The sequence below is a fragment of the Agarivorans sp. MS3-6 genome, assembly GCF_054112545.1.
On sequence record NZ_CM134202.1, the window covers coordinates 2,855,098 to 2,912,768 of the forward strand.

The 57,671-nt window shown below is 42.3% G+C and carries 38 protein-coding genes and 1 pseudogene (1 of these 39 running past the window's edge); 27 read left to right on the forward strand and 12 right to left on the reverse strand.

Translation table 11 applies throughout. The features are described 5' to 3' along the window. On the forward strand, positions 1-105 hold the 3' portion of the coding sequence (locus ACVFI8_RS13185; protein WP_457871573.1) for a hypothetical protein. It extends 1,152 nt beyond the left edge of the window; only the last 105 of its 1,257 coding nucleotides appear in the window; its start codon lies beyond the left edge, outside the window; it ends in the stop codon at positions 103-105. Then, positions 102-2,549: a site-specific integrase gene (locus ACVFI8_RS13190; protein WP_457871574.1), complete on the forward strand. Its 2,448-nt coding sequence runs from the start codon at positions 102-104 to the stop codon at positions 2,547-2,549. Before ACVFI8_RS13185 ends, ACVFI8_RS13190 begins: the two co-directional genes overlap by 4 nt. A 254-nt stretch (positions 2,550-2,803) precedes the next feature. Here ACVFI8_RS13190 and ACVFI8_RS13195 read toward each other — a convergent pair whose 3' ends face one another. The 3 genes from ACVFI8_RS13195 to ACVFI8_RS13205 form a co-directional block, all read right to left on the reverse strand. Continuing rightward, the gene (locus ACVFI8_RS13195) at positions 2,804-3,652 is read right to left on the reverse strand and encodes an AraC family transcriptional regulator (RefSeq protein WP_457871575.1); all 849 of its coding nucleotides are present in this window, start codon (positions 3,650-3,652) and stop codon (positions 2,804-2,806) included. 76 nt (positions 3,653-3,728) lie between these two features. Further along, a complete protein-coding gene (locus tag ACVFI8_RS13200) occupies positions 3,729-4,043 on the reverse strand; it encodes a PTS fructose-like transporter subunit IIB (protein WP_457871576.1) in 315 nt (104 codons plus the stop codon). Positions 4,044-4,058: 15 nt separating this feature from the next. Beyond that, on the reverse strand, positions 4,059-5,117 hold the full coding sequence (locus ACVFI8_RS13205; RefSeq protein WP_457871577.1) for a PTS fructose transporter subunit EIIC: 1,059 nt from the start codon (positions 5,115-5,117) through the stop codon (positions 4,059-4,061). A gap of 309 nt (positions 5,118-5,426) precedes the next feature. Between ACVFI8_RS13205 and ACVFI8_RS13210 the strand changes: the two genes are divergently transcribed. The 4 genes from ACVFI8_RS13210 (at position 5,427) to ACVFI8_RS13225 (ending at position 16,897) form a co-directional block, all read left to right on the forward strand. Then, positions 5,427-5,735 (forward strand): PTS fructose transporter subunit IIB, encoded by a 309-nt coding sequence (locus ACVFI8_RS13210; RefSeq protein ID WP_152785627.1) that lies wholly within the window; start codon positions 5,427-5,429, stop codon positions 5,733-5,735. Between the two features lie 19 nt (positions 5,736-5,754). Continuing rightward, the gene (gene ptsP, locus ACVFI8_RS13215) at positions 5,755-8,247 is read left to right on the forward strand and encodes a phosphoenolpyruvate--protein phosphotransferase (protein WP_457871578.1); all 2,493 of its coding nucleotides are present in this window, start codon (positions 5,755-5,757) and stop codon (positions 8,245-8,247) included. Positions 8,248-8,721: 474 nt separating this feature from the next. Next, a complete protein-coding gene (locus ACVFI8_RS13220; protein WP_457871579.1) occupies positions 8,722-14,697 on the forward strand; it encodes a CBM35 domain-containing protein in 5,976 nt (1,991 codons plus the stop codon). A 175-nt stretch (positions 14,698-14,872) separates the two neighbouring features. Next, positions 14,873-16,897, forward strand: a complete 2,025-nt coding sequence (locus ACVFI8_RS13225) for a cellulase family glycosylhydrolase (RefSeq protein WP_457871580.1) — start codon at positions 14,873-14,875, stop codon at positions 16,895-16,897. A 28-nt stretch (positions 16,898-16,925) separates the two neighbouring features. Here the strand turns inward: ACVFI8_RS13225 and ACVFI8_RS13230 are convergent, their stop codons facing one another. Together ACVFI8_RS13230 and ACVFI8_RS13235 are read right to left on the reverse strand one after the other, a co-directional pair. After that, a complete protein-coding gene (locus ACVFI8_RS13230) occupies positions 16,926-17,231 on the reverse strand; it encodes a hypothetical protein (RefSeq protein ID WP_457871581.1) in 306 nt (101 codons plus the stop codon). Positions 17,232-17,987: 756 nt separating this feature from the next. Continuing rightward, a complete protein-coding gene (locus ACVFI8_RS13235; protein ID WP_457871582.1) occupies positions 17,988-19,256 on the reverse strand; it encodes an ABC transporter substrate-binding protein in 1,269 nt (422 codons plus the stop codon). 371 nt (positions 19,257-19,627) lie between these two features. Here ACVFI8_RS13235 and ACVFI8_RS13240 point away from each other — a divergent pair, with 371 nt between their 5' ends. The 14 genes from ACVFI8_RS13240 (at position 19,628) to ACVFI8_RS13305 (ending at position 37,470) form a co-directional block, all read left to right on the forward strand. Then, entirely contained in the window at positions 19,628-21,637 is a 2,010-nt protein-coding gene (locus ACVFI8_RS13240; RefSeq protein WP_457871583.1) for a cellulase family glycosylhydrolase, read from the forward strand. Positions 21,638-22,186: 549 nt separating this feature from the next. Next, the gene (locus tag ACVFI8_RS13245) at positions 22,187-23,059 is read left to right on the forward strand and encodes a carbohydrate ABC transporter permease (protein WP_457871584.1); all 873 of its coding nucleotides are present in this window, start codon (positions 22,187-22,189) and stop codon (positions 23,057-23,059) included. A 3-nt stretch (positions 23,060-23,062) separates the two neighbouring features. Next, positions 23,063-23,998 (forward strand): carbohydrate ABC transporter permease, encoded by a 936-nt coding sequence (locus ACVFI8_RS13250; protein WP_457871585.1) that lies wholly within the window; start codon positions 23,063-23,065, stop codon positions 23,996-23,998. 8 nt (positions 23,999-24,006) lie between these two features. Then, the gene (locus ACVFI8_RS13255) at positions 24,007-24,612 is read left to right on the forward strand and encodes a DUF624 domain-containing protein (RefSeq protein ID WP_457871586.1); all 606 of its coding nucleotides are present in this window, start codon (positions 24,007-24,009) and stop codon (positions 24,610-24,612) included. Positions 24,613-24,616: 4 nt separating this feature from the next. Continuing rightward, a complete protein-coding gene (locus ACVFI8_RS13260; RefSeq protein WP_457871587.1) occupies positions 24,617-25,834 on the forward strand; it encodes an AGE family epimerase/isomerase in 1,218 nt (405 codons plus the stop codon). Further along, positions 25,821-26,903, forward strand: coding sequence for an ABC transporter ATP-binding protein (locus tag ACVFI8_RS13265; protein ID WP_457871588.1), 1,083 nt, complete (start codon positions 25,821-25,823; stop codon positions 26,901-26,903). Before ACVFI8_RS13260 ends, ACVFI8_RS13265 begins: the two co-directional genes overlap by 14 nt. A gap of 188 nt (positions 26,904-27,091) precedes the next feature. Further along, on the forward strand, positions 27,092-28,096 hold the full coding sequence (locus ACVFI8_RS13270) for a LacI family DNA-binding transcriptional regulator (protein ID WP_457871589.1): 1,005 nt from the start codon (positions 27,092-27,094) through the stop codon (positions 28,094-28,096). A gap of 147 nt (positions 28,097-28,243) precedes the next feature. After that, the gene (locus tag ACVFI8_RS13275; RefSeq protein ID WP_457871590.1) at positions 28,244-29,608 is read left to right on the forward strand and encodes a phosphomannomutase CpsG; all 1,365 of its coding nucleotides are present in this window, start codon (positions 28,244-28,246) and stop codon (positions 29,606-29,608) included. A 13-nt stretch (positions 29,609-29,621) separates the two neighbouring features. After that, a complete protein-coding gene (locus ACVFI8_RS13280) occupies positions 29,622-30,614 on the forward strand; it encodes a glycoside hydrolase family 130 protein (RefSeq protein WP_457871591.1) in 993 nt (330 codons plus the stop codon). Positions 30,615-30,622: 8 nt separating this feature from the next. Next, positions 30,623-31,792, forward strand: a complete 1,170-nt coding sequence (locus ACVFI8_RS13285) for a glycoside hydrolase family 130 protein (protein ID WP_457871592.1) — start codon at positions 30,623-30,625, stop codon at positions 31,790-31,792. A 385-nt stretch (positions 31,793-32,177) separates the two neighbouring features. Then, positions 32,178-33,467, forward strand: coding sequence for a carbohydrate porin (locus ACVFI8_RS13290; protein WP_457871593.1), 1,290 nt, complete (start codon positions 32,178-32,180; stop codon positions 33,465-33,467). 92 nt (positions 33,468-33,559) lie between these two features. After that, entirely contained in the window at positions 33,560-35,560 is a 2,001-nt protein-coding gene (locus tag ACVFI8_RS13295) for a methyl-accepting chemotaxis protein (protein WP_457871594.1), read from the forward strand. A 63-nt stretch (positions 35,561-35,623) separates the two neighbouring features. Further along, complete coding sequence (gene manA / locus ACVFI8_RS13300; protein ID WP_457871595.1) at positions 35,624-36,805, forward strand: mannose-6-phosphate isomerase, class I; 1,182 nt, start codon at positions 35,624-35,626, stop codon at positions 36,803-36,805. A 32-nt stretch (positions 36,806-36,837) separates the two neighbouring features. After that, the gene (locus tag ACVFI8_RS13305; RefSeq protein WP_457871596.1) at positions 36,838-37,470 is read left to right on the forward strand and encodes a type VI secretion system-associated protein TagO; all 633 of its coding nucleotides are present in this window, start codon (positions 36,838-36,840) and stop codon (positions 37,468-37,470) included. Here ACVFI8_RS13305 and ACVFI8_RS13310 read toward each other — a convergent pair. After that, positions 37,456-38,280, reverse strand: a pseudogene (locus tag ACVFI8_RS13310) (integrase core domain-containing protein); the annotation flags it as partial. The gene ACVFI8_RS13305 and the pseudogene ACVFI8_RS13310 sit on opposite strands and share 15 nt — an antisense overlap. Further along, a complete protein-coding gene (locus ACVFI8_RS13315; protein WP_457871597.1) occupies positions 38,274-39,725 on the reverse strand; it encodes an MATE family efflux transporter in 1,452 nt (483 codons plus the stop codon). The pseudogene ACVFI8_RS13310 and the gene ACVFI8_RS13315, both read right to left, overlap by 7 nt. On the opposite strand from ACVFI8_RS13315, the gene ACVFI8_RS13320 reads away from it, so the two are divergent. After that, a complete protein-coding gene (locus ACVFI8_RS13320) occupies positions 39,718-40,575 on the forward strand; it encodes a helix-turn-helix transcriptional regulator (RefSeq protein ID WP_457871598.1) in 858 nt (285 codons plus the stop codon). The genes ACVFI8_RS13315 and ACVFI8_RS13320 overlap by 8 nt on opposite strands. Here the strand turns inward: ACVFI8_RS13320 and ACVFI8_RS13325 are convergent. Then, positions 40,572-41,660 carry an ABC transporter substrate-binding protein gene (locus tag ACVFI8_RS13325; RefSeq protein WP_457871599.1) on the reverse strand — a complete coding sequence of 363 codons (1,089 nt, stop codon included), beginning with the start codon at positions 41,658-41,660 and terminating at the stop codon, positions 40,572-40,574. The genes ACVFI8_RS13320 and ACVFI8_RS13325 overlap by 4 nt on opposite strands. 117 nt (positions 41,661-41,777) lie before the next feature. Continuing rightward, entirely contained in the window at positions 41,778-43,970 is a 2,193-nt protein-coding gene (locus ACVFI8_RS13330; RefSeq protein ID WP_457871600.1) for a cellulase family glycosylhydrolase, read from the reverse strand. A 452-nt stretch (positions 43,971-44,422) separates the two neighbouring features. Here ACVFI8_RS13330 and ACVFI8_RS13335 point away from each other — a divergent pair, with 452 nt between their 5' ends. From ACVFI8_RS13335 to ACVFI8_RS13355, 5 genes are all read left to right on the forward strand, one after another. Then, positions 44,423-45,007, forward strand: a complete 585-nt coding sequence (locus ACVFI8_RS13335) for an NUDIX domain-containing protein (protein ID WP_457871601.1) — start codon at positions 44,423-44,425, stop codon at positions 45,005-45,007. A gap of 15 nt (positions 45,008-45,022) precedes the next feature. Further along, positions 45,023-45,910 (forward strand): sugar phosphate isomerase/epimerase family protein, encoded by an 888-nt coding sequence (locus ACVFI8_RS13340; RefSeq protein ID WP_457871602.1) that lies wholly within the window; start codon positions 45,023-45,025, stop codon positions 45,908-45,910. 285 nt (positions 45,911-46,195) lie between these two features. Beyond that, on the forward strand, positions 46,196-47,185 hold the full coding sequence (locus ACVFI8_RS13345; RefSeq protein WP_457871603.1) for an alcohol dehydrogenase catalytic domain-containing protein: 990 nt from the start codon (positions 46,196-46,198) through the stop codon (positions 47,183-47,185). A 251-nt stretch (positions 47,186-47,436) separates the two neighbouring features. Then, positions 47,437-49,047 (forward strand): glycosyl hydrolase, encoded by a 1,611-nt coding sequence (locus ACVFI8_RS13350; protein WP_457871604.1) that lies wholly within the window; start codon positions 47,437-47,439, stop codon positions 49,045-49,047. Between the two features lie 177 nt (positions 49,048-49,224). Next, complete coding sequence (locus ACVFI8_RS13355; protein ID WP_457871605.1) at positions 49,225-51,312, forward strand: methyl-accepting chemotaxis protein; 2,088 nt, start codon at positions 49,225-49,227, stop codon at positions 51,310-51,312. 75 nt (positions 51,313-51,387) lie between these two features. Here ACVFI8_RS13355 and ACVFI8_RS13360 read toward each other — a convergent pair whose 3' ends face one another. Continuing rightward, entirely contained in the window at positions 51,388-52,335 is a 948-nt protein-coding gene (locus ACVFI8_RS13360) for a HupE/UreJ family protein (protein WP_457871606.1), read from the reverse strand. A 268-nt stretch (positions 52,336-52,603) separates the two neighbouring features. Then, a complete protein-coding gene (locus tag ACVFI8_RS13365) occupies positions 52,604-55,255 on the reverse strand; it encodes a CBM35 domain-containing protein (RefSeq protein ID WP_457871607.1) in 2,652 nt (883 codons plus the stop codon). Between the two features lie 271 nt (positions 55,256-55,526). Here ACVFI8_RS13365 and ACVFI8_RS13370 point away from each other — a divergent pair, with 271 nt between their 5' ends. Further along, entirely contained in the window at positions 55,527-56,705 is a 1,179-nt protein-coding gene (locus ACVFI8_RS13370; protein WP_457871608.1) for a glycosyl hydrolase, read from the forward strand. 75 nt (positions 56,706-56,780) lie between these two features. Here ACVFI8_RS13370 and ACVFI8_RS13375 read toward each other — a convergent pair whose 3' ends face one another. Then, positions 56,781-57,569, reverse strand: a complete 789-nt coding sequence (locus tag ACVFI8_RS13375; protein WP_457871609.1) for a substrate-binding periplasmic protein — start codon at positions 57,567-57,569, stop codon at positions 56,781-56,783. Positions 57,570-57,671 lie beyond the last annotated feature (102 nt).

Sequence of the window (57,671 nt, forward strand, 5' to 3'; positions counted from 1 at the left end):
GCCTTTGATGCTTTTATTGATCACAATAAAACACAAGCTAGCGTTAGTGAGATGAAAGAAATAGCCGATGCAATAGAGAGTTGGCTTATCAAGCTGATGCTATGAGTTTTAGTGCTACTCACTTAACGCAAGCTAACCAGTACATAAGTAATGCGTTGAACGCCTCTGAAGTCAGACCGGAGGAGGTGCTCTGCGCTCTTGGTTTATCGCTGGTGGTTAATGGCGGTGTACTACGATTTCCACTATGGCGAAGGCTGATGGAGCAGATAAAAAACAAAGCTTCACTCGAGGTTTGTCAATCAACGATATGGCTACCGTATACAGGGCATCCCGTTTTAAATGAGCTAGCCAACATGCGTAACGCAGACAAGAGCGAGCAATTCATAGAGGGACGATGGTATCCCGATAATGTGTCACTGAGTTTATTGCTGGCTTTGCATAAACAACAGGGGGAAATCGATAATAGCGAGGATATAGATTGGCATTCTATCCAGAAAAAATCTGGCATTAAATTCAGCTTTAGGCAGCTTAGTATTGATGTGCGACAGTGCTGGATGCGCCGCCCCGATAATACGTTAACTGAGAGTCTTGTGAAGGTTATAACAGGTGAGTACCCCACAGCCCCACTTGACCACGCTCGGCACCGTGTTTGGATTACCGGCAATGAAGAGGTGTTGCTAACACGTCGCTTTAGTGTTGATGAGGGGGAACCTGATGCTGAGCTCAATCTTACAAATGCAGAGCAGCTTGCGAGGCATGATTTAAAGCTGATTAAATCCTGCTTTAGGAAATACCAAGATAATGCCGAAAAGTATAACACTCGCACCAATGCCGCCAAGCTGGTCAAGCAAGTGCTACCTCAGCTCTCTGCGCCGGGGCGCTGTATCGCCGCTTGGCTTAGCTGGAAAATAACCGAGGGCAGAAAAGTTCTGGTATCCACAGCTCAAAAATATGCGGTATTACTCGGTGAAGAGTGTTTCCACTTACTTGCGGGAATAATCGAAGAATCCGAAGGCTCTGTGGCTGACTTAATTAATGAAAATATCCCCGCCCTTCGAGAACGTTTAGATGAGCTTTGTGGGGGAGGTGTCGCTGAAGATAGAGTGCAATGTATACGCCGCTTTTTAAATGACTTGCACTCACTCAGTGATGAGAAAAACAGCACTAAAAGACCATTTAGAGGGGCGGCATTTGCCGCCAAATTTGTCAACGCAGGGCTGATGAGCCGTGGTCAGTTTTGCAAAATTCTTCGAATCCAACCTGGAGGCATTGGGCCTCTCGAGTGGTGGTCGTGGCTATCAACCTTGCGCCAGCAAGGCTTACGCTGTGGGGAGCTCAGTTTAATCAAGCCTGCGGATGGGGAGTTCTATACCGACGGCCTGCTTGAAACGCATATCCACGGACGAGTTAAAACGCGCTCGGCTAATCGTTTGGTTACAACGCAGGATGAATGTGTAAAGCTCTTCTATGCTATGCGCAAATGGCTCTTGTCTAAAGATACTAGGCTATTAATGCCATTAGGAGGCTACAAGGGGGAAAGATCTATTGTTTCAAAAGTGGTTAATGAGGTTATTAATCAAGTTCTAGATGATGAAGATATGGTCGCCCATACACTCCGGCATACTTATGCCAGCGAAGCATTTGAAGATATTTTAGATAGTTACTCTTTCGCAACATTTAAACTAGAGGAGAGGCTAAGCGAGCTGTCGACAAAGTTGGGGCACAGTTCGATAGCGGTGACCTTTGCTAGCTATATACACAATAGTGACAGCCTCATTGCAAAACGCTTAAATGCTATGACAAAGCCTTTAACGGCAGAGCAGATGGCTGCATTAACTCACACTCGCTTTATTTCTTCAGCTAAATCAAATCAAATGAAAATAAACGATCAGCGCAAGCAATTGATGAAAGCATTCCGTCTCGATACTGTTATTGTTCACCAGCACAGGCAAGGGCGAATGGCGCTAGAGACTCCACCGATTAATGATGTCTCTCATTTAATTGCTGTATTTAATGCGTTAACGTTGCCGCCGTTTTACAAAGAGGAAAAACAATGGTTGGAGCAGAAGTTACGGTATGTATATGAAAGCTTTCCAAACTTAGATAAATCGAGCAAAGCTTGGGGGGTGAGCACGCCTAGATCAAAAGCAGATTCAACGTTGTTTGAGCATGTGTTCGTTAATGCATTAATGCTGCTTCAAAGAAAACCAACCGCAGAGCTTGATCTGTTCACGTTAATAAAGTGCTATCGTGTTAACGCGAGTCCGAACGGTTTCTATTGCTGCACACTTAAAGAAGCGAGAGGAGTGCTGAAGTGGCTCGCTCGCTTATTACCTGCTGATACTGAACTAAACATTAAAGTCGTTCCATGCGAACACGCTTTGATTTATCACAGTGAGTGGCAACGAGCGCTGAACGGGTTTGCTTTGAACCCCGAAGGGGCAACAAAAGGGGAGTTGATGATCCAAGTTTGCTCAAAATTGGGTAACAACAGTAGTTCAGGAATGCTCCCAGCGCTAACATGTATTGCTCTTCATTTGCTAGAGTAACGTCCCCCCCTCCGCAATCTGTGTATGTAGTTTTTAAGCATTGACTGAGCAAAAGAGGCGCTAATGCTGCGCGTTTTTTGATCCTATTTGACGCAAAATAGGTACATAGCGTGGTTCGCAGCGTTTTGATATTTATTAAAGATTGACTGTATTTATTTTTAAAAAGACAAGAGTGGTTATGTAAAAAATCTTTTTAAACAATGGATTAGAGTGTTGCGTTTGAAATTGCAAAATTATAATTACGCTTTATTGATTCAATTCAACCTGTATTGGGTTGGAGTTTTTCCAGTTTTGGACTTAAATACTCTGCAGAAATAGTTAGGGTCTTGAAACCCTGATCGGCGAGATATTTCATCAAGTTTAAAGGGGTAGTTTTTTAGCAAAAACTTAGCCCGTTCTAGTCTTACCCAAGAAATGTAATCAGCAAATCGCATATGCCCTTCTAGTCTAAAAACTCTTGATAAGTGGCTGGCTGAAACATTGAAACGTGTCGCTACGGTGTCTCGGGTAATATTTTTATGAAAGTTCTCTTGCACGTAGATACAAATGCTTTTGTAAAGCTCTTCACTGCGGTTCTTCACTTTTAACTTTGGTCTATCTACTAGAGTTTTCGATGCCCCTACCAGAGCTAAAATTAGTGCTTTTTGAGTAACCGTATTGTCTGATGGTTCTTGGTAATTAAGAGCTGTTAGTGCGGCTAGAATATGCTCTACTGGGCTACTAGGATGGCGTGGAACGCTATGCTTAATAACATCGTAGAACCCTTCATCACTAGCATGCTTACTCACTAAGCTAAAACCTAGTTGGCTTTTACCAAATAGTAAGCTCAAGACAGAGCATTCGTGCTGCCAATTGGGTTTATTCCAAGCATTGGCGGGGATGAACAACGCGTCACCGGCCTTTAAGTTTGTATGTATTACTCTACCCGTGCTGTCTTCAATGGCGTTTTCATAGTTGCCTTTAAATACTAACTCCAAACGAGGAAAGCTTACCTGGTAGCATTCTTCAGGCGGGGAGTTATGACCACTTGCACAATAAACATTAGCAAGTGATGTTGGTTCACTTAATATTGCATCAAATAGAAAGGTAAAAGTATTTGGCATAGTTATAACGAAAGCTAAATCGTAACGTTATCATGAATTGTGGGGTTTAAACGAGTTAAACCCCACAAAAGCAGTATTATTGTGTTGTTAGATGTTTTTCTATCTTTTCCATTATTTGTGGTGCTTTTTTTACTGCATCAGCAACGCCAACTCTTACAATTTTTTTGCCTTCAAATCGCTGTTCATTCTTAATGGCGATGTCTTTGGTGAGAATAATGATGTCGGCCTCTGAAATTTCTGAGGTGCTAATTTCATTCTCAATCCCGATTGAACCTTGGGTTTCTACTTTTATTTGCCAGCCCTTTCCTTTCGCTGCTGTTTCTAGAGCTTCTGCAGCCATGTAGGTGTGTGCCACGCCTGAAGGGCAAGATGTTACTGCTAATAGTTTCATGGTGTTTCCTTTGAGTTAGTCGAATTCTAGTTCTAGTGAGTCATCGACTTTGGTGTTATTGCTAGACTCTGATTGTTCAGTAATTGGTTTCTTAAGGCTGTTTACCATTACAGCTGTCACCACAGCACCTGCTAATGTTGCTAGTAGGTAGTACATTCTTCCATCGACCACCGGCAGAACAATTAGCCCGCCCCAAGGCGCATGGTTGGCTACGTTAAACATGAACGCAACGACGTTGCCTACCATTCCGCCAACCACAATGGATGGAATTACGCGAATTGGATCTGCAGCCGCGAAGGGAATTGCGCCTTCTGTAATACCGATACAGCCCATAATGCCTGCGGCTTTTCCGGCCTCTTTTTCTTCTGCAGAATAGCGTTTAGGTGACAATAGGGTTGCTAAGAACATTCCTAGAGGAGGTACACAAATTGCGACGCCTACACCACCCATAAGTTGCGGATTTTCGAATACTTGCGTTTGAGCAAATAGGGTTGCTACTTTATTAATTGGGCCGCCCATGTCGAATGCGGTCATGCCGCCTAAGATCATACCTAATACCGCTTTTGAAGCACCAGCCATGCCTTGCAGCCACTCGTTTAAGTTGGCCATGGCGAGTGCGATGGGGCCTCCGATAACCCAAATGACTAAGCCGGATACGATGAAGGTGCCACCAATAGGTAAAATAAAGTATGTCGATAAGGCTCTAAGCTTGGTAGATAGTGGGATCTTTTTAAGGTAGAGCACTACGTAACCCGCTAAAAAGCCGACGATAATGGCACCTAAGAACCCAGCACTAACTTGGTTTGCTAGGTAAGCGCCAATCATACCTGGTGCTAGGGCGGGTCTATCTGCGATTGAGTAGGCAATATAGCCGCCTAATACAGGTATAAATAGAGTAAAACCAGCAATACCCATATCCCATATGCCGGTGAGTAACGCGCCTTCAGGTACAGCACCTTCACCATTTAACATTACCGATAATGCGAGTAGCACACCGCCGGCAACAATAAATGGCAGCATATGGCTGGTACCTGTGAGCAAGTGCCTTTTTAGTTCCGATATTTTGTCTTTCATTTTGTCACTCCATGTTTTTATTTAGAGGGATGTATTCCCTTGTTGTTTTTCTAAACAAATTATCTGCAGCTGAGCGCACGCTTAAAATGAGAGAATTGAGGCTTAAACTGGATTTTTGTAGCAGAAAGAAAGGGCTGTGATAGAGGTCTCAGTTGCTTTCGTATCGTTACCATTTAGCTATGTGGTGATCTGGTTCACAAGGTGTGTTTTCGGATACAAATGTCCAGTTTTTAGCAACTAAATCCTGTTTAACTTGCTTAAAATTTGACGAATAGTGAGCACCATTACGCAAGCAATTTAGGACGACTAATGAATGTTGTAGCTATTACTGCCTGTCCAACTGGTATCGCTCATACCTATATGGCAGCAGACAAACTGGTAGAAACTGCAAGGAAGCTGTCGATTGGTATTAAGGTGGAGACTCAAGGTGCAATGGGAGTGGAGAACAAGTTGACTCCTCAGGATATTTCCCATGCTGATGTAGTGCTAATCGTGGCAGATATTCGCATTCAAGGTGCAGCTCGTTTTGATGGGAAACCGCAAGTTAACGCCAGCATTCAAGAATCTTTACAGCAAACACAAAAGCTTATTTTGCGTTGTAAATCCATGGTTTCTTAAGGTAGATAAGGTAGTAAAAATGTCTTTCCAACAACAATTTAAATGTGTGCTGCCCAATGGTATTCATGCGCGACCTGCTAGTTTATTAGAAAGTGTTTGTAACCCGTATTGCTGCGATATTAGTTTGCATAATCTACGAAATGGCAACGTAGGGAATGCAAAAAGTATGTTGAGTTTAGTGGGCACGGACACACTCTTAAACGATGAGTTTGTTTTAAAGTTTGAGGGAGAAGATAGCCAAACGGCTATGCTAGCACTGATTCAATTTATGAATGAGCGCTTTCCATATTGCGATGACGACATCGCGCCAGTAGAAGTACAGCGAGCGATACCTGTTCCGCAATCTTTGTCGCGGCACAAGCCTTTTTTGTTGCACGGAAAATCACTAGTTAACGGCATTGCTAAGGGAAAGCTAGTTGCGAGTTCTGAGGCTGATCTGAGTTTGTTTTTGAATCACTCATCAGATCAAGGTGAGGCATCCTTCCAGAAAGTGCATAAAGCTGTAGTAGCAGAATTAGAGGCTGAGAAGTTGCAAGCCTCTGGTAAAGAGTCTGAAATTCTGGCAGCGCACATATCTATTTTAAAGGACCGAGAGTTTCTCGCTTATATAGAGGAGCAGCTGGTTCATCAACCTCTCGCTCATGCCGTACTAGCCGCCTTAGAAAGATTTAAAACAATGCTGGAGAGTTCAGACAGTCAGTACCTTCGAGAGCGAGTATTGGATATTAAAGATGTTGCTTTGCGCTTGCTAGTGAACGCTTACCCAAATGTGAATATTGAGCAGCAAAGTCAACTGAGTGAGGCCACCATATTACTTGCTCATGAATTAACACCCTCACAGTTTTTAGCGCTTGATAAGCGCTACTTAAAAGGGCTGGTTTTAAGCGATGCTGGTAGTACTTCCCACACTGTTATTCTTGCTAGGGCTTTTGATATTCCTACCTTGGTGAATGTTGATTACGAGTTATGTCATGCAGAACTCAACTCGCAGGTGTATTTGGATTGTTTGTTAGGCGTGGTTGCTATTAAAGCCGACGATAATGTCAGCGTTTATTTTGAGCGGGCGTTGAAGTTGCAGCAACAACAAAAACAACGGTTTAGCGAGCATACTGACAAACTAGCAATGACTACTGACGGTCATGAGGTAGAGATAGCAGCGAATATCGCGTGTTCAATAGAGGTTGCTACAGCTATAAAAGGCGGGGCTCAAGGTGTAGGGCTTTTTAGAACAGAAATGCTCTTCATGGACCGGAGTGAAGCGCCAAGTGAACAGTGTCAGTATCAAGAGTACCGTGAAGCGTTAATTGCAGCTAAAGGTAAGCCAGTTATTATTCGTACAATGGATATTGGTGGTGATAAACCACTCGACTATTTAAACCTACCTAAAGAAACCAACCCGTTTTTAGGTTACCGCGCGGTAAGAATTTATCCTCAATTTCTCGAATTGTTTCATTCACAGCTTAGAGCGATTTTAAGAGCTGCTTGTCATGGGGCAGCCAAAATCATGATCCCGATGGTGCACAATGTTGAAGAGATTCGCTGGGTAAAGCAGCAGATTAGCCTAGTTGAAAAGCAGCTTAAAGAGGCAGGACTTGAATACAACAGCAGTGTTCCATTGGGAATTATGGTAGAGGTTCCTGCGACCGTGTTTATCATTGATAAACTTGCTCAAGAAGTTGAATTTTTCAGTGTCGGTTCTAACGACATGACGCAGTATTTGTTAGCTGTGGATCGAGATAATGCTGCGGTATCTTCGCTATACAATAGCTTGAATCCAGCGTTTTTAAGAATGTTGGGCCAAATTACTTTGGTTGCTAAGCAATTCGGTCGCTGGGTTGGAATGTGTGGTGAACTTGCTGCCGATCCTAAAATACTCCCTCTGTTGGTTGGGGCAGGCTTAGACGAATTAAGCATGAGCTCGCCAAATATAGCTAAAACTAAACAACAAATTGCCGGTTTGAATTTTTTTGAATGTGAGGCTTTATACCAACAAGCCTGCGAGTGCTCTACTCGGGCTGAAATAGAAAAGCTTCTGAGTGAAGCAGAATCTGAAAAAACGGAGCTACCACTGCTCGACGAGGCTTGTGTATTTACTCAGCTGGACGTGAAAAACAAAGAAGAAGCTATTCAAGCTTTAGTTGGGAATATTGGTGTGCTTGGTCGTAGTCAAAACGCACTATTACTGGAAGAAGATATTTGGGCTAGAGAAGAAATATTTTCTACCGGCTTGGGAAATGGTTTCGCTATTCCTCATACTAAATCAGACAATATAGAACACTCGACCATTAGCATTGCGCATTTAGATCATGCAATTAATTGGCATTCTGATTCGGGGGATGTTGATTTTATCATTATGCTTACTTTAAATAAGGCTCACAGTGACCAGCATATGCAAATTTTTTCTAAATTAGCGAGAAAACTAATTCATGAAGATTTTCGTGGTCAACTTAAAGCAGCAACTGAACCAAGTAAGATAATTACGATATTACAAAACGAATTATTCTCTAGTTAGTTATTTATCTAACCAAGCTTTGTAATTAAAAAGGGGGCTTTCGCCCCTTTACTCACCTGCGCTTCATAGTTAAATCATATACACGGCAGCTCAAAAATGAGTGGCCGCTTTTCGTATTTTTAACGAACTATTTTATAACAAAAATTGGATGTGATTTAGACAGTAAATTGTGTTTATGTCGTATAAATTGTGATTACCTCCCTTTCTTAGAGTTAAATACTAACAAAATCCTGTTTAGTAAATTTTTGTGATCTATGATCGAAACGTTACGATTTTTATTTGGTAGCGTATAAATAGTCAAATGAGCGGACTACAGATTGTTTTACCGCTGCAGTCATTGATTTAACTCAGGTCTTGGTATCTGAGTTTTATGCATCTAACCAATAGTGAATTGTTAATAAATAACCTTATCGATAAATCGTAACGTTATTTATTGGCTTGGTTTGTCCGAATTTAAGGAATAAAGAGGACCTGATGAAAATCAAAATAGGATATTTTTTGGTTATGGTCGCCCCTACAGCATGGGGAGCGAGCATTTGTGATTCAGCCAATTGGGATACTAACATTCAATACGAAAATGATGAGTTAGTAGTATTTCAAAATGCTGAGTACAAGGCCAAGTGGTGGAATAAAGCAACTACGCCTGATAAGTCTGATCAGTGGGGCGCCTGGCAGTGGTTACATGATTGTGAGCTAGCAGAAACTCCCCTGCCAAATCCCGGTATTCCCGCCAGTGAGTTTGTATTAGTTCCAGCTGATGCAGTTTTAGACGGCGCGGAGCTAAATGATAACGCGGTAAACTTGAAGAATGGTTTAGCAACTTGGCAAATGAATGTAGCCAATGCTGGTCAGTACGCTGTGGAGTTCGACTATCGCTCCCCTCATGGTGATAAAGCCAATACTTTTTTTGCAGGGAGTTACTCCGAGCAAGTTTTAACGCCACAGTCTAGCAGCACACAAACGCTGAGCTTTGACATAGACCTAGCGGCCGGCTCAAGCTTTATTGGTGTAAATGGCTCAAATGGAAACTGGGGTTACATTTTCATCGAGCAGGTTCGAGTTACAGCTAAGTCTACGCTGCTAACACCACCGCAATTGAGTCAAACTCAGATAGACTATGACTTAGCCAATAATGTCCCATTGGCCCTTAGCTTAAGTGCTGGAAGCTACCAACTTACCCATGTAACAATCAGCGATACTCAAGTAAGTGATTATAGTTTTGATGGTTCGCAGTTAGTATTATCAGCTTCATTGATGGCGACATTGAGTGAAGCAGAGCACAATGTCGAGTTAGTGTTTTCAGCTGAAAATGCCGAAGATATTGCTTTAAGCCTAATGCTCAATGTTAGTGATTCTGATACTAGTAATAATCAAACTTATACCTTAGTTCCAGCTGATGCAGTTTTAGGCGGCGAAGCTCGAATTACCAATGGTTCGGTTGATGTTAAACATGGTGTGGCAACTTGGTCATTAGATCTTGCTAGCTCTGGTAAGTACACCGTAGAGTTTGATTATCGCTCGCCCTATTCAGCTAAAACAAATGGCTTGTTCATTGGCGATTACCAAGAGCTCTTCACCTCTGAACACAGTAGTGAAAAGTTAACCCATTCTATTGAATTAGATTTGGCTGCTGGGCTAACTGAGTTGGGCGTTCAAGGAGAAGGCAACGAAGGCTACATTTTTATCGATGAGATAAGAGTGATCAGTGAAGGCCCTACACAGCCAGTTCCTGATAAACCCAGTACTAGTGTTAGTACTGTTAGTTTCGACTTAGCAAACCCGACTAGTGTAGATGTATCTGTAACTCCTGGGGACTACCAACTATCAGCGCTTATGGTGAATCAAAACCTTCTAAGTGCTGACCAGTACAGCTATGCAAATCAACAACTGATTCTAGCAAATAACTGGTTAGAGGGGCTAAGCCTTGGCCGTTACACTGTTAACCTAACTTTCAGTTTAGATAGCTATGCAGATCAACAGATAAGTTTCACCTTAAACGTTATCGACTCAGATAGGCCAAAGCCTGATTACCCTGGCTCTGAAGTCACTGACAGTACAAAAGAAAACTATGCTGATTATGCGGATACAATCGCTCATGTAGATCTTAACGACTACATCTCACAGCAAGATCAAGATAAGCAATTTGCTAGCTACGGTAACTTATATGATAAATCTCTTTACGCTACTGGCTTAGGTGAGGATGTTGGTATTGCCTGGGCTGGCTGGAATCCTGCTCACTACGAAGCAAATAAAGCCACTAAAATGGCGATTATCGACGAGATGAATATTAAGCGGGTGTCGTTCATTCCTACTTACTTCATAGATACCTACAGTGAGGGAGTACGTTGTGAGGATACAGCAAATACCTTAAGTGCGAGCAAACAAGTTGATTTACTTAACGAGTTGATGGGTAAAGGTGTGCGTATTAACTACCGCCCACATATCGACCCGATGAAGTTTTCATGGGTGCAGGCAAGCCCGAATGCTGATCCTGGGCAACTTAACTGGCGAGGTTTGTTCGATAAACTAGACCCAATGAGTGATGGCTATGTATGTATTGTTGATAAAGGTCTAGATATTCTGGAGCAGGTTTTAGCAAGCTCAGCATTGCCGCTAAAAGAACCCATTCGCTTTGATATTGGCGCCGAGTTGATGGAGTCAACTAAAAAGTTCCCTCATCGTTGGGTTGAGCTGGTAAATCATGTACGAGCAAGAATTGCAGCTAGTTCTGAGCTGCAAGCTAACGTCACTGTGAGTCATAACTTTAGTCATCACATTCAGTACTTGATGGAGATTGAAGAGCATCCAGAGTACTTTACGCGTATTGTTTCTGGGGATACTTTCCACAACTATCCAAACTTGCTGTTTGTTGATGATATGACTCAACAGCAACGTGCTGATTTGGCAGACTATATTCGTGCACTAGATATTGTGACGGTATCTCAGTACATGCCAATGGATGTTGTAAATCCTATCTCTGATCCAAAATCGACCAATGTCCCAACTACGGCTGAAGACGTAAAAGTTGCGCTGCAAAAACATGAGCAAAACTTTATTCAAAAAGTGTTAATGGGCAAACTGGGTATTGATAAAGATGACATACCTTCATTCCACCTTGGTGAATACGGAATGGGCATTAAAGGTTTGGTTACGCCTAATGTATGGGACGCAACCGCTGTAACCAATGAAGAAATGGTTAGCTATGAAGCTCATCAAGTACACGCTCAAATCGCAATCAATGGCTTACTGGCGTATATGCAAGATCCAGAAACCATTGCTAAATCATTGATGATTTGGGTAAGTGGTGCACCTTATGACGTGATTGGTTTCTATGAAGGAGATGGTCAAGGTTTAGATGTGGGTGATGCTGGGCATGGTTACCCTGGCAAAAAGCCTTATAACACCAATGCTGCCAATGACTTGAAGAGCTATTGGACGCAGTCTGGAAGTGTCGATCCAGATCCACAAACACCACCTAAAACTATTAGCTATCAAGGACAAGAGCTGTTTTTAAATGGGGTAAATGTTGCTTGGTTTAACTTCGCTAACGACATAGGTAATGGACTTGATGAAGCGTCTTTACGTGCTGCTTTGCAAGATGTAAAAGACTCCGGAGGTAATACGCTTCGTTGGTGGATGCATACTGATGGTGCTTATACACCTGCTTGGGAAATTGTTGATGGAAAAGCATTAGTTGCCTCACCGGGCGGAAGCTTTATTGCTGACCTGAAACAGGCCTTAGATATTGCTGCTGAATATGATGTTTACATCCAGCCAAGTCTTTGGTCGTTTGACATGTTGCGTTACAACGATGTACGTAATAATCCTGTTGCTAACAACTTTAGCTTGTTAAGTGACGATACAGTATTACAAAGTTATATCGATAATGCGCTTGTTCCTATGGTCAATACGCTAAATAGTCATCCTCAGCTGATTGCTTGGGAACTATTTAATGAACCTGAGAATATGACAGAAGGCTGGTTTACTGGTTTAGATGTAGTGAATCACTTTCCTAGCTTAAATCAGTTACAGCGAGTGCAAGCAAAAATGGCTGCCGCTATTCATCGCGCCGCAGAAGCTAATGGAGAAATTGCATTAGTAACAACGGGTTCTAAGTCGATGGGAAAATATAACTCAGATGTAGCTGGTGGTAGTAATTTGTATTCAGACGCAGCATTAATTAGTGCTGCCGATGGAGACCAACTGGCAACTTTCGACTTTTATCAGCCGCATTACTACAACAACGAAGGTAAAAATGGTGCGTGGTCGCCATTTCATCATGATGCAAAATATTGGGGCGTATCCAAGCCAATAGTATTAGGCGAATTTTACCTAACCGATTTAACTGTAAATGGTGAAACCCTAACTGCAGCTGATATGTGTAAGCGTTTATATGATAACGGCTATGCAGGAGCTTGGGGATGGCAGTGGAATAAATACCCTGAACAAGCCAAAGCTTGCATGGCTGGCGTATTGAGCGAGCCTGTTGACCCAACGGACCCAACGGACCCAACGGACCCAACGGACCCAACGGACCCAACGGACCCAACGGACCCAACGGACCCAACGCCGGTAGACCCTATAGAAACTACTCTGCTAAGTGGTACTGACGCAGCTCTAGAAGGTGATGCAGTATTAAGTGGCGCTGATGTTAGTTTGCAAGGTGCAGGCTCCAAAGCCAGCTGGCATTTTAGTGTGGCTGAAGCTGGCGAATATCAAATAACTCTGCACTACAGCGCACCACATGGGGCTAAATACAATACGGTGAACCTAGATGGTTTAGGCTCTAGTATAAACTTTAGCGCTGAGGCAAATGGCGAATACACTCAAACACTAAGCCTGGAAGCGGGAAGCCATGTTCTTGTGGCTGAGGTGTTAGGTAGTGATTGGGGCTACATTGACCTGCATGGTGTAAGCATCAGCTTAATGGGCAGTTTGAACATAAGCAGCCCTGCTAATTTAGCGCAATTGCCTTCTGGAAGCGATATTGAAATTGCATTTAGTAAGCGTGGTGAAGGAGCGGTTACTTACAGCCTAAATGGTGGTGACAGTGAGCTTTACTATGGTGATAGCCCACTTGTTATCGCTAATCAAGGAGACGGAGTATATCGTATCTCCTTGGGGCTAGAAGGCACTAAAATTAGTGAGTCATTAAGATTGAATGTTGGTGAAGTAGCAGTTAGCGCCTTTGTCGAAACTGATGGTACTAACTTCATCTTAGATGGAAAACCTTTCTACTTTAATGGTACCAACCAATACTACGTAATGTATAAGCCTGAGCCAATGGCCAAAGACTTCTTTGACCGTGCCGCTCATATGGGCTTAACTGTTGTTCGTACTTGGATGTTCTGTAACGATGACCGCACCCACGATGGCGTTTGCATCAACCTAGAAGACAACGGGCAGTTTATTTTAAGCATTCCGGAAGAACAACGTAGTGATAGTCAGAAGGCCATAATCAAGCGTAGTTTTGAGTTGTTTGACAACTATGTCGCATTGGCCGAAGAGCGTGGTATTCGCCTCGTTCTATCATTAGCTGACCATTGGGACTACTTTGGTAATGTGGATAGCTACGGCGGTTATGCAAGTGTGAGCGGGCGGGGAATATTTAAAGCCTTTATCACTAACTTGTTAAATCATACTAATGCGCTTACTGGCGTTAAGTACAACGAAGACCCAACTATTATGATGTGGGAACTGGCCAATGAACCGCGTATTGGTAGTGACTTAAACGGCTTCAAAGCGTGGGTAGACGACATTGCAGCACACCTAGCAGAACAAGCACCAGATCAGTTGCTATCAATTGGTATGGAATCATCGTTTGGTTTTGGAGGTTCGGGTGATGACTACGAGAACTTGAAAATCGTTAACGCTAACCCACACATTGACGCTATTAGTGCTCACTTATACCCAACATGGTGGAATATGAGTGACAATCAAACCTTGGATAACTTTGATAGCTTGGCTGCGTTAGCTACAGAACTCAATAAACCTGCCTATATTGGTGAATTTAGCTGGCCTGCTAATGTGATTCGCGCTAGCGACTCTGCTAATGATAAGGGTTATTCAACAGGTACCGTTGAAGCCGGCTTAGCCAAACGTACCCAATTATTCGAAGCTTGGTACGACAAGGCTTGGCAAAACAAAGATACTATTGCAGGTATGTTAAGTTGGCAATTATCAGGCCTAGAATGGGGCAATGGTAATGGTACTCCAGGTAGCTGTCAGTGGTGCTCTGGACCTTACGGTGAGTACTCGGGCGGTTGGACTGCCAATAATGACGGTTTCCAGTTCTACTGTGTAATGGATAGCTCCGAACTCTCTATTACTGGTGTCGGCGCACCTGGAAATAATGTAGAAGGAGATGGGATTCGCTTAGATTTACACGAGCCAGTTTGTGAGCTTATTCATACATACTCAGATATGTATAAACAGGCCTCAGGCATGTAACTGGTAACAAACAACGTATAATGATAAAGGCGCTTTTAGCGCCTTTATTACGTTCTAAATCACATTTTTCTCGTTTTCTTTTTTTTACTCTAAATAGCGTGTTTTTGCCAATGGATCGTAACGTTACGATTTGGTAGTGTTAACTAAGAGAAGTATTATTAAAAAAGGAATTTACATGGCGTTAAAGCGATTTATATTAAAGAATGCGGCTATTGGTATTTTGTCAATACTAGGCTTGGCGGCCTGCGGAAGTACTGCTACTCAGCATGAGGAGCCAGTGGTTTTGGTGCCTCAGGCAGAGCCTATCGCACAGTTCGTAAAGCAATCAGGCAAACAGCTTACGCTGTCAGGGCAGTCCTTTCGATTTGCTGGTGCAAGTAACTTCTATCTTCATCGCAGTGACAACGTAACGATCACTTCCTTTTTAGACGATGCAGAAGCTATGGGTCTAAACAGTGTGCGTATTTTTGGCTTTTTGGATGGTGAAGACTACAACATGAGTTTACAACCAGAGCTAGGTGTATTTAAAAAAGCTGGCCAAAAAGATGCTATAGAGCGTATTGATTTTATTGTTCATCAAGCCTCTATTAGAGGTATTAGGTTAGTGATTGTACTTACCAATAATTGGCCAGAATATGGGGGAATTCCTCAGTACGTTAAATGGTTGGCTTTAGAGAGTCACGATGAGTTTTTCAGCTCCAAGCAAGCCAAGGAGGCATACAAGAAGTACGCCGCTCACTTAATTGGTCATGTGAATCAGTATACCGGTAAACGCTATAGTGACGATCCCACGATAATGACTTGGGAACTCATTAATGCACCTCGAACCCAAGATACCAGTGGGCAACTGTTGGTTGAATGGGCTGATGAAATGAGCCGCTACGTTAAGTCTATTGCCCCTCAGCAATTAGTGGCGCTTGGCAGTGAAGGATTCTTTAATCGACCTGGTAACACAGATTGGAACTATAACGGTAGCGAAGGTGTTGATTGGGAGCGCCTAGTTCGTTTACCTAATATCGACTACGGAACTTTCCACCTTTACCCCGATTATTGGGAGAAAGCAGATGCTGAAGCTTGGGGGACGCAATGGATTGTAGAGCACGCCGAGGCCGCAAGCTTAGCTAATAAACCTTTTGTGCTGGAAGAGTATGCGATTTTAGCGAATGACATTAATAACCGTGATTTTGTTTACGACAAATGGCATAGAACGGCATACGAACATGGTGCATCAGGAACGATGGTATGGGGGCTGAACAGCTTTAAAGATGCGGCTAAGAAAACGCTTTATCCTGATTATGACGGTTATAGGGTACTTGCCGACCAGGGGCGTACACATCAACTATTGGCTCAGCACGCGCTGATTATGCGTGGGCTATTATCTGGCTATGAAGCACGCAGTTACATTACCATGCCTTCGCCATTACAGCGTATTGATAACCAGTGGTTAACGGTGAAAGCAAGTGTACTCGCTGATTCATCGATGGCTAACAGCATGGCGGTGCGAACGAGTGTTGATAGTTACGAGTTAGAGGGGCCAGATTCAGAGGGATACTACACTGCATATGTGGAACTCGATCCTAGTACCTTAGGCGAGCAGCAAATCTCGTTAGTAACCAAACTTGATAATGGCCAACACCTCAGTGACAAATCTTCAGTGTTGTACAACCCAACTGTAGTTGGTTATGAGCGAACTTTTACTTATGACTTCTCTAATGGATTGAAACAAGGTTGGCATAGTGATGGTGCTTGGCAAGCAAAATGGAATAAGCCAGCATTAACCATTAGTGATGATTTGGGTAAATCAATGCTGAAGCTCAATGGTGAGTTACCAGGTTTGGAAGAGTGGGAAGAGCTTAAAATTAGAAATAGCCGTATTCAAAATCTTAATCGCCAAGATCGTATTGTGTTCACTGCTTACATACCTGCTGATGAAACTGTTGTAGGTGGGGTTCGACCTTACGCTGCTTTAGCTGATGGCTGGGTAAAGTTGGGCATTGACCAATTTAGAGAGTCTGTTTTGTCGCTAGAAAAGGTGATTATTGACGACCAAATATATTACAAACAGCTAGTGGAAATTGAGCTAGGTAATACGGCCGGTAAGCAGCCAGATATTTACATATGTTTTGTGGGTGAAAAGTTGCCTTTAAGCAAACCAGTTTATCTTGATGACATACATTTTGAGAAAGCACTTTATAAATAGTTGATAGATAGCGACAACTAAAAAGCAGCTATTTATGGCTGCTTTTTTTATCTTTTTCAAAATTGACATTTAGCCCTGCACACAAGCTCGTATCAGAGCTGAATGCATCTAGGCAAAAGTGCATTAGTAAACCTTCATCTTTCATCGCGATTAAATGTGCAGTTAGTTCGCTTGCTAGAGCTTGGTGTTTGCTGTGGATATAGGGATAAATAGTAACTGAGTCTAAGCTACCCGAGTCCACGATATGATCTTTAAACTCTTCACTGTTTAATAGGTGACGAACACCGATATCTGCCTGTACAAACATATCAACGCGGCCATATTTTACTTTCAATAAACCTTTGCGTATCGACGTTACAGTACTTAGTTTGGAAGCCGATAGTACTTTCTCTAAATTCAGTTTGTTGATTAAGGCTCCTCTTTATACGCCACGGTTTAATCAGTATTTTTGAAGCTTTCCCAGCCACTATTTAGAATAGGTCTATTGGCAGTTGAGAGTACGCCTTAATGTTTATGTTATAGAGCGGGACTTCTATTCTGATTTGGTTTGGGAAAGCATCTTGATATTCATACACACGTCCAAATTGACCGTCTATAGATCCTACGGTGGCTTTTTTGGTTGCTCGTGCTTCAGGCAGAGAAGTAATAAGCAGAGGGATATCAAGGCGCCTGAACAACTCAGTATAGATTGCCGTAAGCCATTTCGACGCACTAGAGTTCTCTATTTGATTAGAATAAATTATAAACGGAGTAGACTCCGGACTGGCAGTTGAAGATGCCTCAGCAACGTTTATGTAAGTAGAAATGGACCAAACAAGCATAGAGTTTTCTTTATTATCATAGGCTACTCATGATCTCATTTTGTCGATGCGAGGATATGTTTGATACTGGTTTCTTTTAAGTTCTCGCAGAGGCTTCCAGTGTGGGGAGCTTGTCATTTGAGTGTAGTTCAGTATCGCCTTTTGTAAATACTGACTTAAAGGGTACAGAGGAGTAACGTTCTTTGCTGTTGCTGTTGCTGTTGCTGTTGCTTGAGGGGAAGGTAATTATTCAAAAGATAAAAGCCACCCGTAGGTGGCTTTTGAGAACGCTATTTCATTACGCGTTTTTTAGCACGGTTCCAACGACCGTCTAGTTTCTCTAATGCTTCATCAAAATTTGATGCTGTCATTACGTCTTGTACATAACCGCCAGAATAGAAATCAATCTGCGATCGGTTAGTCACTTCAATAAAGGTTGAAGAGTTAGTAGGGGTTTGAATTACTTTAGGGTTATAGCTCATGAATTCGTTTAGCTGAGGTAGCGTAGGCTCTTTAGCTTTGATTGTAGGGATGAAGCCTGCGACCTCATCAAAGTCCGACTCTTCTAGAAGAAATTCAATGTATGCTTTGGCTGCAGGTTTGTTTTTAGAGTGCTTACTTACCGCATAACCCCAGTCATGGTTCATTTGAGCTCGAAGTTCACCCGACTCACCGGCAGGAATAGGCATGAAACCAATCTTCTCGCTCTGGATGCCACGGTCGATGACTTGAGGAATAAACCAGTTACCTAAGTAGAACATACCTGCGTCGCCCTCGGCTAGCAGTGATTTAGACTCTTCCCAAGAATTGGTAATCAAATCTTTTTCAGTCCAACCTTTTTCAATCAGTGTTTTTAGTAGAGAAAGTGACTCGTGATAAGCGGTATCGCCAGAAAACGCTTTATCTTGAGTTAACATTTTCTCATATACTTCACCGTTACCTTCAGCAACAATTGGGTATTTATCCCATTGCTGTAGCGGCCACTGTGCACCAAAGTTCACGTAGAAAGGAATTTTGTCTAAAGCGGCAATTTTTTCAGATGCAGCGTATAGTTCAGACAAGGTTTTTAGAGGTACTTCTACACCCGCTTCGGCAAGCACATCTTTGTTGTACACAAGGCCTTCAACGGAGTTACCCATTGATACGCCGTAGTTTTTACCATCGTTAGACCAGGCATCATGAAAATAAACTTCATCAGGACCGTACATATCTAGAGGCTCGTAGAAATTGCCGTATTGCTCTGATGGTACCGAAGGCAAGATTAGTACGACATCGCCGTAGTCACCTGTGTTCATGCGTGGACGCAAACCACCTTTGTAATCGGCAAAACCGATGACTTTTACCGAAGTCACACCTGGGTGCATTTTCCGAAACTCTTTGGTGTAACGGTCATATACACCGGCTTCAACTAAATCGGTACGGTTGGTAAAGAAAGTGATTTCTCCTTTAATCTCTAAGTTCGTGAGGGGGTTACCCTCAGCAAATGCTTGAGCTCCAACTAAAACCCCACTGGCAATAGCTGACGCTAGTAGTGTTTTGGTAATGATTTTATTTTTCATGTTATAAGTCCTTTAATTCACTGAGGTGATCATATCTTGGTTATACGGAGATAACACCTTCCCCATCTCCTTGAACTAACCATAACGTTACGATTTGTGCATTTCAATTGACCGCTAATCATATCGTTAAGATACGTGAGGGTGATCACTCTATGTTTTATCATAGTGTTAACTGTGTTCGCCTTTACTGCCGAAATATGAGGGTTTGCCTATTGTTTGCAGGCATATTGTGACTACGTTCTCATTTATAAGATTAAAATCAGTTCAAATCGATAAGTTCGTCCTATTCATCAAATCGAAACGTTATCATTGGTGGTGAATAGTGACACAATGCCTTTGTCTGTTAGATGTAATTTAATAAGGATTTGATAATGAAGAAAACACTAACCTGGTTAGGCGCTGTTGGCCTCGGGGCCGCAATCTTAAGTGGGTGTGGTAGCACCTCGGGCGTTGCAGATACACCTGTCATAGCCGCTGAACCAATTGCTGATTTTGTCAGTCAATCCGGAGAACAACTGCTATTAAATGGCGAAGCTTTTCGGTTTTCGGGCACCAACAACTATTACATGCATTATGGTGACAACAAGGCTATAACTACTGTATTGGATGATGCGCAAAAAATGGGCCTTAATGTTATTCGTGTTTGGGGTTTCATGGATGGCATTAGCCATGGTCATACTATGCAACCTGAAATGGGAGTGTATAGCTCGGCTGAAGCTAAAAGCGGCTTAGAGCGTTTAGATTTCACCATCGCTGAAGCAAACAAACGCGGCATTCGCTTGGTGATAGCTTTAACTAACAACTGGGGAGACTTTGGTGGCATGCCTCAGTATGTTAATTGGATTAGTGGCGATCACCATGATGACTTTTATCGTGAAACTGAAGCTCGTGAGGCATACAAAAATTACGTTGCTCATATATTAGGCCATACCAACAAGTATACCGGTGTAGCTTACGTAGAAGACCCAACCATTATGACATGGGAGCTGGCCAATGAGCCGCGTGCCCAGTCTGATACTAGTGGTGAACTTCTATATGCTTGGGCAAAAGAAATGAGTAACTACGTTCGTGAGCTTGCTCCTAAGCAGTTAATTGCCTTAGGTAGTGAAGGCTTCTTTACACGCCCAGGCGAAGAAGATTGGGCGTATAACGGTAATGAAGGTGTTGATTGGGAGCGGATCTTAACTCTTTCTAATATTAACTACGGTACCTTCCATCTATACCCTGAGCACTGGGGTAAGCATAATGCTGAGCAATGGGGAACACAGTGGATTCTGGATCACATTGATGCTGGTAAAGTTGCTAATAAACCAGTGGTATTAGAGGAGTACGGGATTGGCGCAGCGGAACCGTTCAATCGAGATTTCATCTACGACAAATGGACTCGTACCGCATACGAAAATGGTGCTGCAGGAACCATGTTTTGGATTTTAAGCAGCTACGATAAGAGCGCTAGCGACAAACTATATCCTGATTACGATGGCTTCCGAGTACTTGCTGACGGTGGAAGAACCAATCAAGTTCTTACTCGTCATACTATGCAAATGTTAGGGCAACCGGTAGAGCTAAAAGACTCGGTTTACTTTACTTATCCTGTTGATAATTTGTCGGTAACTGACCAGACAGTAACGGTTCAAAGTTATGTGATGAGCTATAAAGAGCAACCTACTGAGTTACTACTACGCACTCCAACGGGTAACTACCCAATGGAAGACAATGACAAAGATGGCTATTACAGTGCAGAGATCAAAGTCGAAGATATTGGTTTTGGTGAGCAACAGTTAATTACCGTAGCAACAATGGAAAGCGGCAAACGTATTACCGACAAAATTACTGTTAAGTTTGATCGTCCTATAACGGGTTATAAAACGGGTCCTAGCTTTGACTTCTCTAGTGGTGATTTATTGGGTTGGCAAAAAGAAGGGACCTGGCAAGCCAAGTGGAAGAATCCTGCTTTAGAGATAAGCTCAGATTTAGGTTCGCCAATGCTTAAACTGAATGTAGTTTGGTCGGGTAAAAACGACTGGGAGGAACTTAAGCTACGCAATATGCGCATCAAGAACTTCCAGCAGCAAAATCGTTTCTCGTATGATTTATATATTCCAGTCAACGATGGGGACAAAGGTGGTGTTCGACCCTATGCTGCACTAGGGGATGGTTGGGTTAAATTGGGGGTAGATAAATACCGTCAGCAAGTATCTGATTTAGAAAAAGTAACTAAAAACGGTAAGCAGTATTATAAGCAAGAAGTAGTGATTGATTTGGGTGATATTGCTGGTAAAGCACCAGACATCTTCATTGCCGTTGTTGGTGATAAGCTTACCCTGGATGGTTCGGTGTATCTTGATAACATCCGTTTTGAAGAGGCCACTTACGACTAGTCTTTATATGTTCTAAGAAAATGTCAAACATAAAGTGAATAAAACCGAGCCTGAGGCTCGGTTTTAATTGTTTAAACTAGCCCGTTGAGCCTATGAGTCACTCATCTGTGAAATGTAATAAGCTAAAAACCTAGAGTCAGGAGTCTAATTAGCTAGCTCTCTATTTTTGGTAACGTTGCTATTTCTATCTTTTTTTAACTTGTTTCATTGGTATTTTCTTGCGTTACCATTTTGTGAAAAAAAAGAGCATGTTAAATTACATTGCGTTATTCCAGTATTCATGGGGCTTGGGATAGAGTGATCGTTTTCACATTTCGAAATTTCTGTATTCGTTTTATCTTGTAGAATGAAAATCGTAACGTTACCATTGTTTCGGTTGGCTGAGTTGTTGTTACTCTTAACTCTAGGATGTTTTAGATTTAATACTCCATGGGTCAAAGGTTATACCTTAATTTTTGCCTAACCTAAGAAGGCTAGTTTTTTTTAGCCAAGGAAATTGTTCTTAATTGAAGTAAGTCTCGAGTTAGTTCGGGCAGCATCGGAGAAACCATGTTTAACCTTACTCTTAAGCAGCAACAACGACTAATCATCATAGCTTTTTTGGCTATACCATTAGGGTTGTTGTTTACCTTTTCATACTATCCTGCCAGCCAATTGTTCTATATGAGCGTAACCGACTGGGATGGATACGCACCTGTTAAAAATTTAGTTGGCTTTGACAATTACCAATATATGGTTGAAGAGCCAGATATTTTGGGACCGCTGCTAAATACTTTTTACTATTTTGTTGGTGCGGTTATTCAACTGGTTTTGTCTTTATGGTTTGCTGTATTGGTTAATACAAAGCTAGCGGGGCGAAATTTCTTTAAAACCTTACTGTTTATTCCATTTGTATTAAATGCAGTTGCCGCCTCTATGGTATTTCAGATTTTTTACCAAGTTGACGGAGCCTTCGATAACTTCTTAGCTGCTTTGGGCTTAGACGCTTGGATCATGCCCTGGTTGATGGATAGTGACGTGGTTAACTGGTCTTTAGTTGGAGCATCTGTGTGGCGTTACCTTGGCTTTAACTTGATTCTGTTTTTTGGTGTATTGCAGTCAATTCCTCAAGATCAGTATGAAGCGGCCAAGATTGAAGGTGCGGGTGAGTGGGATCAGTTTCGTTACATCACCTTACCGTCCATTAAGTTGATTATTGGCCTGCAAGTGTTACTTGCTTTTGTTGGTTCGCTATCTGTTTTTGAAATTCCCATGATTATCACTAAAGGTGCTAATGGTACTAAGACATTCGTAATGGCTACTTTAGAAACTGCGTTTAACTTCAATGATTTTGGCCTAGCGTCTGCGATGGCGGTATTCCTACTAGTTATTGTGGTGTTGTTTATGATTCTTCAAAAAGTATTGTTCGGAGAAAAGGCTTAATATATGAGTAATCAGCATGTTTCCTCTATGGCTCGACCAGCCTCAGTGGTGTCTTCGGTGAGAACCGAGGATGAAATAAAAAGAGCACGCTTTATCAGTAAGCTAAAGCAACCGCGTTGGGTGTTCTGGACAATATTTAAGTACGTAACCTTAATACTGGCCTCTATGGCTGTATTAGTACCGCCTTTCGCAGTGTTGCTAGCATCATTCAAAACTTCGAAGGAGTACTACTCTACAAGTAAAGTGGCTTTGCCCGAAAGCTTCTTGAACTTCGATAATTACATAAAAGTATTTGCCGACGGAGATTTGGGGTTAGCATTTACTAATACCGGTACAATTTTATTTATATCACTATTTTTTACGGTGGTTTTTGGTACTCAGGTTGCTTACGTGTTGTCGCGTTTCAATTTTAGAGGTAAGAAGTTGGTGCTATTGGCTTACGTGATAGCAATGGTAGTGCCAGCTGTGACCACACAGGTCGCTACTTTTGAAGTGATTAAAGCATTAAACTTAATCAATCATAAGGGTTCGGTGATCATGTTATACATCGGTGCCGATGTGGTCATGATTTACATTTTCTTGCAGTTTATGAGAGGGATCCCCGTTGAGCTAGATGAGGCGGCAAAAATTGAAGGTGCGTCTTATTTTCTAATCTACTGGAAGATAGTGCTACCGCTGTTAAAGCCGGCTATTGCAACGGTAATAATTTTAAGAACAATTTTTATCTACAACGACTTCTATTTCCCACTGTTGTATTTACCGGAAAAATCTCAAGTTACTGTTTCTACAGCTTTATACAAATTCACCTCTGTGTTTGGCACCGAATGGACCACCATTTCTGCGGGTATCATTATTATTTTGATTCCATCTATTGTCGTGTTCCTTCTATTGCAAAAACAAATCTATGCGGGTGTAACGAACGGCGCAGTCAAAGGGTAATACGAACGATGAGCCAAGCATCCCCACTTATTACATTTTGTAACTGGTTTAGCCTGCTGGTAGTGATGAACGTGTGTTGGATGCTTATGGTTATCTTAGGAGCGGGGATATTTGGTTTTATTCCTGCAACAAGCACGTTACTGCTGATGTTTCGTCGTTACATGAATCAAGGCAATAAAATAGGTGTAAGGGATTTTCTGAGTGAATGGCGAAAGGAGTTTGTGGTTAGCAATCTCGTTGGTTTGCCTATTGTGCTGATTATGTTTTCGCTGGGCTGGTATTTGAGTTGGGCGCTGGGTAGCGATATTAAAGTGCTGCAATTAGTGAGCTTAGCGATTTTACCATTATTGATCTTTTTACTGATGCTTTTAAGCGCTTCAGTTATTCAAGGTAGCGTTTATAGAGCGTCGGCAAAGCAACGCTGGGTTCTCGCATTAGGCTTGCTACGTAACCAGCCCAAGTTGCCGTTTACGCTGATTATAATGAGTGCATTGTGTGCTTTAGTAGGCCTTTTTTCACCGATTATGTTTTTGCTCTTTGGTTTAACACCAGCCGCATTACTTGTAATTGCATGGTATATACACAGCTTTCCAGAATTAAATAGAAGCAATTAAAATTATGAAATTAAAAGACTTTAAGCAAGAAATGGCGCATGAGATAGATAACAATATCTTAAGCTTTTGGCTTGACATGATAGACGAAACAAATGGTGGTTTTCACTGTTTTGCCGATTTCAACGGAGCGGTTGATAAAAATCATGATAAAGCGGTGCTACTGCATTCACGTATCTTATGGAGCTTCTCTGCTGCACATCGAATCTTACCCAATGATAAGTATTTGGCAGCGGCTAAGCATGCTTACTTATTTATTAAAGAACAGGCGTTAGACCTCGAGCATGGCGGTGTTTACTGGATGCTTAATCGTAAAGGACAGATTAAAGATCCACAAAAGCATATCTACAATCAAGGGTTCGCCATTTATGCCTTAACCGAATACTTCCGTATCACTAAGGATCAAGAAGCACTGGATATAGCAAAACAATTGTTTTCGTTAACGGAATCTAATGCGTATGACCAAATCAATGGCGGTTATATCGAAGCTTTTGACCAGCAATGGCAAGCGATTGATAACACGTTGGTTTGTGATACTTCTGAGGAAGTATTGGCAGAAAAATCGATGAATACACACCTACATATCTTAGAAGCATACGCAAACTTATACAGAGTTTGGCCTGATGCTCTAGTTGAAAAACGTCTTAGCGAATTACTGCTCTTGTTTCGCGACACCATTGTTGATGAACATTTACACTTCGGGTTGTTCTTTAGTCGAGAGTGGGAGTGTGTGTCGAAAGATGTTTCTTACGGACATGACATCGAAGGAACTTGGTTGTTAGACGATGCCGCGGGTTGCATCAGCGATAAAGCGCTAGCTAAAAGTATTTATGAACTAACAACTCGAATGGCCGATGTGACCTTGCAACAAGGTAGAGATATAGATGGCGCCATTTTTAACGAATTGCAGCATGGAAAACTACTAGATAGCGACCGTATATGGTGGGTACAAGCTGAAGCTATGGTGGGGTTCTACAATGCTTTTCAAAAAGATTTTGACCCAAGGTATTGGGCGGTAGCCCAAGGCTGTTGGAGCATTATTAAAAACCAAATCGTAGACACCAAAAATGGCGAATGGCATTGGAAAACTGACCGGCAAGGCAACCCTTACACCAACGAAGCTAAAGTAGAGCCTTGGAAGTGCCCATACCATAATGGCCGTGCGTGCCTAGAAATTTATTCAAGAATCACCAGTTATGAGGAAAATAGCTATGCATGCTGTTGAAGTTAAAGCATTAAACAAAACCTACGGTAAAAATGTAATTATCGATGATATTGATTTGGAAATGGAAGCTGGAGGTTTTACCGTTTTATTAGGCCCTTCGGGTTGTGGTAAATCAACCTTATTACGTTTGGTTGCCGGTCTAGAAGATGTCACCGCGGGAGGGGTTTTCATTGGCGACAAAGACGTAACATTGGAAGACCCTAAAAACCGCGACATAGCTATGGTATTTCAGTCATATGCACTGTTCCCGCATATGACTGTGTCTGAGAATATTGGCTTTGGCATGTTGATCAATAAAAAGCCAAAAGCAGAAATTGAAAAGCGGGTTAAAGAAGTTGCTCAGTTGCTCCAGATAGAGCCCTTGCTAGACAGAACACCTGCGCAACTGTCTGGCGGACAGCGCCAACGGGTTGCTATTGGTCGAGCGCTAATGCGTAATCCTAAAGTGTTCTTATTTGATGAACCTTTAAGTAACTTAGACGCTAAATTGCGCGGCGAAATGCGTTTAGAGCTTAAAAATTTACACGCTAAGTTAAACGCTACCATTTTGTACGTTACTCACGACCAAATTGAGGCAATGACATTAGCCACCAAAATTGTGTTGTTAAACAAAGGTGAGATCCAACAAATCGGTACGCCTTATGAAATATACAATCAGCCGAGTAATGTTTTTGTTGCCAAGTTCGTTGGCTCACCACAGATCAATTTGTTGAAAGGCGAGTTGGTAGCTAGTGAGGGTGGATGGAGCGTACTGGTGAATGATATTCTGATTCCTATCCCAAGTTATCAGTTTACCCAAGAGCCGAAAAAGGGCATGCAGGTTTTACTGGGAATACGCCCAGAGCATATTACCCAATCACCACTTAATAGTGCTTTTGAAGCAGAGTTAGAAGTATCGGCTTTTGAAATGACCGGTTCTGAGACTCTAGCTGAATTTGACATGCACGGCCAATCAGTCAGAGCGAAACTAGATGCTAACATTCAAATCAAAAACGGAAATAGTTTCGGTTTGCATTTTAATCTGCAAAATATTTCATTGTTTAACGCTGAGACAGAGATTCGATTGTAAAAATCATTCCTTATCGAAAGTGTTTTTTTCGGTTAATAGGTCACCTATTAACCGAAAACTTTGACATGATTCGTAACTTTTGCATTTATAGGTGAGTATTCTATCCATATCCTTGTTAGCAAAAGGGGGGTGTGAGATTATTCCTTTTGAAATCGTTACGAATTTATGTAGAGGAAGTGAAGGAAACCATGGCAAAGGCAACGTTAAAAACTATTGCGGAATATACGGGCTTGTCTGTCACTACTGTGTCTCGGGCATTGAAAGATGGTGATGACGTCAAACAACCTACCAAAGAAATAGTTAAGGCTGCTGCCAAAAAACTTGGTTATCGACCTAACCCTTCTGGGGTGGGTTTAAGAACAGGTATCAATTGCAATATTTGTGCTATTTTACCCGTAACTAAGCCTGGAGATATAGTGGGGGATGTAGGTTCTTTGGCTTTAATCGAGGGATTAACTGCTGCACTTAAGGGGACTCCTTACCACCTAACCGTATTGCCAATGGCACCAGATGAAGATCCGATGGAGCCGGTAAGATATGCATATGAGAATAATCTATGCGGCGGAATGATTTTCAACCTGACGAAAACTCAGGATGAACGCGTAGCCTACTTGCACGACAACGAAATCCCATTTGTGACATTTGGCCAAACCGAAATGAGCATTGAGCATCCTTATGTGGATATCGACAATCATGACATGGCGTATCGAGCAGCTAGACAACTGTATGAGCAGGGCCGTAAAAGCATCCGTTTGTTAAGTTCCTCTCACGACTACACCTATGCTTGGCATAAGTATTATGGTGCTCGCAGGGCCGCAAGAGAGTTTGGCTATGATTTCGAAATTGAAAATAATATTATTTTCGATTCTGACGTTGACGACTATCGTAAGTTAGGCAATAAGCTGATGTCTAGCGAGCACGCTCCTGACGGCTTGATTTGTGGCTCTGAAATTAGTGCTTGTGGCTTACTGGCTGGCATTCAGGATACTGGTAAAGTCATCGGTGATGATATAGATGTGGTTTTAGTTGAGACATGTGATCTTCCTAGTTTCTTTATGCCGCCGATTTCGGGGTACAGGCAAGATTTCCACCAAGTGGGTCGAAAGTTAATTCAACACTTGCTTCGCAGGTTAAACGGAGAGCCAGTGAAACACCTGCAAACCTTGCAAAAAACCGTTTATTACCAACGTTAATAGACAAGACTGAGACATCTTGCGTGGCTTGTACGGCTTAGATAAAGCGGTTACAAGTCACATTCCCTAGTATTTAGCTTTAATTCTCTTGAATTAAGCGTTTAGTATCGTAAAATGGTAACGTTACGATTTTGGAGTGAATAGGACATGCATAATACATCTGCTTTTAAAGCTTACGATATTCGAGGTAAGTTACCCGAACAACTAAATAATGAACTGGCTTATCGCATAGGCAGAGCGTATGCCGATTTTCTAAAGCCGAAAAACGTTGCTGTTGGCTACGATATTCGTTTGAGTAGCCCAGAACTTGCTGAAGCGCTAATAAAGGGCCTAAAAGATAGTGCCGTTGAGGTTGTCGAGTTAGGCTTAGTCGGTACTGAAGAGGTCTATTTTGCTACTGACCACCTAGGTTTGGACGGTGGAATCATGGTTACTGCTAGCCACAATCCTAAAGACTATAACGGCATGAAGTTAGTGAAAGAATCTGCGAAGCCGATTAGTGGTGATAGCGGATTAAACGAAATTAAAGCACTAGTCGCGAGTGCTGATTACTCACAGCCTATTGAGTCTATTTTTGCCGCTAAATCGAAACGTTACGACATCTCTAGTGAATACACTCAACACCTATTGAGCTTTGTTAATGCGGCCAAACTTAAGCCCCTTAAGATCGTCGTGAATGCGGGGAACGGCGCAGCTGGCCACATGTTAGATAACCTCGAAGAACATTTACCTTTTGAGTTCATAAAAGTAAACCACCAACCAGATGGAAACTTTCCAAATGGAATACCAAATCCTTTGTTGCCAGAAAATCGTGAAGATACACGTAAAGCAGTGTTAGAGCACCACGCTGATTTTGGGGTTGCCTGGGATGGCGATGTTGACCGCTGCTTTCTCTTCGATGAAAACGGTGATTTTATCGAAGGTTATTACATTGTTGGCTTATTAGCCAAAGCCTTTTTAGCCAAACAACCCGGCTCAAAAATTATTCATGATCCGCGTTTAACTTGGAACACCATCGATATTGTGGAGGCGGCTAAAGGTAAAGCGATACAAAGCAAAACGGGGCACGCTTTTATTAAAGAACGCATGCGTGCCGAAGATGCTGTTTATGGTGGCGAAATGAGCGCCCATCATTATTTCCGTGATTTTGCATATTGTGACAGTGGAATGCTGCCTTGGTTGTTAATTGCTGAATTGGTCTCAAACGGTGAGCAATCTCTTTCTCAGTATGTCAAGCAGCAGCAGGCAAACTTCCCCATCTCTGGAGAAATTAATAGCACTTTGGCCTATGCAAGAGATGCGGTTAAAGCAGTGCTTGAAGCCTTTAAAGATGAAGCACTTCTGATAGATAAAACAGATGGCATTAGCCTTGAATTCGAGCAGTGGCGTTTTAACTTGAGAAGTTCCAATACTGAACCAGTTGTTAGGTTGAACGTGGAATCACGTGGTGACCGACAGTTGATGGAACAAAAAACACAACAAATTTTAAATATTCTAAAACAATTTGATTAAGCTGGAGTAAGCAATGACAGTAAAAATTTTGGGTGAATCCCTACCAAATATTCCATGGGAAGACCGCTCAACGGATTGCCAAGATGTAATGTGGCGTCACAGTAAAAATCCAATCATTGGCTGGAATCCGTTTCCGGCTGCGGCGCGAGTTTACAACAGTGCTGTAGTACCTATGAACGATGGATTTATTGGTGTATTTCGTTCTGACTACAAAAATGGTCGTCCGCACTTACACGTAGGTTACAGCCAAGATGCATTAAATTGGGAGTTTGAAGAAGAAGCTATTCAGTGGGTCGACGCAGAAGGTAAGCCGTTTCAGCCTACATACGCTTATGATCCCCGCGTAGTAAAAATCGAAGATACCTATTACGTAACATGGTGTACCGACGATCACGGTGCAACATTAGGCATGGGTTTGACTAAAGACTTTAAAACCTTTACTCGTCTAGAAAACGCTTGTGTACCATTTAACCGTAATGGTGTGTTGTTCCCACGTAAAATTAACGACCAATATGTTTTGCTTAACCGCCCCTCAGACAGCGGTCACACACCGTTTGGTGATGTGTTCTTAAGCCACAGTAACGACATGGAGTACTGGGGTAAGCACCGCCATGTAATGGGTAAAGGCGGAGAAGGTTGGTGGCAAGGTACTAAAATTGGTGCCGGTCCAATTCCGATTGAGACTAGTGAAGGTTGGTTGATGATTTATCACGGTGTTTCAGGTACTTGTAATGGCTTTGTTTACAGTATTGGTGCTGCCATTCTAGATATCGATGAGCCTTGGAAAGTTAAGTACCGTACTCGTGATTACTTATTAACTCCAGAAAAAGAGTATGAAACAGCTGGTTTTGTGCCAAACGTTGCCTTCCCTTGTGCTGCTTTAGCAGATGCAGATACTGGCCGTATTGCAGTTTACTACGGTGCAGCAGATACCTATTCAGCTGTTGCTTATACCCAAGTTGATGAATTGGTTGAGTACATCAAGAACAATTCTGAAGTTTTCTAGAGGTTAATATGTCGGTATTTCAACAACGATTAACAATGCTGCAGGCAGAGCACCAGCACTTACACGCTAAAGTAAATCAAGCAGAATTGCCTGGGAATGGGGTATTTTTACGCTATAAAGATCCTGTTTTGACAGCCGCGCATGCACCGTTAACTTGGCGCTATGACTTAAATGCTGAGACCAATCCTTATTTAATGGAACGCCTTGGAATTAATGCAGTGCTTAATCCTGGTGCAATTGAATTAGATGGCAAGTTTTACATGGTTGCCCGCGTTGAGGGTCATGACCGTAAGTCATTCTTCGCAGTGGCCGAAAGCAGCAATGGTATCGATGGTTTTACATTCTGGGATAAACCTTGTGAAATTGGTGAAACAGAAGTTCCAGATACTAACGTTTACGATATGCGTTTAACTCGACATGAAGACGGTTGGGTTTACGGTTTGTTCTGTACTGAACGCAAAGATCCTGATGCTGCTCCTGGTGATGAATCTTCAGCAGTAGCGCAATGCGGCATCGTTAGAACCAAGGATCTAAAAACTTGGGAACGACTTGCAGATCTGAAAACCAATTCGGCTCAGCAGCGAAATGTAGTACTTCACCCAGAGTTTATTGATGGAAAGTATGCCTTATATACTCGTCCGCAAGATAGCTTTATTGAAGCAGGTAAGGGTGGTGGTATTGGTATGGCGTTTGCTGATTCAATGACAGAGTGTGTTGTTGATATTGAGCACGTCATTGAGCCAAAAACCTACCATACCATTAAAGAATCAAAGAATGGTCAGGGCCCTGCGCCATTGAAAACCGACAAAGGTTGGTTACATATTGGCCATGGGGTTCGCAATACTGCTGCTGGTTTACGCTACGTGTTGTATTGTTTTATGACGGACTTAGCCGAACCTATGAAAGTGACTCACCGTCCTAGCGGCTATTTCTTAGCGCCAGAAGGTGAAGAGCGAGTTGGCGACGTATCTAACGTTGTATTCTGTAATGGCATGATTGCCCGAGAGAGCGGCGATGTGTATATCTATTATGCGTCGTCAGATACCCGTTGCCATGTACTTACTACTAGCATTGACCAGCTAGTAGATTATGTGACCAACACGCCAGAAGATCCGTTAACCTCTGCTGGGTGTGTTAAGCAGCGAATTGCTTTAATTGACCTAAACTTAGCTTTGTAATCTAATCCTTTGTATCTACCAAGCGGCCACTGGCCGCTTTTTCGTATCGATACCATCATCCTGGCTGGCGGTATGAAATAATCGTAATAACAGTCATGCTAAAATATTCTCTTGTGATCCAAGTCTCATTCGTAACGTTGCGTAAAATATTCCCTCTCTCATTTCTTGATGATTAAATTGATTTAAATCAATGGGTTATGCCTGTTTTTTTTGCTTATTTTATTTTTAGATGTTTTTATTGCGCGAAAAATGTGATCAGGGATCGTAACGTTACCATTTTTTGTTGATATTATAGCTCTGCCTATTTCAACAGGTCCGCTGCGCAGTAGCAATAGGGAACATAGCAGCGGGTTGAATTTTTTCCTTAACGATAAGATGGAACGATATGAAAAGATCAATTCTAAATAAAAGCATATTTCTAGCATTGGCCTGCGCTGCTGGCTCGGCTTCTGCGGTAAGCACCGATTTTGGTATGCATGGTTACATTAAAAGTGGTTTGCTAATTAACGCTGACGGTACTCGTGCGGAACGCATTGGTTTGTGGAGTGATACAGCAAAATTTCGTTTAGGTAACGAACACAACACCAAAATAGAGTTACTTCCTACCGTTACTATGACTACTGACGAGGGCGTAATTGCCAGAGTTCGCGCTAACTTAACTCACGAAACCACCTGTACAGCAGACTGGAACTGTGTTGATAGTGATGGTCACGAAATCCAATTCCGTGAAGGTTTTGTTGAACTTGAAAACGTTGCCTTCGCACCTGGAGTCGTTTGGTGGGCTGGTAAGCGTTACAGCTCGAGTAATGCGTCAAATCACCAATATGACTGGGAATACATTCAATATAACGGTACTGGTGGCGGTGCAGATAAAATCGATTTGGGTTTCGCGCGTTTGGATGTAGGTGTATATGCGTTTATGCCTAGCGACCGTAATTCTGAAGAGCCAGTAGATGGCACTGTGCAGGGTTACTCTGATGACTTCTCTTTGAACGTTTGGCTTAAAGACATCGGTGGTGTAGGGCTCGATTTACAAGCTGTAGCTCACACAATGGAGCCACACACTTGGCACTCAAATGCAGCTGAAGAGGGTTTAGGCCTTACCGCTGTTTATAACTTTGATGGCTTTTATAACTTTGCCAATGGTTATTCGCGCGCGGTTCTTCAATATGGTGAAGGTTTAGCGGCAGGTGATTCACTTGGTAAAAATGGTTGGGGCTTTGCTAACAGTAAAGGCACTAAATCTTGGCGTGGTGTATTGGACGGCTTAGCGAGCTTTGGTAATTGGGATATTTCTACTTTTGCTTTTTATCAGCAAGATAAAGACTACAAACCTTGGAGTAACGTTGTTGAAGGCGAGGGCGATGATGTAAATCGTTGGGCTGTTGGCGTCCGTCCCTTCCACCAAATTGCTCAAAACTTCGCAATGCAATATGAAGTGGGTTACGAGTATTTCGATAACACAAGTTCTGAGCAAAAAGGTGGTTTAGTTAAGGCAACTATTGCTCCCACTATTACCTTTGAATCAGGCTTCTGGAGCCGCCCTCAAATCCGTACTTTCGTTACTTACGCCAAGTGGGATGACGAAGTAGGTGATCGCATTGGTACAAGTTACACCCGTGATGGCCAAACAGATACTTGGAACTTTGGTGTACAGGGCGAAGTTTGGTTTTAAACCTACAGCCTAACTACTTAGCAATTAAATAAAAATAATGGGGAGCCCATGAGCTCCCCTTTGCACTCTCAGCAACAACTTTGGAGAGTTCTATGCGTATCACGATTCAAATTCTCATCTCATTTGCCATTGTATTGGGCTTATACGCGGTATCTACCGGTATTGCCATTAAGCAAACAAAGCAGGCCAAGCAGGCCATTATCGTATTAATGGAAGACTCTGCCAAGCTTGACCAAGCATCCAATCAAATGCGGCTCAACCTTTCTAACTTCCAACAGTCTATTCTGGAGCTAGTTCAAACTAAAGATGTTTCCTTACAAAGTGCCTTTGAAGAAAAAAATAACCAAATACTCGATGCTATCAGCGAGGTTTATCAACAGGGACTATTGCAGGTTTATCTTAACCAAGAGCAGCAGCGACAGTTTCAAGATGACTTAGCTTCGTTGCGTTTGTTGGCTAAGTCTATTCAAACAGAGCATTTTGAAAGCCTTATTCTGGCTGAAAAAACTCAAAATCTCCGTAATGAGCTCTCTAATCAGGTGGCTACCGCCAACTCAGTGCTAGATAGAGTGACTGCCAGATATATCAAAGACGATTATTTCTTACGCAAAGAACTAGAGGAATATACTGACTTAAGAGATGCCCTACTCGACATGAGTTATCGCGCTTTTTTTGCTGACAATAGTAACGAGGTGTTTCAGCTCGATAGCGCTATTACTTCAGCCAAAGAAAACTATTTAGATATACTCGAAATCATTCTAGAAGACTTTCCTGCACTCACCAGCGAAAAAGACTTTTTGCACGCTAGCCAGCAAATCTCCGATTTTCTATTTGGAGATAATCGACTAACAAATTTGTTGGTTGCTCAAACCAAAGCCAGCGAAGAAGCCGAGTTAGAGTTGGCTCAGCAGCAAGGCATTTTGTATCGAATGAATGAGTTAGTCGCTAGTGTGAGCGCTCAGCTAAAAGCCGTTAGCCAACAAAACAGTCGGCTAATCGCCGGAAGCCTAGATACTGTAAGTAATATTCAACTGGCAGTGATGCTGCTTTGTTTGTTGATTGTATTGGTTATTGGTTATGTACTTACAAGAAAGATTCGGCAACCTTTAGACTACTGCTTAGAGAAAATGAGTTTGTTAGCTGATGGCGATTTTAGTCAAGAGATCAGCACTCGTTGGCCTAAAGAGTTCTCAGAACTCACCTTACAGCTGCAAAAAATTATTCGTACCAACAGCCATTTGTTTGAGCAAATCAAACGCCACGGTAGTGACATCTATGACATTTCATTAAATAACGCCGAGCAAACGACCAAGGTTAAAAAAAGTGGCGACGAACAGTTAGCGGCAGTCTCTCGGATCTCTAGTGCTGTTTGCGAATTGGAGCAAACCAGTAGCCACGTTAGGGAGTTAACTCAAAACCATTTGGAGCAAAGTAGAAAAATTAGCAAGATTGCGGAGTCTGGCGGCGTGGCCATCGAAGCAAATAATCAAAGCAACACAGAATTACAGAGTCAAATCCAAACTAGCTCTCAAGTTATCGATGAAGTGTATCAACAAAGTCAAGATATCAGTCAGATCCTCGAAGTCATTGAAAATATTGCAAACCAAACCAATTTACTGGCGCTTAATGCGGCTATTGAAGCAGCCAGGGCTGGTGAACAAGGGCGTGGTTTTGCGGTAGTGGCAGAAGAGGTTCGCGATTTAGCAAAACGTACCACTCATGCGACTGGGCAAATCCAAGACATGATCGAGCATTTACAAGCAGCGTCACAAAAGGCTGTTAGTAATATGCAGCAGTGCAACCAACACATGAAGGTGAACTTCGAAGCTGTTCAAGATAGCAAGCAAAGCATCTCAGACATTAATAGCCTTATGCATTCCTTGGAAAAGGATGTGAATTTTATCTCTCAGTCAACCCAAGAGCAGCATAGTGCCTGTGCAGAGATATCCGAGTCTTTGGAAGGCATCGCTTTGGCATTCTCAGAGAGTACGTCTACATCCGCAGATGTTGCAGCTCAAAGTCAAATTCTTGCACAACGAACCCAAGAGCAGCAAGGCGAGCTAACGCAAATACAAACCCTCAAGTCACCTTAGGATGCAGCGGGTATAAATTCCATTAACACACTTTTGATTTACTCAATATGTAACGAGGAAAAGATGATACAAATTAAGGGTATTGAACAACATTATGATTGGGGCGGGGAGTTCTATATTCCTTTATTGACCGGCCAGGAACACGCCTCGGGTGAGCCCATGGCAGAGTTGTGGCTAGGTGATCACCCTAATGGTGTGGCCACCTTATCCAATGGCATCCCACTTAACGATTGGATGGCGGCTAATTATGAAGGTCGCTTAGGCAAGCCTTGTATCCAACGTTTTGGCAAGCGGTTGCCATTTTTGCTCAAAATATTGGATGTAAAAGCACCGTTGTCGATTCAAGTGCATCCTACGAAAGGGCAAGCGGAGAAGGGTTTTCAACTTGAACAAGTTTCAGCAATAGAACCCAGTAAGCGTAACTACAAAGATGCCAATCATAAGCCAGAGTTAATGCTGGCACTTTCTGACTTTTGGTTACTGCATGGTTTTAAATCTGACCATGAAATTACGGCGTTGCTATCGAAAGAAGAAAGCCTTGAGTGTTTACTCTCTCCGTTTACCTTGGGGGGCACTAAGCAACTTGTAAGTCATATCTTTGCGATACCTAGTAGCGAACTTGCGCCGTTGATTATGCCAATCGTTAATCAATACTTAGACGCATATCAAAATAATTGCTTGTCTAAAAATAGTCCCTATTTTTGGATGATGAGAGCTTATATCAGAGCTGCGTCTGCTAATGCTCAATTGGAAGCTGGCCTGTTAATGGTGTTGTTACTTAACCTTTGTTACGTGCCAAAAGGCGGCGTGATTTTCCAAGATGCCGGTATACCTCACGCTTATTTGGAAGGGCAGAACATTGAGTTAATGGCAAGTTCAGATAATGTCTTGCGAGCAGGCTTAACTAGTAAACATGTCGATCCCAAAGAGTTACTGAGTATTGTTAGTTTTGAGCCAGTTAAAGCCGAGGTTATTGAGCCCATCGCGCAAGATGGCGGTTTAGAATACCCTGTACCAGTGGATGATTTCTGTTTAACCGAATACCGTTTAAAGGCTGGTGAATCCCTAGAGTTACCAAAAAATACCGGGCCATGTATTTGGTTTGTATTGAGTGGCGAAATGAAAATGAATGGCCAAGACAACTATTGGCGTAACGGCAGTTCTTTTTATCAAGAGCCTAGCAACAGTAGCACGATTTACGCACAAACAGAATTGGTTATATACAGGTCTTCAGCCAAACTATAGTCTAAGAGTTAATCAGAACGCGAGAGGAAATTATGAGTAAAAAAGGATTGATTGCTACATTAATGCTGGTTGCTCCTTGGTCTAATGCCGCTGAGGTGGACTCACTGAATAGATGTGTTTCAGTCGTCGATCATTTAGAGCGTTTACAATGCTACGACAGCACAATGAGAGATTTGCAAACCAATGAGGGTAGTACGCAAACCCACATCTCTAAAAAGGCCGCTGCCTTTGTTGCCACGCCTCTTGTGGCAACCGGAAACTGGACATTGAAGCGTGACGCTGATGACGAGGAAAACAACGTACTCGCGTTGCTCAAAGTTGATACTAACGAGTCTAGTGCACCACAAGGAACCACATTAAGAATCAAGTGTCGCGAAGGCAAGGCTGAGTTGAGTATCGCTTGGCTGGCATATATTGGTCGTGATGTTTACGTTACTTCAGGTGAAAAAGGCCAAAAAGGTAAACGGGAAAATTGGCGTTTAACTGATAATGATACCACCAGTATTTACCCATTTAATACTAGTGACTTTATTAACGAACTGTACACAATGGATTATTACTTGGCGCAAGTTCAGCCGGTAAGTGATGGTGCATTGGTGGCCAATTTTAACGTTACTGGACTAGAGGAAACCCTAAGGCCACATAAGGTCTTATGTGGCTTCTAGTGACCCGTCTTGATATGAGTTGACACTTTTAAGGTTATGGCGCCTGATGTATTTCATCGGGCGTTTTGTATTTTAAGGCCGTGTGCGGCCTTTGTTGATTATAGAGGTCGACTTACTCCGCAACCATCTTTCTTGCTTCATTCAGCCCCTTTGGTTTCATCAAAAGATATTCCATTTTCAATATCCCATTAATCCTCTCCGCCAAAGCATTTTGATAACAATCATATCCATCTGTCATTGAGCAGGTAACATGGTACTTCTTGTGTAATGCTTGATATTCCGAAGAGCAGTATTGCGCGCCTTCATGTTGTCATCAACGTGATAACCAACAATTTTCCTCGAATAAGCATCGGTAACAAGACTCAAATACGCTGCACCGGTTTGAGTGGGAATATAAGTAATATCTGCTACCCACAATTGTTCAGGTTTAACTGGGGCTAAGCCTTCTTTTATGCGGTTAGGGTGACAATAAAAACGATGGTGACTATCTGTTGTGCGGTGATAGGCGCGCCGATGAGGAACCAATAGACGGTGTTGTTTCAATAGAGCAAACAAGTGGTCTCTCCCAATGGCGACCTGCTCCATACCAAGAAGATATTTGAGTTTACGCGTGCCAATGCGAGGTTGTGTCATTCGTTTGGTGACAACCAATGACAACACAAGCGCTTCATGCTCACTACGTCTGCTTTCGTTATGACAGCGTTTATAAAAGGCTTGTCGAGTGATACCCATAAAACGGCAAGCTTTAGTGACTGTCAGCGCGTTGACCGCCTTTTCCTTAGTAACTCTGTTTTGCGCTTTTTTTAACACAATTGTTCAGCGGTTAAATTGTTTTGCCAGGCCTTGGTAAAATAGTGACGAAAACACAACACCAGCTTCACGGCCTCTTCGGCGAACATTGCTGCGTAGACCCACTCAAATGGCCACTTAGCCCATATGGCTGCAAAAGCAGTAAGCGGAAGGCCAAATAGCCACATCGCTAAAAAGTCTGTTCTTAAGCAAAACTTGTTTTCACCGCCTGCTCTTAATACCCCATGAATGACCATTAGGTTGAGCATTTTTAGCCACATAGCAGCCGCCATTATAATTAGAGCTGGTTTCGCCATTGGCAGCAGTTCTGGTTGATCTAGGTTTAACCAGTTAAGTACTGTCATGGTATTCACTATAATTGTTGCGCCAATGGCTAAGCTACCAATAAAAGCAAGAGCAATAAATTGTTTTGAGACAACATAAGCCTCTTCAAAGTTGTCTTGCCCTAGAAGTTGACCTACCACCACTGAGCAAGCCACTCCCATACCAAAAAATAAGGAATGACTTAAAGACTCAAATGGACCAAGCATACTGAATACAGCAAGCTCTTCTGTTCCCATTCTTCCAAAGATTATTTGATAGCTAAGTGTGCCTATAGCCCAAAGCAGCGAATTAAAGACTAACGGAACGGCGAGTTTTCTGTATTTAGTACGCAGTGCCGGCATTGTACCTGTGCAGGGAGTAAATAGTAGCCAGTGTTTCATCCGAAGAAGTACCAACCCCAATATTATTAATTGGATTACTCGCGCGACTGTTGTCGCTAAGGCTGCTCCAGCAACTCCGAGCGCAGGCACACCTGCTCCTCCATGAATAAACCAATGGTTTAACCCAATATTCAAAAAGATGGTAAAAGCAGCCATGAATAATGGTAGCCAAGTTTGACCGCTAGCTCGCATACTAGATTCTGTGCCGATCACAAAGTGGGTGAGAATTAGCATTGGCAGGCTAACTAGCAAGTATTCACTACCCACCGATATGACTAGGCTGGAATCGCTTTGCATGCTCATCATTTGCTTAGAAAATACGCCAACACATAAAGATATTGGTAGCAGCAACTTAACACCGTTTATGAGTGTGATAACGGTGATTGATTTGGCTTCGCCTATGTTTCCTTTTCCCCAATATTGAGCGACAAGAGAGCCGTTTGCATTGGCTAGCCCGGCCATTATCATTATTATTACAAAATGCCATTTACTAGCCGCGCCAACTGCGGCGGTAGCGCCATGTCCTAAACCACTTACCATTAAAACATCGGCTAAAGAAAGGCTGGCAACCAAGGCTGTTTGTAGAGCAACAGGCAAGGCCAACTGAGTAAAGTTGTGTAGCATCTTGGGATTATGGGAACGAGTTTTTGCTAACATGATAAACGCCTCTAGGTAAACGCCTATAATGTAAGCTAGTATGCCTACTTTATACATGTTGAATTCAGGCGGGTTAATGTCCATTCCAATCATTGAGGGTAAGTATAAAGACCGGGTTAGTATGCACGACTCTTGCAGAGAGCGTTTTATTACCCAACAGAAAATTGTTGGATTACGTGAACAAGAAATCTATATGGCGGGCCTCGCCGACATGCGAGAGCAGTATTTGGTCGAGCGCAAAGGCCCTAGTATGCATACCTTGCTGTTTACCTTACAAGGTCAAGGTTTACTGCAGACCTGCAATGGTTCTCAGTTGCTTACAGCAAACTCCTTAGCGGTACTACCTGCGGGAAAGCCATTTAGGTTTTTTATTGGTGATGACGTTAATCACTGGCAGATGGCTTGGTTGCTGTTAGATGTGAAAAGGTTGTGGTTGGGTAGCCAACTAAATGAGCAAAAAGTGGTAGCCAGTGAGTATGCTGAGAGTGTTTGGGCTTTATTAAGCTTAATGATTGCTTCGCACTGTAACCCGGTAAAGCAAAGCTTATGGTTGAGTGAACTCGTGACTAATTTAGAAAGTGCCTTGTTACTTGGAGCAGGGCAAAACACCGCTCAACAACGAGTGAAGTCTGCCTTTGAACAGGTGTCATTGCAGCTGCATCAAAACTGGACGGTAAAAGATATAGCTAGTTTGAGTTGTTTAAGTGAAGCGCATTTAAACAGAGTTTCAACTAGGCTGTTCAAACGCTCTGCATATCAACACCTTATTTACTTAAGGATAGAGAAGGCTCAAGAGCTGTTACGTTATAGTCAATGGAGTTTAGCGATTATTGCCACGCACTTGGGATATAGCGATGCTTACAGCTTTTCTAAAAGCTTTAATCAAGCCGTAGGGTGTTCTCCCAAGGTGTATAGGTTGAGAAATGCTAGTTAATCTTTAATTAGCAGTTTTATACCGGTTGGAAAAAATGCAGCTTCAGATGTAGTTAATATGCTCATCTTTTTAAAGTTTATATTATTCCAGTTTGCTTGTTGAAGCTGATGAACAAGTAAAGGATCGTGCTGAGTAACTAGGTCGACCTGAATATTGGGCATATTGGCTAGCAGTTGCTTGTTTACTCCATTGAAATAATCGTAAAGGTAAACTACAGCAGAAGCGGCTGCTAATACTTGCCCACCGGCACTAACATGATATTCGCCTCTTAGCATTAGTGGAAAGATATCAAGTTGCCAGTCAACCCCTCCAATTATTACATCAATACCAGGCCTCAATCCCATTTCTACTAGTGCTTGATGAGCACCCAGTGCGTTGCTATCAGATGCGCACCAAATGATCTTGGTATCTGGAAATCGTTTTAGTAGCTTAAGGGTTTTAGCTTTGCTGGTAGCTTGGCTCCAGTTGGTATGAGTAATTTGATTAAGTTTTACTTCACTTGTTTCTTCTAGTGCATCAAGGAGACCTTGGTTTCGTAGTGCTGATATCTCATCATGCCTTCCTGATAGGGCAACTAGCTCTATCGGAGGTGTAAACATACGCTCTGCTTCTTTAAATAGGCTTAAGGCTAATTTGTAGCCACTTTCATGATCGTTAAAGCCTTTTTGAGTTAACCAGTAGCTAAATTTTTCTCTAGGGTAGCCTAAGTTCTTATAGTCGCGTTCGTCTAAAGAGTTTTCTAATGTGATAAACGGAAGCTGTAGCTGTTCTAAGGTAGAAAAAAGAAGAGCGTTGTCATCACCGCTACTGGCCATAAAAATGACAGCATCAATGGGAGTGCTTTTATCCTCTAAAGCTTCAAAAATAGGGTACAGGGCGCTTCGTTTCTTTTCATTTACTCTTTTGTAAATGACTTTAATATTAAGTTGCTGGGCTGCGGTAGCTACTAGTTCTTGAGCTTTATCCCAATTGGGCTGCCCCTTTTGTGCTGGATTAATAAATAATATGTTCAGTGCCCAAGATAGGGGAGAGAAACAAAGCAGGGTGAACATCAAAAAAAAGGATAAATATTTTATTTTGAGCAAATTTAACCCCCTATGTAGTATTAATAGATAGTCTTTTGCCTTAGAAAGTGTAGACCGAATAGGCTTATAGCGAAAATAAAAGGAGTAGCAATTTTGCTACTCCTTAGGGCCGGTGTTTTAATTGTCTATCTGAATGTTATCGATGGTAATTTCTACATTAACGGCAGCATCGCCAGAGCCTGCATAAAAGGCTAGGCCTAGCTCTTGAACGTTGCTAAGTGCTCCGTCAACAGGAAGTGTCCAGCTAACTTCTGTCCAGGTATCTGCTGTTAGATCTGTCCAAGGTCCTTCATTCCAGGTAAAACCTTCACCAGTCTTAGCAAATACTTTGCCGCCAGTAATGCCACTTGCTACCGCTTCGCTAGATAACTTAACCATGAAGCTAGCTGAGCTTAAGGTGCCACTGCCGCCGACTGCTTGAACAAAGTTAGGCTTCTTCTCTGCCCCTGCTTCATTAACGGTCATCAGTACTGCTTTAGAGCTATCTACGCCGCCGTCAGTTGTTAGCGAAAGAACTACTGTTCCACTGCTATCCGATGTGCCAGTAAGCTCTGTAGGTACGCTGTCATTAGCTTCAAAGTCATAGGTAAAACTTGGTTCTACAGGTGGCTCTGGCAACTCCGCTTGAGCGAGTACGCTTACATCATCAAATTGAATAGCTATGCCATCAGCAGCAGCTGTGTCTTCACCTGCGTAGATTTGAACCCCCAGCTCTCTAATATCGGTTAAAACTGTTTCTGGCGTCCAAGAGAAAAGTGTCCATTCGCCTACATTAGCGTTAAACCAATCACCTTCTGCCCAAGTCCAAGCATCACCGGTTTTAACAAAGATCTTACCACCGCTATAGCCTGCGTCTGCTGCAGCTTGAGGAATTTTAACCCAAACGTTAACGGTTGCCACTTCCGGCATAGTTTGAGGGTCAACTGGTAGTAAAAGGTTTGATTGTTTCTCGCCCTCTGCTTCTGTTACTAACAAGCTTAAGGCATTACTACCATCTCTTCCTTCCCCAGTGCTTATGTCTAATTGACCAGAGCCAGAGCTATCAGAAGATGAGCTGAATCCAAATGGTACATCTTCACCTTCAAAGTCGTAGCTAGTACCGGTGCTTGGTTCTGGCGCTTCTGCTCCGCTTAAGGCTCTAACACAATTAAGTACCGACGCTTGGTATTGGTTGGTCCATTGCCATGAAATACCGCCAGCATAATCATTCTCACCTAACCTTACACACAATTGTTCTTCACCAATTGGGTCGCCAAAGTAGTCGAACTCAGCTGGTTTGTATGCATCCTTATCTGCGAAGAACTCGCCAATAACTACGGGTTTATCTAACTCCCAATAACTGGCTTTGTGGTAAAACGGTGACCAAGCTCCCTCTTTGCCTTGATCGTCATAATAGTGAGGCGCATAAAAATCTAGCGCTGCATTATCACCACCTAAGGCAATCATATTGGCATCGGAATAATGATTAGTGCCACCAAAACCATCAGCATTTAGCAAGCCAAGAGATTTAGGCCCAGTAGTTACAAGTACCTGCTCACCCAGTTCATCTGCTTTGTTATGGATGGCATTACTTAAAATAGCTGTTGTTGTGTGAATGTCGTTGTAGTCGGGGACTAGAGCGCTGTCTAAGCTTTCACGATCAATAAACCAAGATTCAGTCATGTTTTCTGGTTCATTAAATAAGTCTATTGCCACTAGAGCGGGATGTCCTGCAACTCGGTCTAGGAGTGGATTTAAAAAGTTATCAATATAGCCCTGAAGAACCGTTGAATCGGTGAGTAGTGCGTGGTTAGCGCTTAACACTTGATTGGTCATATTTGCTTGTGTCGCAGCCAGCATGTCGAAAGACCACAAACATGGCATTACGTAAATACCTTTTGCTTGAGCAAGGTCTAGGGCTCGCTCAATGTCATCAATTACTTGTTGTTGGTCTGCTGTTGGTGCAATAGCGCTGCGGTCTGCATTCCAAACTGGGCTTTGGGTTCCGTTTACGTGTATCCACCACCGAATGGTGTTGCCACCCGCTTCCTTCACTTGGTCGAGCATATGATTTAGTTGGGTTTCATCTAAACCTTGGCCGAAGTCTTCGGCAAAGCTAAGCCATGCTACGTTCACACCGTTAAGGTAAATGTCGTTACCTTGATAAGAGATAGTATTTGCACTGGTTCCGTTACCACCAGGGGATTCGTAACCCGGTTCTTCACCGCCACCATTGGTTGGGTCGTTGGCATAACTGGCGTCACACCCAGTAAACTGAGTGGCGACTAAAGCGAGCGTTAGCGCAGAAGCGATTTTGTTTATCCTGAACATTTCTAATCCTTAATGACTACATTATTCGTAACGTTACCTTTCTGGTGGTGAAGCCGGGTCTTGTGGCCCAAGGTAACGGAATCGTTTGTGGTGAAGTCTTAACGTTACTAAATCACCTAGTAATTTTTTATAAGCGTTGGTCAATCTATACATGACGTTAACTAATGTATGATCAATTAACCCATAGATTAATCGAATCGTTACGATTGTGTGTGTTAGATCTGCTTTTTGTAAGGGAATCGTCTGATTGCTTATATTTTTGTGAGTTTAGTCAAATTATACAGCTTAAATCGTAACGTTACGATTGATGGGGTGGTATGGTGTTTGTGAAATGTGTTTTAAGCGCTTTCCAAGTTAATACATTTCATTAGCTATTTGTAGCATCCTTTTCTTTTTTCCGGATTCTTTCCAACCGCTGCCTGCAGCGGTTTTTTTTTGCGAGATGGTTTTTAATGAGCCGAACTAAAGTAGAGATTTTGAAGAGTTTAGTGTTATCTAAGCATTGGTATACCTATTCCAAATACTCTTATCGATATAAGACTGAAGGGGGGAGCTGGCGATCTCAGCACCGAGAAGTCTTAAATAAAGGTGATGGTGCAGCAGTATTATTGTTTAACTATTCAAAGAGAACTGTGGTGTTAGTTAAACAGTTTCGATTTCCTAGCTATCTAAATTCAAATACCAGTGGCTTTCTGATTGAAGTGTGTGCTGGTGTGCTAGAGGGTTTGCCTCCAGAGGAATGCATTAAGAAAGAAATCCTGGAGGAAACGGGCTTTAGCATCAATGATCCCGAACCTGTTATGGTTACCTATATGTCTCCTGGAGCGGTAACCGAAAAGAACTACTTGTTTGTGGCAGATTATTCAGGTGCAGAGCGGCCTACCTTAGGCGGGGGGCTAGCCAGTGAAGATGAGTATATTGAAGTGTTAGAGCTTCCTTTTGAGCAAGCTTTTTCGATGCTTGAGAATGGCGAAATCGTTGATGGCAAAACCATTATGTTGTTGCAGTACGCAAAGCTAAATATATTTTGCGAGTAAGTGGGAAATTGATAGATGAAAAATCAAATTGAGTTGGGCTTATCACAGTGGGCGTTTCATCGGGCTATCCTCGGGGACAGTCGAGATGACTACGACAAATACTTAGTAACTTTGCAAAATGACCCGGAAAAAGTACTTCGCGGAAGTATGGCCAACCGCGACATTGTCGAGCAGGCACTCCGACTAGGTGTGAAGGTGGTTGATCTGGTTAATTTATTGTTTTTTTCGAGAGCATCAGATGTTCGGTGGCTACGTAGCTGGAAACAGGATGCTGAACAGCAAGGGGTGCGATTTGCTTGTTTGATGTGTGACGAGCTGGGGCATTTGGCTGCGAGTAGTGTTAAAGAAAGGCAAAAGTCGATAGATCTGCATAAGCAATGGCTAACGGCCGCTGCAGAATTAGGCTGTTCTCAGTTGAGAGTAAATGCTTATGGTGACGGTAGTTACTTACAACAACTTCGCCATTGTAGTGAAAGCTTAAAGGTATTATGTGATTCGGCAGCATCGATGGGTATTAGTATTGTGGTGGAGAATCATGGTCATCCATCGAGTAATGGGGCTTGGTTGGCGATGCTAATTGAAAGTGTTGAGCGGGACAACACGGGAGTTTATATCGATTTTGATAACTTTTTTATGGGAGGTTGGCGTCATTCGCCAAAGCGTTTGTACGACCGTTATCAGGGTATGGAGGATCTAGCTAATATTACGGTAGGCGGCAGCGCTAAATCTTACGCTTTTGATCAGAGTGGTAATGAAACAACAGTTGATTTTGCTAGATGTGTGAGTATTTTGACGGAGGCAGGATTTAGTGGTGTGTTATCTGCTGAATATGAGGGTGATCTTCATTCCGAGTATGATGGCTCAGCTAAAACTCTGGCTCTGCTTAACAAGGTGCTGAATTAGCAAATAACTTGTTCAAGTATTTAACAACCAGAACTATATACTGGGCTTAACTCGCTTTTGTTTTTTTGGGTGAGGCTCGGTATACCATACCTGCAATATTTACTATCATTTTGACTAAATTTGCCTTACTAAACTGATTCGCCTACCACCACTCACTGCCTTTGTTACTGCCGATTCTGTTGCTGTTGCAACTTAGCTACGAAGTGGTAATCTTTATTCGTAACGTTATCGTTATTGTTTTGTGATGATAATTTGATGTTTGCCATTTAAGTAGTAAGGTTGAATATGCACTCACTTCCTAATCAGTCCAAAGCATGGACATTTACCACCGATATATCAGAGCCACAAGACATGGACTTGCGTTGGCTTGCCCTTAATAAACCGCAGGGAACCGACGTTGTTGTTGAAAACAAGGCTATCTCCTTAAATCCCGTAGATTGGAAAATAATCCACCCCGGTATGGTGGGGAGAGATGGGTATAAAGTTTCTGGTGTTGATGGGGCGGGGGTTGTTGTAGCAGTGGGCCCCGAGTCTGATGTTAATGTTGGAGCGCGAGTTGCTTATCATCAGTCTTTGTCTCGCCAAGGCTCCTATGGGGAACATGCAGTGGTCGACGGTCGTTTAGTTTTTGAAATTCCTAGTGATGTGGATTTTCATGTGGCGACAGCTCTTACCTGCACAGGCTTAACCGCGTGGCAGGCTCTTGAGAAACTACCCACTTCTTGTGGGTCATATTTATTGGTTAATGGTGCCGGTGGCTTGGTAGGTAGACTGGCTGCAGAAATAGCTGTAAATAAAGGATTTAATGTAGTTGCTGTTGCGGATAGCAAGCATCATGAAGCATTAAAACATGCCGGTGTTACACAATGTTTTGACTATAAACAATCTAGTTGGCGTCGCGATTTGGGCGCGTTTTTGTCGGCGCAGCCTGCGTTTGCCGCTATTGATACTGTAAACCGAGCGAGCGCTGAAAGCCTGTTTAATTTTGTAGATGTAAATGGTCATATCGTTACTATCCAAGATCGTTTTGAGAAAAATCCATTTCCGAGCTTTGATAAGGCTATTTCGATTCATGAAGTAGCCTTAAATGTATTCAACAAACACTTCTCTCCACGAGAAATGCGTAGTTTAAGGCGTGGTTTTAGTACCTTAATTAGGGACCACCAACTAGCTGTAAACTCTCGACTATCAACCATCTCTTTTGATGAAATTCCTGAGGCTTTAGAAAAGCTTAAATCAGGCTTAGCATCTACAAAATTTGTCGCTATTTTGTAAGGACGTTTAGTTTATTGGGCTCCATATTTGGCGGTTTATTTTGTTGAAAGAGCCATTTGTAAAACAAGTAAATACTGTACTTAGTTGAATCCATATCAAATAAATATAAAAAGCTTGAGCTTGCTCAAGCTTTATTTTTTTTAGTTTGCTTTAAGTCACAATCGGAACGTTACGAATTTGTTTATATTTGCCGTGTAAAAAAGTTGGCATGCGCAGCCTTTGTATTCACGTAACTAATGGATTTGACGAAAATGAATCAAGTTAAAAAGAAGTTGCTAGTGACTTCGCTAGCCGCAATAAGTGTAGCTAGTTCATTCGGACTGGCAGCAGATACTTATACGTTGAGTAATGTTTCTTCTACTCAAACAACAGCTGACATCTACAATTGGATTGCCCATTTACCTAACCGAAATACTAACTCTTTGTTAAGTGGGGCCTTTGGAGGCTATGCCAACGTATCTGACTCTAATGGATTTTCAAGTTCTGAGTCAGATAACATTAATGCTTTAGCCAGCCAGCGGCCTGGTATTTACGCTTGTGATTATGCCAGAGGCTGGGATGTGACTGCCGCAGGTAGTGAAAGTGACTTGATAAACTATAGTTGTAATGCCCAACTGATTTCTCACTGGCAATCGGGTGGTTTAGTGCAAATTAGCAACCATCTACCAAACCCTATATTTGAAGGGAATATTGCCTACTACAACGATTCAGGTAAAGCGGTCGGGGGGCTAAATTCAATAGTCTCTAATGATGACCTTGCCAAATTACTAGTCGATCAGTCAGCTGAACGGATCCGCTGGTTGGCTATTTTAGACAAAGTAGCAGAAGGCCTACAAGAGTTAGAAGATGCTGGTGTTCCGGTAATCTATCGCCCACTACACGAAATGAATGGAGAGTGGTTTTGGTGGGGAGCCACATCTTACAACTCAAGTGATCAAACTAGGCAGCAGCTCTATGTGGATCTATACAAAGACATGTTCGACTACTTTACCAACACCAAAACTCTAGACAATCTTATTTGGGTGTATTCGCCTGATGCTAAACGCAATGCTAAAACTGCTTTTTATCCAGGAAGTGCTTACGTTGATATTGTTGGTTTAGATGCCTATTTGGATGACTTTAGTTTGATGAACGGGTACTGTGAAATGCTAACCTTAAACAAACCCTTTGCTTTGGCTGAAGTAGGCCCTGACCAAAACAAGGGCCAATTTAACTATCACGAAATGGTCAAGGTGATAAAAAGCCACTTTCCTCAAACAAGTTACTTTATTCCATGGAATGATGTTTGGAGTCCTACTAACAACTTGAAAACCAGTGAAGCCTTTAATCACGATGCTGTGGTTAATTTAGGTGAGATATGGGAAGGCGAACATCTCTCGAGTATTGTTGAAACTGTCCCTGTTCAAACAGAAGTTCTTTATGATTTTGAAAGTGGAACCGAGGGGTGGGGAAGTGAGTTCCAAAGTGTGTCTGGTTATTGGGCTGTTAATGAGTGGGCGTGTTCTGGTGGGCAATCGCTTAAAGCCAATATTGAGCTAAAGAATGGTGATATATTTGATCTAAAGGTGGCTTCGGCCTTAGATCTTTCGGATAAAAACTCTCTTTCAGTACTCGTACGGTTGGCCTCTTGGGGTAACGTTGGTTCTGGCCTCAAAGCTAAATTGTACCTAAAAACTGGTCCAGAATATCAATGGTTTGACGGTGGAGAGCTGACCATTACCAATGGGCAAACAAACACTGCAATACTTGATTTGAATACGGTTGCTAATCGAAACGATATTAGGGAGCTGGGTATTTATTTCTCGACCGGTTCAGCAAGTGGTTCAACGGCGCTCTATATCGATAAGGTTCTTGCCTATTAGCGCCATGTCTAAAGCTATAGCGGCAACTCCAATGAAGTTGTCGCTTTCCAATTTTTTGATGCAGCATGCATAATTTAAATACTTTTGTGATCTTAAGGTTAATTTGTCGTAACGTTATCATTGCTTCTCTTTGAGAAGATTAATAGAAGCATGTTGTAGATAACTAAGGATGGATTCATGAATATTCTTCAAACTATGCGTATAAGCAGGCGGATTTTCATATTGGTTTTGATGCCACTGATTATCATCTTGTTTTTTGCTAGCGGACAAGTAGATAGGGCACTAAGCCAACAAAAGGCAATGCATGAGCTAAGTTTGGTTATTCAATATATCCAGCGATTATCCCCGCTTCTTGCTGCGCTAGATAAAGAGCAAAATTCAGTAGCTGCATTTTTAGGTGGAGATGAAAAACAGGCTAGCAAGCGAATAAGCTTACGCTCTGTAATGAATAAAGATCGCGCCGATTCTAAGCAGAAAGGCCAGCAGTTATTAGACTTTCTGTCCCAACACGAGTTTACACTTTCGCATTCTGGCTCGTGGAGCAATGAGGATTTAGCTTTTATCCGTAAGAAGATAAAGCAGCTTGATTTAATTAGACTTGTTGCTGATGAAAAACAAGTAAGCTCAGACAAGTATAAAAGCCAGTTTGACGGTCAAACTATATGGACTGGGGTAGATATACAGCGCACTAGAATGGCTTTGTTACATACTATTAGCAAAGTGGTTGAGGTAGCGATGAGAGACCACGATTTGGGCTTGATTGCTAACGCCTACTATTACTTGCTGCTTGCTTCTAGTGCAAACAATGAACTACATGAAAATATTAGCTCAGCGTTATCGAGTCAAATGGGTGGCTATACTTTTGGCCAAATGATGCTGTATCGTGAAAAGGAAAGTAGCTTTAGGGAAATGTATGTTCGTTATGCCAGTAGCGAATCGATAGCGGTATACCAAAATGTTTTCTTAGATTCTGGATTATTAGGATCAGTAACCAATGCTTATTGGGATGTATTTGATTCATATAAATTTATAGACAAATCTGTCCTAACTTTACGCCCTGAGCTACAACGCCGTTGGCCGAGCCTATCTCAACAAACTGCCCAAGCCTATCAACGCGTTGAAGACGGATTGTTAGCAATTTTATCTGCTACAAAAGATCTTAAAGTTAGTGAAGCACAACACCTTCTTCGCATGTCAATATTTTGGGTCGCAGCGGCTATCGTTATTACTTTAGTGTTTTCGTATCTTGTAGCTAACAGTGTTACTAAACCGATTGACTCATTGGTGCGAAGCTTTACCCAATTAGCTAAAACTAGAGACATGAGTTTTAGATTGACAGCCAAAGGGAGAAATGAAATTACCGCTCTGGGAGAGGCCTTTAATCAATTAATTGAAAGCTTTAATGAAGCCTTAGTTGGAGTACGGCAACAATCTAAAACCATGGGTGAAACTACCGAACAAGTGGCTGGTGCGATGCAGTTGTCTCTAAACTTATCCGCTCGCCAGCAAGAGTCTACAGACAGTATTTCAGTAGCAACCAACGAAATGACGGCAACTATTCAAGAAGTGTCAAATATGGCGCAACAAACTTCTACTGCAGTGCAAACAGCACACGCCGTCTCTTTAGACAGTGCACGCTGTGTTGATTCTAGCCGAGAGCTAATGGTTAAATTAACCGAAGAGCTGGGTGACACTAGTCAGCAAGTAGAAAACTTAAATTCAGAAGCGGCACAAATTGGTAATATTCTTAATGTTATTCGAGATATTTCCGAGCAGACTAATTTGCTGGCTCTAAATGCTGCTATCGAAGCTGCAAGAGCTGGTGAAAAGGGGCGGGGCTTCGCGGTGGTTGCTGATGAGGTGAGAAACTTAGCTACTCGAACTCAGGATTCAACTAAACAAATTCAACAGCAAATTGAATCATTGTTTGTCGGCGCCTCTGCCGCCACTGAAAAAATGAAACGATTGAAGGAAGAAGGTAGCAATGCCGCTGAACTCGTGTTGCAGAGCTCGGAATCTTTTGAGCAATTAAAGCAAGAGTTAGACAGTGTTTTAGATATGGCCACTTATATTGCAACTGCTACCGAGGAGCAAACACTTGTTTCTAACGACATTAATAAACGTACCGTTGAAATGAGAGATGATTCTAGCGACTTAGCTTCTCAAGCGTCTAAAACAATGCAAATGACAGAGCTGCTTAAGAAAGACGGTAATACCTTGCAAGGCTATGTTGACCGTTTTCAAGTGGCTGAGTCGTCGACCTAGCTCAAGCAATTAAAGTGATTGCGAGTATAAATTTTCCCTTTTAGGATAAATCTATACTCGCGCACTGTTTTGTTGCTAAAACAGTGGATTGAAATCTATTCCCGATGCTCTCTCTGCCAACCAAATAAGGGCGACAATAACTACTAATGAACTACCCCCTCTGAGGATAAACGTTTGGTAGAACTTGTATTCGCGACAGTAAAAAAGTAACGGGAGTAACACAGCAACAATAATTAACTGACCAACTTCCACACCAACATTAAAGGCGATTAAAGCAACATAGGTCGCTGCTTTTGGTAAAGATAATTCTAACAAGACATTGGCGAAGCCAAAGCCATGGATCAAACCAAAAATAAAGGTGATTAGTGTTAACTGTTTATTTACTCTTGGGAATAAGCAATTTAATGCCACAACAATTACTGACAACGCAATAATTGATTCGGTGATGCGAGCAGGAGGAAGGCTAACCCAGCCTAAAACAGCACTGATTAAAGTGATGCTATGGGCAACCGTAAATGCGGTAACAATTTTGAGTGTCTCAAAGGTGACCTCTTTAAATGATTCTTTGGCATGCCACTGTTTGTTAGAGATAAACAGTACAGCGGGTAAGATCAAACACACCAAAAACAGTATATGATCAAGGCCTATCCAAATATGCCAAATACCTTCAAGCAAAAACTCTTTAATGGTTTGGATAATGCTGATTTTCTCTAGAGATATACTTTGCTCGCGTTGGTCGCTAAAGAAGCGAACTTGGGTCATGGCATCGCCTTGGGTAAGATGCATAGAGCCACTGTGATCTTCATCATCTTCAAAAAGCAGGTTGTAGCTTGCAGAGATACTTTGCTCTATTGTTGGGCACTGATGTTCGAGCAGAAATCGTAGATAATTACCGCTGCCATGAATCACAAACTTGTGGTTACTGATAGTGTAGTCACAACTTTTTCCATCGAAACGAACGCTTAAATTGTTACTGATGTACTGGCTAATAGCATTTGCAGGGTAGTTGCGCTCTTCCTCCACACTAAGCTTTCCATCTGAATTTACGTCTAAGTTGAAGCGCTTGTTTAGCTCACCAGTTGTGAGATCAAATTGTAATTCCGTGTGCCCTTTTTCATCTAAAGTTACGACTAAGTGACCGCCTTCCCCTAAGTTGTGAGCATATGAAGTTATGCTTGTTGTAATAAGCAGAAAAAAAACTAAATAGATACTTTTCATGTTGTACGTCTCATAGCAACAAAGCGAAACACCATGGGTGTTTCGCTAATAGTTAGTTGTAAGTGATTGCTTGTTATTCGGCCACAGAGCGCCATTTGTCTAGGTTAGGTAGATAGACCTTTTGGTGTAGGGCTTGTTGTTGGCTATCGGAATAGTCTGGGTAGCGTAAATCACCAACCTCATCGATGGCTAAATCCTTCATCGTTTCGTAAGTCCATTCAACTTCCCCATCATCATTGCTCGTTGCACGAATGATTAGATGGCCTATATCAAAACTCATCAGCATCTCTTTGTAGCGGCTGCCATGACGTCTGAGAAAGTTCACCGCTTCCATGGCGTCTTGAGTGAAGGCGCCTCGCGCGTAGACCACTTCACTCGCCGGAACGAAAATTAGTGATGGGTCGACATTTTTTACGTACTCCGGATTGATAGATCCGTGCCAATGGTGGTTCCCATACAATATCTGCCCGGTAATGGCACCTAGCCCATATTCACGCATAATGCGGTCTTGGTTATGGGCATAAATGTCACCTTGGAACTGCACAGTAAAGTCTTGGTAATTCATGCTAAATGCTAAGGAGTTGGCATTTAAATCACAGGAGTTAACAGCGATGGCATCTTCTGAACAAGAGTCACCAAACGTATTGAGCATTTTTACATTAGTACCTTCAAATTCAAACTCTCGTCCACTGGAAAAAAAGTTTCTATCACCGCCGTCTTCTTCGTGCATCGAACGTTGCACCATTACATTTGGAAAGGCGTTTACAAAAGCTTCGTGTCCGTCGGAGATAAACCCATCATAAACTTGGCGTCGATAAGTTCCGGCAATATGGTCTCCGTGAGGGTGAGTTAACCATAGGTAGTCTGGCTCAATGTTGTTGGCTTTAAGGAATGGAATTACTCTATCAAGGTTCACCCACCATTGGCCTAAATCTACAATCAGCGTTTTACCGCTGGGCATTAAAAATGCCGCAGCATTACCGTGGCTCGAGTCAAAAAAGATCACAACAAAGTCGTTGTTAACAGGTTCTTGCTTACTCACTATTGCCAGTTGTGTTTTTTGAATGTCTCCATTAGAAAGCTGCCAAGATATTTCATAATCTCCAGGAGCTAAGTTCGCTAACTGTTGGCTACTTAAGTGCGCAAAGAAACCGCCATAAATGACGCTAGTGAATCGGCCTTCAATGTCATCCTTGTACTCTTCTACTTCATATTGCAGTTCAGCATCTTGTACCTCAGAGTTTTCAGATAACCCACTAATGGTCACTTGGGTGAGTTGATTACCATAGGGGTCTACTTTGATTGATAATTGCTTTGGCTTGTCTAGGTAGAAGCTTTGTTGCTTAGGTCCAATTTTGGCGGCCATGGCAACTGGCTCTCGTGATACGTCAAAGTAGTCAAAGTCTTGGTAGCCCCAACTTTTGATGATTTCAATTTTGTTGCTGCCTTCTTTAAACTCCATGGGGAAATTGGCTGTTTCCCAATAGGTTCGACTGGAGCGAAAACCTGCGCCAGGTAAAGCAAACTCATCATTCACTTTTATATCCTGTGCTTTATCGCTACTGCCGGTTCGATAGCGGAAACTTACGTTATACAAACCTGCTTGGGCTACGTTTACATAGAACAGTAAGTTACCGCTATTTTCCATGCTGACATACTTACCACCACTGGCTGCATCATCAAGGGTATCCCAGTCTGAGTCTCCATAACTGCGAACTTTCATTAGTTCGCCAAGGGTTACATCTTCGGCTTCATAGCGATCACCTGCTGGGCCAGTTAGATTTTCATCCTCAATGACTTTGATTTCAAAGGTTGTCGGCTCCATGTAGTCAAAGTTGACCTGTGCTTGATACGAGCCGGGTTCAAGTTGGGAAAGGCCATCTGCACTGATTGTTAGTTGGTTGCACTCATCATTTAGCGTATAGCTCGCGGGTTCTCCACCTATAGATACACCGACTAACTTGTTGGTATTTAGTTTTAACTCTGCAGAAATGGGGTTCATTTCTTTGGTATAGTGCACGCCTTGTGTGAGTGCATATTGAGAAGCAAATCTTATAGGGCTGCTGCTCACTTCCAATTGGTCAAAAATGGTATATCCCCATGACAGGCGAATCTCCATGGAGTAGTTCCCGGCCTCCAATTCAGGACGCATTATGAACTCGTGCCATTGTGGGTCAGCATGCTCTAAGAACTCATAGCCCCATTGGGAGAATGCAGCATTTTCGTGCTGATCGTCTTGCAGGTTGGTATGGTCCAATTGCCCGTCTTTATACAAGAATATGTGTTGTTTTTTGTATCCTGGCTGAGTGTTTGCGTGGATTTTAAACTCATACACACCGTCTTCGGGAATGCTTATGTTATGCAGGTATAGCTTTCCAGAATTACCATTCATGTATACATATTGACCATTGCTAGCAGGGTCTAAGCTTAACTCTCCGTCACCGTCATTTTGTAAAGTTGGAGCATTTCCAATAACGGCTCCTTTTTCTAAACTCTCATCAAAGGCCGCTTCAAACTCATAATTGTCATAGCTCTCTACCTGCCAGTCTGTATCTACTACCGATTCGGCCATTAAAGGTAGGCAGCTAACAGGGATAATGTTATCTACGGGGGTGTCATGAGTATTCGCATTATTGTTATCAGACGAGAAACATCCAGCTAGAGCGCCACTCATAAAAGTGGCTATTAGCAATGTTGCAATTTTAGGGGGCTTACACTTGTTCATTTATCCTTCAACTCCAAAAGTGTATTAGTGATTTAAATCGATTTTTGTTCATAGTGAACACTAAATCGTAACGTTTTCAATTTTATTACAGGAATATGATGGTGATGACTTTTCGAGTACTTGATGATTTGGCATCTTGATAACTATTGATTGTTATTTCGGGGATTATAAAGAGAGGTGTATCTATGTTTCAGTAAGTTTCTATAGAATAACCAGTGTCGTAACGATGCGATTTATGGGGTTTTTATTTTGAATTTTACAAGAGGTATGTATGAAGTTATCTCCGTTTATTGCGGCACTTACAATAGCTTTAGTCTCGACGGGCTGCGTTAGCTCTGGCAATGATAGAATCGAAGAGAGCAATAAAGCTTTTCAGTTAAGTAATCCAGATTCCTCGCTAACAACCCAAAAGCTATACAGAAAGTTAGTAAGCCTAGAAGATAAAACTGAGAACAAACTACTTAGTGGGTTGTTTGGCGGATATAGTGACATTGAAAGAACCGATTACGGCCGCTATAACGGAGAAGGTGAGTTTGTTCAGGATGAACAAGGCCAAAAAGTAGATGATAATGAAATGGTGCGAATTGAAAAAGTAACTGGTAAACGCCCCGTCATTTATGCCTGTGATTTTGGTCTGGGATGGAACGCCTATGAGAAAGCAGGTGATGCTATTTATACCGGCTGTGCTGAAGATTTAATACTTAAAGCCAAGCAAGGCCATGTAGTACAAATTAGTAACCACTTAATTAGCCCAATCAATACTTTTTCAGATAACTTTAAAACCGCAGTTAGTAACCAAGAATATGCCCGTATTTTTGAAACCGGAAGTGTGGAGCGCGCACGTTGGTTAGACATAATGGATGAAGTTGCCATCGGATTAGAGAAGTTTAAGCAAGCCGACGTGCCAGTTATCTTCAGGCCCTTGCACGAAATGAACGGCGATTGGTTTTGGTGGGGAGCTGATAACGCAGAGGGCGGCACCGCCGAGCGGCAGGCACTGTTTGTTAAGCTATATCAAGACATGCACAAGTACTTAAGTGAAGATAAGGGCTTAAACAATCTAATCTGGGTTTATTCACCAGACCGGGGGCGACCTTCATTAGTAGAGTATTACCCTGATGATGCTTACGTAGATATTGTTGGCTTAGATGCATACTTTAATGGGCAAGCAGATATTGATGATCTAAAAGCTGACTATAGGGTGATGACCGACACATTTAACAAACCTTATGCATTAACCGAAACCGGGCCCCGTTCAAATTGGAATCCAAATGGACGATGGCTACCTAAAACGCCATTTGATTACCATCACCTAATCAAAGACATTGAAAAGGATATGCCAAAAACAGCCTTTTTTATTACCTGGAACACGGGCTTTGGCCCTTCTTGGAACCTGAACGCAAAAGAGGCCTTTAATCACCCTTGGGTGGCTACCTTAGGCGAGTTTTAAGTTTAAGCATCCCTCAAAAAGGCTGAGTTAGGTAGCCTTTTTGAGGGAGTGTAATTCGATTAAAGCTATGGACTTCTAATCTTGATAAGCTTTATTTAGGTAGTACTCTTCAAGCTGTTTTATCTCACCGCTATCTTTCATCTCTTGGAGCTTACGATTAACTTGAGGTAGGTATTTTACAAAGGGGGAATGTTTTGAAAAAGCCATGTAGACTTTTTCTGTTTTAACCGGTGCAAAACTTAAAGAAAACTGATCCTTATAGCCCAATTTAGCAAGCTGAATCTTGGCATTGAACTCAGAAGCAATAACATAGTCGATTCTTCCTGCTAGCAGCTTTCCTATGTTCTGCTCAAAGTATTTTACTTTGTCGATGTCCAGTTTATTCGCTATAAAGCTATCTAATTCGACTCCCCAACTATCTCCTATGATGCTGCCTCCAGTTAGCCCGATAAGTTCGTTTAAGGTAATCAGTGGAAGTTGGTTTTCTTTGTTGGTAATAATAACAATGCGATCTTCAGAGTAGTATGGGTCGCAATAGACTAAATGGTCAGCCCTCTCTTCGGTGAAGTAAATGCTATTGATTAAGTCTATAGAGCCTTGATAAGCGCCAGATACCGCTCTCTTCCATGGGAGAAGCACCGGTTCTGTAGTAATGCCTAGTTCATCAAAAATCAATTCAACTAGTTTGGGACCCACTCCAATTAAGTTGCCTTCTTCGTTCGCCCAGCTAATTGGAGCTTCAGTCGGGTGGGAAGAGTATTTGAGGCGCTTTTGTGCATGGGTATCGGTGGAAAGACCGATTAACAAAACAGCTGCGAGTAAAAGTAATTTCATCTTCAAATGAGTATTTATAAGCTTTGCCAACCTGCATACTGTTAGTATCAGTTAAATAACATATAGCAATGAATAGCTCGATAAGCAAAGCTAGGACCTCTGCGGCGTTAGCAATGTTTCACGTTAGAGTTT

Excerpts from the sequence above, each read along its gene's own strand:
- ACVFI8_RS13190 (WP_457871574.1), top strand. The coding sequence starts at position 102 with ATGAGTTTTAGTGCTACTCACTTAACGCAAGCTAACCAGTACATAAGT.
- ACVFI8_RS13195 (WP_457871575.1), bottom strand. The coding sequence starts at position 3,652 with ATGCCAAATACTTTTACCTTTCTATTTGATGCAATATTAAGTGAACCA.
- ACVFI8_RS13200 (WP_457871576.1), bottom strand. The coding sequence starts at position 4,043 with ATGAAACTATTAGCAGTAACATCTTGCCCTTCAGGCGTGGCACACACC.
- ACVFI8_RS13205 (WP_457871577.1), bottom strand. The coding sequence starts at position 5,117 with ATGAAAGACAAAATATCGGAACTAAAAAGGCACTTGCTCACAGGTACC.
- ACVFI8_RS13210 (WP_152785627.1), top strand. The coding sequence starts at position 5,427 with ATGAATGTTGTAGCTATTACTGCCTGTCCAACTGGTATCGCTCATACC.
- ptsP (WP_457871578.1), top strand. The coding sequence starts at position 5,755 with ATGTCTTTCCAACAACAATTTAAATGTGTGCTGCCCAATGGTATTCAT.
- ACVFI8_RS13220 (WP_457871579.1), top strand. The coding sequence starts at position 8,722 with ATGAAAATCAAAATAGGATATTTTTTGGTTATGGTCGCCCCTACAGCA.
- ACVFI8_RS13225 (WP_457871580.1), top strand. The coding sequence starts at position 14,873 with ATGGCGTTAAAGCGATTTATATTAAAGAATGCGGCTATTGGTATTTTG.
- ACVFI8_RS13235 (WP_457871582.1), bottom strand. The coding sequence starts at position 19,256 with ATGAAAAATAAAATCATTACCAAAACACTACTAGCGTCAGCTATTGCC.
- ACVFI8_RS13240 (WP_457871583.1), top strand. The coding sequence starts at position 19,628 with ATGAAGAAAACACTAACCTGGTTAGGCGCTGTTGGCCTCGGGGCCGCA.
- ACVFI8_RS13245 (WP_457871584.1), top strand. The coding sequence starts at position 22,187 with ATGTTTAACCTTACTCTTAAGCAGCAACAACGACTAATCATCATAGCT.
- ACVFI8_RS13250 (WP_457871585.1), top strand. The coding sequence starts at position 23,063 with ATGAGTAATCAGCATGTTTCCTCTATGGCTCGACCAGCCTCAGTGGTG.
- ACVFI8_RS13255 (WP_457871586.1), top strand. The coding sequence starts at position 24,007 with ATGAGCCAAGCATCCCCACTTATTACATTTTGTAACTGGTTTAGCCTG.
- ACVFI8_RS13260 (WP_457871587.1), top strand. The coding sequence starts at position 24,617 with ATGAAATTAAAAGACTTTAAGCAAGAAATGGCGCATGAGATAGATAAC.
- ACVFI8_RS13265 (WP_457871588.1), top strand. The coding sequence starts at position 25,821 with ATGCATGCTGTTGAAGTTAAAGCATTAAACAAAACCTACGGTAAAAAT.
- ACVFI8_RS13270 (WP_457871589.1), top strand. The coding sequence starts at position 27,092 with ATGGCAAAGGCAACGTTAAAAACTATTGCGGAATATACGGGCTTGTCT.
- ACVFI8_RS13275 (WP_457871590.1), top strand. The coding sequence starts at position 28,244 with ATGCATAATACATCTGCTTTTAAAGCTTACGATATTCGAGGTAAGTTA.
- ACVFI8_RS13280 (WP_457871591.1), top strand. The coding sequence starts at position 29,622 with ATGACAGTAAAAATTTTGGGTGAATCCCTACCAAATATTCCATGGGAA.
- ACVFI8_RS13285 (WP_457871592.1), top strand. The coding sequence starts at position 30,623 with ATGTCGGTATTTCAACAACGATTAACAATGCTGCAGGCAGAGCACCAG.
- ACVFI8_RS13290 (WP_457871593.1), top strand. The coding sequence starts at position 32,178 with ATGAAAAGATCAATTCTAAATAAAAGCATATTTCTAGCATTGGCCTGC.
- ACVFI8_RS13295 (WP_457871594.1), top strand. The coding sequence starts at position 33,560 with ATGCGTATCACGATTCAAATTCTCATCTCATTTGCCATTGTATTGGGC.
- manA (WP_457871595.1), top strand. The coding sequence starts at position 35,624 with ATGATACAAATTAAGGGTATTGAACAACATTATGATTGGGGCGGGGAG.
- ACVFI8_RS13305 (WP_457871596.1), top strand. The coding sequence starts at position 36,838 with ATGAGTAAAAAAGGATTGATTGCTACATTAATGCTGGTTGCTCCTTGG.
- ACVFI8_RS13320 (WP_457871598.1), top strand. The coding sequence starts at position 39,718 with ATGTCCATTCCAATCATTGAGGGTAAGTATAAAGACCGGGTTAGTATG.
- ACVFI8_RS13315 (WP_457871597.1), bottom strand. The coding sequence starts at position 39,725 with ATGGACATTAACCCGCCTGAATTCAACATGTATAAAGTAGGCATACTA.
- ACVFI8_RS13330 (WP_457871600.1), bottom strand. The coding sequence starts at position 43,970 with ATGTTCAGGATAAACAAAATCGCTTCTGCGCTAACGCTCGCTTTAGTC.
- ACVFI8_RS13335 (WP_457871601.1), top strand. The coding sequence starts at position 44,423 with ATGAGCCGAACTAAAGTAGAGATTTTGAAGAGTTTAGTGTTATCTAAG.
- ACVFI8_RS13340 (WP_457871602.1), top strand. The coding sequence starts at position 45,023 with ATGAAAAATCAAATTGAGTTGGGCTTATCACAGTGGGCGTTTCATCGG.
- ACVFI8_RS13345 (WP_457871603.1), top strand. The coding sequence starts at position 46,196 with ATGCACTCACTTCCTAATCAGTCCAAAGCATGGACATTTACCACCGAT.
- ACVFI8_RS13350 (WP_457871604.1), top strand. The coding sequence starts at position 47,437 with ATGAATCAAGTTAAAAAGAAGTTGCTAGTGACTTCGCTAGCCGCAATA.
- ACVFI8_RS13355 (WP_457871605.1), top strand. The coding sequence starts at position 49,225 with ATGAATATTCTTCAAACTATGCGTATAAGCAGGCGGATTTTCATATTG.
- ACVFI8_RS13365 (WP_457871607.1), bottom strand. The coding sequence starts at position 55,255 with ATGAACAAGTGTAAGCCCCCTAAAATTGCAACATTGCTAATAGCCACT.
- ACVFI8_RS13370 (WP_457871608.1), top strand. The coding sequence starts at position 55,527 with ATGAAGTTATCTCCGTTTATTGCGGCACTTACAATAGCTTTAGTCTCG.